We start from the raw sequence: 57,074 nt of genomic DNA on the forward strand, positions 1-57,074 counted from the left end.
CGGATTGCCCCTACCAACTACGCCGAAACGGCAGTTTGAGCCACTATGAGTCTCGGAATCTTCACCACGCGGCCTGCTACCGCCTAATGACTCGGGAGACCCTGTTGAAGAAATTAATGCACTTTTCGTCCATGCGCTCTTACACGCCATTCCGCGAAAGCACGTTTAAGTCTTCCCAGGTGGCACAGCACCATCCATGGATGCGTTGCGACGGCCAGGATCGCCGCGGCCCGCACAAGCCATACGGCTACCCTGCGCCGCGGTACTAACCGCGAACTTGTACAAGAACTAGTGGACAACAACCAGCGCTAGTACAAAACAGCCAGCGGCCAGTCTTCCCTACTTTGTGGCGGAAGCCCCGGCCGATGTTGTGGTTTTTATCGGGCGCCTGCTTAGTTGTAGTAACTGGCCTTGCCGATGATGCCGTGGACGATTTCAGCGATGTGTTGGGCGTTTGTGCCGGTGCCCTGTTCGATCTGAGTGCGGCAAGAAAAGCCATCAGCGATGACAACCTTGCCTTCCGTGGCTGCCTTCTTCACCTTCGGGAATAGTTCGCGCTCCCCCAGCGCCATGGACACTTCAGCGTGGCCTTTCTCAAAGCCCCAGTTGCCGGCCAGGCCGCAGCAGCCGGTAGCGATCTGTTCCTCGTTGATGCCCAATGCCCGCAGCACGGCAGCGGAATGTTGCGGATCGCCTAATGACTTTTCGTGGCAGTGCACCTGTGTCAACGCGGAGACATCGCCCGGCGCGATGACGCCGGCGGCGACGAATTGCTCAAGGCGCTTGGCAATAAACTCGCTAAACGAGTGGGTGTTGCGCGCCAGGTTTTTAATCACTGCGCCGTATGTCGGGTCGTCGCAAAGCTCAGCGGCTTCATGTTGCAGCATCACGGTGCACGAGGGCTCCACGCCAATCACAGGCAGCCCGCGGTCCAGGTAGGGCTTCATCACCTTGACCGTCTGCCGCAGCACGCGCTTTACCATGTCGAGCTGCCCAGTCGAGTGCCAGGTCAAACCACAGCACACAAACTCCTGCGGTATGACCACCGTGTACCCGAGCGCTTCGAGCACCTCCACCGTGGCCGTCGCGGGTGAAGTACCCAGAGAGGAATTGAAAGAATCCGGCCACAACACCACGGTGCGTTCCCCCGGTGGCAATGGTGGAACTGGAGCGGCCGAAGAAACTGCCTCATCGCTACTTTCCGTGCTTCGGTTTACCGCGGCGTCGCCAAGCACGGGCACCGGCTCATGCTCTTTGTGCCACTTGCGCAGCGAGGTATGCGCGAAGTGGATGAGCGGACGGCCAGCATCCAACCCGGAGACTTTCGCTATAAGCGGCGCCAGTCGCGGCGCAGACATCACCTTATCCAACAGCGTGGGCACCACCGGAATCTTGTGCGCCACGTAGCCCAAAAGCGGCAGCCAGCCCATCACATAATGCGCACCCGGACGCAACTTGCCCTTGTAGTGGTTGTGCAGGAACTCCGCCTTGTACGTCGCCATGTCCACGTTCACCGGGCATTCGGAAACGCACGCCTTGCAGGACAAGCACAGGTCGAGAGCTTCCTCAACCTCTTTGGAACCGAAGCCGTCCTTGATGGACTCGCCACGGAACATCTCACTGAACATGCGGGCACGGCCGCGGGTCGAGTGCATCTCGTCGCCGGTAATCTGGGAGGACGGGCACATCGAGCCTGTCTCACTGCGGCACGCGGATACACCCACGCACCTATTGATGGCGTTGACCAGCGAGCCCTTGTCCTTGCCCAACTTGTGCACCGGCGTGAGCTCAAAGCGTCGCTGCCCCGGCGCCATGCGCAGCCCCTCAGTCACTGCCTCCGGCTTTACTAGAACGCCCGGGTTAAAGAAATTCTCCGGATCGAAAATCTCCTTGAACTGTTCGAATCGCTCGCGCATCTCCTGCGAGTACATGCGGTCCAGCAACGCCGAGCGTGCGCGGCCATCGCCGTGCTCGCCCGAGAGCGAACCACCGTGGGCCGAGACCAACTCCGCTGCCTCATTCATGAAGGATTCGAACTGCGCGATGCCCTCATCCGTGCCGAAGTCGAAGGAGATACGCACGTGCACGCAGCCCTTACCGAAGTGACCAAATGGAATACCGCGCAGCTCATGCTTTGCCATCAAAGCGTACAAATCCCGCAAATAGGCCGCCCGCTTGCTCCTGGCCCACCTTGGAGCGCAGCGCCTCCAACAGGCCGCCGCCCATGCCCTCGATTGTTACCACGTCCGGCATGCGAAGCTTCGCCGCTGCCGCCGCCCTTCTCGACGCACGAGTCGAGGAAATCTGGGACGCTCACACTGGCGAGTTTTAAAGGCGCTTCTTCTTGCGCAGCGGGATTCGGCGGACGATAGCGCGGCGTTCTTGGAGAGTCTCACGGCCGCACAGCCAAGCCACGAGCCCCATGGCGGCCACGCCCGCGCATACCGCGAAGGCTTTGGCGAAGCCGAAGTAGTCCGCCAGGCCACCAACCACGATGGGGCCAAGAATCTGGCCAAAGTCACCGGCCATCTGGAAGGTGGACAGCACTTGGCCGCCGGAGCGCTTATTACCCACGACGTCACCAATAGCGGCAGTCTGCGCCGGGTTGATAAGCCCGGAGGCGGCGCCGGCAAAAGCCGAGACAATGAGCAGCGTCGGGATGGTATCGGCCAGGCCCATAAGGCCCACGAACACACCCGTGCCCACCAATCCGATGAGAATCATGGGACGACGGCCGTAGATATCGGCCCACCTGCCAGAAAATTGCAGCACCGCAGCGTTTCCCGCAGCGAATACAGCTAGAGCAAAGCCGGAGGCAGCAGCACCATTGTGGAAAACCGCAGCGGCGAACAGTGGCAGCACAGATACTCGCACGCCCATGTTTATCCAGCCCTGCGCAAAGTTTGAGGTCAACACCGCCCGATACGCGGTATCGTGCCATGCCTCGCTGAGCTTCATCGGCGGCAGCGCCGCGCCCGCAGAACCATCGCGCGAAAGCGAAGGCATGAGAACCCAGACCACAACCGCCGCAAGCGCGACGCCCGCGCCATAAAGCACGAAAGGCCACCTAAAGCCCATAAACGCGAGGCTGGCGCCAAGCAGCGGGCCGATGATATTGCCAAGCAGGAAGGCCGTGGCATAGGTTGCAGAACACTTGCCGCGGATAGTCGGCGGCGAAAGCTTCACGATAAGCCCCATGGCAGAGACCGTGAACATCGTGGAACCGATACCCGCCAGGGCGCGAAAGAGCACGATGTGCCAATACTCCTGGGCCACCGCTACGAGCGCCGTGGTAATCGCCACCGTAAATAAGCCCGTTAGATAAACCCAACGCGAGCCAAACTTGTCCACGAGCTTGCCTGCACCGGGCGCAAAGATGAGACGGCTGGCGGAGAAAATCGAGACCACCATGCCCGCCGCCGCCATCGATACATCGAAGCTCACCACGAACTGTGGAAGCAGCGGCGCGATGATGCCGTAGCCCAAGGCGATAATGAAGGCCGCCGAGACCATAATCCAAATTTCACGGGGGATCTTTGGCACTGCTTGCGGTTTGGGCTCACCGGCACTTAATTCATCTGCTGCAATAGCTGCTTTTTCATTGTGGGGCATAGCAACATTTACCTTAACCCGCTTGGCAAACCGGCAGCTAAGGATGGAAATGACACTAGAAATAGTTTAGAAAAATCCCAATTCGAACAAATTTTCGCACAATTTTCTTTTCATGTCAGCTGCGCCTATTAGGTTGTGCGCCATGAAGAACTTCAAGAACTCCCCCACTCCCACAGACACCCGTTTCAGCATCCGCCACGCCGCAAGCCGGCATGCACGCACAACCCATAGCCATTCGCATGTGTCCGAGCGCCTCCGCGCCGGCGAGATAGCCGCTGACATCCTCTTCCATGAAACAGAAACGCTCAACGCTCTAAACGGGATAGTGCGCCATCCACGCTCGCTGGCGCGGCCCACGCCAACATGGCGGCCCCCAATAAAGGAGCTTCCGGCACTAGCAGGCTTTCCGGCACTAACCATGGCGATAACGCGCCATCGTGTGGGCGAGCGCGCCCGCGCACGAGTCTTGGGCTATGGCGAAGACCGAGTGCCCGCGTATCTCGTCTCAGTACGAATTACTGATTCGACAGGAGCCTCTGTTACCCCGGAGCTTGCCGAAGCATGGGTGCGTGCAATGGTGCCGCCGGAGCTAGCAGACGCTGTCCACGAGCTAACCAATGCCGAAGCGCAGCGGTTCGTGTGGCTGGTTGACAGTGCCTACCTTCCGGTTCACTCTCCAGTCTCACTCTTCGCAGGCTTTAGCCAGGCAGCATAGCGGCTGATACCACGGTCCATATAGCGCAAACCGCGGCGAATGCCATCGCCGTGCCCAAGGCTTTCGCTATTTTCACGGAAGACGCTATCCGCAATTGCTGCGTTTCCGGGATAGACGGCATAGGACCGCAAGCCGGCAGGGGCAAAACGAATGAGGAAACACGCTGCAACGACCGAGAAGGCCTTGTCAATGGAATCAGAGGTAAGCGCCTGGCAGATAATGGCCAAGCGGTCATTTCCAGTCACCATCTGGTAGAAGGTCAACAGGCTCTCACTCCCCATATCGCGTTCCCCACCGAGCGAATAGATCGTGGGATAGACGACAATCATGCCGGACAAGCATCCGGCCAGCAGGCCAATCACGATGGTGCTTGCCACGTAACGGAACATGCGCCGTTGTGCCAGCGCACCGAAGATATACCCCACGAACATGGACACAGGGATAAAGGCTAAAGGTTGCGCAGCATAACTAGCGCTCAGCACAGAAGTGCCGAGGCCTGTAGCCATGCCCAAGGTAGGCCCATACAAAATGGCAACCACGATAGTGCCCAAAGTATCGAAATAAAAGGGGATGTTCGTGCCTACCACCAAAGAGCCAATAAGCATGTTCAGCGCCATCCCCATCACGGGGTTGAACATCATATAGCGCGGAAATAGCCCGTACCTAGAAAGCAATAGGCCCGCAGTTGCAACCAAGCCCAACGCCCAAATGGTGATGGTCAAAGGGCTCGAGAAGGTATAGGTTATCTCCCGGAACTGCGGGGATGTCGACATAGACCACGCGCCTGCGGCAACCAGCACCGAGAAGAGGACGCTTAGTTGACGCCAGCGATTGCGGAAGAGGCCCGATACGGCGCCCAGTTTAGAGCTCATCCTCGTCATCGTAGTCATCGATGACATCATCATCTTCATCATCTAGCGCTTCATCCTCATCGTCGTCAGCGCCGAAGATGTCGTAGACGTCGGGCTCCTCAAACTGTGCATCGTCGAAGGAAACCAACTGACACTCCCAGTCCAGAGCTTGATCGGAGACCAAGCTCAGCACATCAAAGAGGCGATCGAAGTCAGTGTAGGTACCAAGCTCCAAAGCCTCGGCCGGGACTTCAATGATTGGGGCGGAATCGTGAGCCTCGCCGACCTCAAACAATGCAAGACGCTGCTCCTCGCTCAAGTCATCGTCCTCGTCCTGCTCCCACAGCTCGTTGATAGCTTCATCCTCGAGCTCGTCAAACTCTTCCTCGTCAAAGTCGAATGCCAAGAAACGCACGATGGCAGAGGGCACGCCATCGACAGTCTCAACGAGCACGCGCAGCTCAGAGTCGTTAGCTACCTCAGCCACGACGAGGTTCGGGTTGAACTCATCCTGCATAAACTCAAGGTCCGCAATGCGCTCATCGGTGCCTTCCAGCAGGTCCCGCAAAACCGTCACTACCTGATCGGTAGCGATGTGCTTTGCCACAGCCTCAACTGCATCATCCACGGAGAAGGCCACCGAGACCAGCACGGCCTCAAAGTCTTCATCGTCTTCATCCACATCCGCTGCCGCAATGTAGACATTCGCGGCAGGCAGGATTGGGTCAATTTCCACTAGTTGAATCTCAAGATCCGAAGTAATGGGCACAAACATCACGTCATCATTGACGCGGGACTCAATTCCCTCAGCGTCCAACGCAGAAGCGATATCTTCAAAAAAGCTCATCAGTGCAATCCGTCCATGTGGCAGTTGGTCACCATGGCAATCACCAAGGCTCCTCAAAGCCTACCCGTTATCCTGCTGCCGTGTTTCTAAACCGAGTGCTGCCAAAAGCTCGGGTCGACCGCTTCCCCACTCGAGCATGTGATAGTTCTGCCATGCTTGGCGACGCCGCTCGAAGGGCGCATCCACGACCTGCGGCTCCGAGTCAAAAATCATGGTCTTGCGCTGGCTTGGCTCATAGCGCGGCCAGTTCTCGTTTGGCCGGCCAGTATGGATGAAAGAGGACCACTGCGACTGCATGAGTTGGGTCATGTCATCCATCAGGGCACTATCACCCATGCGGGTCAGTGCGGAAACCCGGGAAGCGCCAGGATCGCCGAAGATATTGGACAGCTCCATCGAGTGCATCGCTCCTAGCCCAAGCCACTTCAACGCCGCTGGCGCAAAATCGAAGCGATACATCCAGGTCTCGTGCTCCCGCGAGTGCGCATCGGCAACTCGTACGGTGGGCGCCCAGAACAGGGCGTCGGTAAGCAGGTGCGCAAAATCCTGCCGAGCAACTGCCCCGCCATAGGCCTCCACCACCGCTGGGGCGTTGACCTCGTCGAAGGAAGCAAGCAGGCGCAACGCGGCGCGCCGGCGCGCACTCTGACGCTGGTAGAGAAACTTGCCAAAGCTCGCCTCGTCCGAGTTCGTCCCCACCAAAAGCGGTACATCGGCTTGTTTGCCTTGGGCGAAAGCCTCCAACGGATGCAAAGGAATCAGATCGTCATCCACCGTGGGCGCGTAGCAGGAATTCAAGTGGAAAAGCTCGCCCGCACGCCACATCATCGATTGGCCGGCGCGCACTATGTCGCCGAATTCAGCCTCGCGCAAATCATCCACGCTGGCCGCGCGCGGCAAGGCCATACGGTTGACCAACTCGCGCGCCCAGAACGTTGATTGCGCCCGCGAATGCAGCATGCCAATCGGCGGCGACTGCGCAATCGCACGATGAAACAGCCCGTGCGCACGCGGCACCGTCATCAGTGTCAACACCGCTGCGCCACCGGCAGATTCACCCATCAAGGTGATGTTGCCATCATCTCCGCCGAAAGCGGCGATATTTTCCTTAACCCACTGCAAGGCCAGGAGCTGATCCGATACCGCTGGATTGGCCGAGCACTCGCCTCCCAGGCTGCGCAGATCCAAATAGCCCAGCGCCCCCAAACGGAAGTTGATGGAAACGTAGACCACGTTCATCTGCGCAGCCAGTTCGAATCCACGCAGCATAAGCATGTGCGAGGAGCCAACGATGAAACTGCCGCCATGGATGTAGACCACCACCGGCAGCTTTTCGTCGTTGTCTGGGCGAACGACGTCGAGATGCAAGCAATCCTCTCCGCCCGCGACGCGATCTTGCCAAGAATAGATAGGCTGCGGGGCTACTGGACCAAAGTCATAGCACTCGCGTACGCCTTCCCAACTGGGAGCTTTCTCGGCAGCACGAAAACGCTGGGCGCCGCTGGTATCGGCGCCGAATGGAATGCCCCTCCAAGAGCGCACGGGCGCGGAAATTGGGCGATCTGTACGGAGATCTTCTTCCCTCGTGCCACGTACCCAGCCAGATGAAGTCCGTACCGTCAGCTCGTCTTCCCACACGTTGGCTGCGGCCTCCGCCGCAGCGCGCGCACGACGATGCGCATCCGCTGCATGCATGCGGGCAGCGGCGGAACTAGTTTCACGGGGTACATCCCCGAAGCTCCCCTCAGCTTTCATACTTCTAAGACTAGAAAAGTTTCTGTCATTTAGACGAGTTTGGATACTTAAAAAAGTTCTCGACCAACGCTATCGCTAAATCCACAGCAAGCGCTCAGGAAAAAGCAGAGACACTTCGCTACGGTGGTTTTACAACAGGCAACCAAATACCGGTTGTCATAAACAGTTTTAGAGGTGATTTAGAAGATGAGCATTTTAGATAAGGCAAAAGGCGCAATTGAAAAGAGGGTTTCTAACAACGCGACGGGCCCGGCAAATCCCACCAACTCCGACAATGTTTATGAGATCACCCCGGAGGAAGCCAACCGCGTCACCAACGCGCTTTTAGATGGCCTAGACAAAGCAGTCGCAGCGCAGTCTGGTGTTATCAAGAAATACGTTGATGGCCTTCGCAAACGCAATCCGGAGTCAAGCCCAGCACAAATCCAAGCAATCCTCGATAAGCACTTGCTTAACCTAGTCTCTGGCACTGGTGCTGCTGCCGGTGCTTCCGCCGCAGTTCCGGGTGTAGGCACCATCGCCGGCATCGCTGCTATCGCGGCAGAATCCGTGGTTTTCCTGGAAGCTACCTCCTGGTACGTATTGTCTTCTGCTTACCTGCGCGGTGACAACATCGAAGACGAAGAACGGCGCCGTGCCCTGGTTCTGCTGGTGCTGACCGGTTCTAAGGGCAGCGCCTTGGTTGACACCTTGGTCGGCGACATGGGCACCGTCAAGGGCGTTACTTCCGCAGCCACCCTGTCGCGCTTTACCGGCCCAACCCTAAGCGGTCTCAACGGCCGTCTCACCAAGCTTTTTGCCAAGCAGGTAACCAAGCGCCTGAAATGGGCATGGGTCTCCAAGCTGATGCCAATGGGCATCGGTGCAGTGCTCGGCACTTCTGCCAACCGGAAACTTGCCAAGAAGGTAATTGAGCATGCTGGCGAGCAACTTTCGCCTTTGCCCACCTCATAAGGGGCGCTTTCACCCCTGACCTAGTGAGCAAAACAACTCGGAACGTATCATGGTTGAAGACACTTTTCGGGGTGCTGTGTGCACCCGCGCAAAGGCCCTACTAAAGTCCCATTAACGAACCGTAATTAACAAGGAAATGAGGCGAATTCCTGCCGTGAGCAACTCGAGCATTTTCGGCCCCAATGCGTGGCTGATTGACGAACAGTTCCAGCAGTACTCAAAGGATCCCAACTCCGTAGATAAGGAGTGGCGCGATTACTTTGAGGCCAACGGAGCACCGAAGAACGCGGCTTCTGCCCCAGCAGCCGCTGCACAATCCTCCGCGAAGAAGTCCACTCCGGCGAAGCCAGCTGCAGATTCTGCTACCCCGAACGGTGCGCCAGCAGCAAAGCCAGCGAAGGTAGCAGAGAAGCCAGGCAAGGATTCTGACTCCAAGAAGAACTACCCAGATTCCCCGCTCGATCGCATCGGCGAGGCTCCGGAGGCTGGCGAGCGTCAGCTCAAGGGCATGTTCAAGGCAATCGCTAAGAACATGGACGAGTCCCTCGAGATTCCAACCGCAACCACCGTGCGCGACGTTCCAGTCAAGCTGATGTGGGAAAACCGCGCGATGATCAACGATCACCTCAAGCGCACCCGCGGTGGCAAGATTTCCTTTACCCACATCTTGGGCTACGCCTTGGTCAAGGCGACCCAGATCCACCCAGACATGAACGTCCGTTACGAGGTCAAGGACGGCAAGCCGACTGTCGTACAGCCAGAGCACGTCAACCTGGGCCTCGCTATCGACCTCCCGCAGAAAGATGGCTCCCGCGCACTCGTTGTGGCAGCGGTCAAGGAAGCCGAGAAGATGTCCTTCTCCGAGTTCGTTGACGCATACCAGGACATCGTCAACCGCTCCCGCCAAAACAAGCTCACGATGGATGACTTCTCCGGCGTCACCATCAACCTCACCAACCCGGGCGGCATCGGCACCCGCCACTCCATCGCCCGCCTGACCAAGGGCTCCGGCGCCATCATCGGCGTCGGCTCCATGGATTACCCGGCTGAGTTCGCCGGCACCTCCGAGGACCGTCTGGCTGACATGGGTGTAGGCCGTCTGGTCACTCTGACCTCCACCTACGATCACCGCGTCATCCAGGGCGCGGAGTCCGGCGAGTTCCTGCGCACCTTGGGCCAGCTGATCACCGATGATCGCTTCTGGGACGAGCTGTTTGAGTCCATGGGCGTTCCTTACCAGCCATTCCGCTGGGCACAGGATGTCCCGAACACCGGCGTGGACAAGAACACCCGCGTCATGCAGTACATCGAGGCTTACCGCTCCCGCGGCCACCTCCTCGCCAACGTCAACCCACTTGGCTGGCGTCAGCCGGGCCTGCCTTGGCCGGATCACCGCGACCTTGACCTTAAGACCCACGGCCTGTCGATCTGGGATCTGGACCGCACCTTCAACGTCGGCGGCTTCGGTGGCCAGGAGACCATGAAGCTGCGCGACGTCGTCAAGCGTCTGCGTGATGCTTACACGCTGAAGGTCGGCTCCGAGTACGCCCACATCTTGGACCGCGATGAGCGCAGCTGGCTGCAGGATCGCCTCGAGGCTGGCATGCCAAAGCCATCCAACGCTGAGCAGAAGTACATCCTGCAGAAGGTCAACGCTGCTGAGGCATTCGAAAACTTCCTGCACACCAAGTACGTCGGCCAGAAGCGCTTCTCCCTCGAGGGAGCTGAGTCCCTCATCCCGCTGATGGATGCCATCGTGGACACTGCTGCGGGCCAGGGCCTCGACGAGGTCGTCATCGGCATGCCGCACCGTGGCCGCCTGAATGTCTTGTTCAACATTGTTGGCAAGCCACTGGCTGACCTCTTCGGCGAGTTCGACGGCAACTACAAGGGTGGCCAGCTCGGTGGCTCCGGTGACGTTAAGTACCACTTGGGTTCCCAGGGTCACCACATCCAGATGTTCGGTGACGGCGAAATCGACGTCAGCCTGGCTGCTAACCCGTCTCACCTCGAGGCCGTTGACCCAGTCCTGGAGGGCATCGCCCGCGCCAAGCAGGACCTGCTAGACAAGGGCCAGGACGGCTTCTCCGTTGTCCCAGTTATGCTGCACGGTGACTCCTCCTTCAACGGCCTGGGCATTGTTCAGGAGACCATCAACCTGTCCCAGCTGCGTGGTTACACCACCGGCGGTACCGTCCACATCGTGGTCAACAACCAGGTGGGCTTCACCACTACCCCGGATTCCGCACGTTCTACCCACTACGCCACCGACCTGGCAAAGGGCTTCGATTGCCCGGTATTCCACGTCAACGGCGACGACCCAGAGGCAGTTGTCTGGGTTGGCCAGCTGGCTACCGAGTACCGCCGCAAGTTCGGCAAGGACGTCTTCATCGATCTCATCTGCTACCGTCTGCGCGGACACAACGAGGCAGATGATCCTTCGATGACCCAGCCGGAGCTGTACTCCATCATCGATGACCACAAGTCTGTCCGTGAGATCTACACCGAAGAGCTCATCGGCCGTGGTGACCTGTCCGAAGCAGACGCTGAGGCTGCAGCACGTGACTTCCACGACCAGATGGAATCCGTCTTCACCGAGGTCAAGGAATCCGAGGCCGGTGCCCCTGGCGAGCAGCACGGTATCACCTCTGCGCAGAAGCTCACCCACGGTCTAGATACCTCCATCACCGCCGAGGAGATCGAGGAAATCGGCCAGGCCTACGCCAATGGCCCAGAGGGCTTCGAATACCACAAGCGTGTTGCCCGCGTTGCCAAGGAACGCCTGAAGACCTCCACCGAGGGCGGCATCGACTGGGGCTGGGGCGAGCTTATCGCCTTCGGCTCCCTGGCTAACCAGGGCAAGCTGGTCCGCCTGGCCGGTGAGGATTCCCGCCGCGGTACCTTCACCCAGCGCCACGCTATCCCAGTTGATCCGCGCGATGGCTCCGAGTACAACCCGCTGAACTACCTGGCTCAGGCCAAGGGCAACGGCGGTCGCTTCCTGATTTACAACTCCGCGCTGACCGAGTACGCAGGCATGGGCTTCGAGTACGGCTACTCCGTGGGTAACCAGGACGCACTCGTTGCATGGGAGGCTCAATTCGGTGACTTCGCAAACGGTGCACAGACCATCATCGACGAGTACCTGTCCTCCGGTGAAGCGAAGTGGGGCCAGCTCTCCAGCCTGGTTCTGCTGCTGCCGCACGGCTACGAGGGCCAAGGCCCAGACCACTCCTCTGCCCGCATCGAGCGTTACCTGCAGCTGTGCGCTGAGGGCTCCATGACGGTGGCTCAGCCTTCTACCCCGGCTAACCACTTCCACCTGCTGCGTCGCCAGGCGCTGGGCTCCATGAAGCGTCCGCTGGTCGTCTTTACTCCGAAGTCCATGCTGCGTAACAAGGCATCCGCTTCTGCTATCTCCGAGTTCACCGAAATCAAGCACTTCCAGTCCGTCATCAATGACCCGAACTTCGTTGACCACGAGGGCAAGGTTGTAGGCGACGCCGAGAAGGTCAAGACCATCATGCTGGTCTCCGGCAAGCTCTACTGGGAGCTGGCTAAGAAGAAGGAAGCAGACGGCCGCGATGACGTCGCAATCGTCCGCCTCGAGATGCTGCATCCGATTCCGTTCAACCGTCTCGCAGAGGCATTCAAGGCCTTCCCCAATGCCACCCAGGTTCGCTTCGTCCAAGACGAACCAGCAAACCAGGGCCCATGGCCTTTCTACAACGAGCACCTGCGTGAGCTCATTCCGGATATGCCGGAAATGGTCCGCGTATCTCGCCGTGCGCAGTCCTCGACTGCAACCGGTATCGCCAAGGTCCACCAGATCGAGCAGAAGAAGCTGCTTGAAGAGGCCTTCGATGTCTAAGGCTTAAAAGCCAGATATAACGGCTAAAGCGCCCTTGCCGCCTCGAATAGAGGTAGCAAGGGCGCTTTAGTATATTTTCGAAAAGCAAGCTCTACGGGAAGCTGCCCAGCAGCCAAGCTAGGACTTCGGCTTGCTCGAATTGTCCTTTTTCTCATCGCCGGAGGTCAGATCGGATCCTCCAGAAGAGTTGGAATCGCCGCCGGTATCCATGACTGTGCCCGCATTGGATTGCGAGTTCCAATCACTTACGGTTTGCTCCAGAGAACCGGACTCGTCGGTCTTTTCCAGCAGCTCACGGATTTCCCCATCGGTCAAAAACTTGGTCAGGGAAGACACTGCGAGGCGTTCCTCACGGTCAAAAAGACCCTTGTAATAAACCACGACGTAGTTCTGCGGCAGATCCGGCTCCGCTTCCTTGCACCCCTGCGCGCTGGAAGGCTCTACCACCGCGAGGTCCGGCGGTAGCGCATTCATCAGCGCCACGTGGGTAGTAGCCAAGAAATCCTCGCCCGAGGGGTCCTTTTGGTCTTCCTCGTAGCGCTTCGAAATCTCGCGTGCGGCAACAGGGTTGAAGGCATCGAGCAATTCACCGGTGCAACCGATGTAGAAGTTCGTTGCGCCGTCGCCGCTCTCGATAAGCGGGAGGTTCTGGTCGTTAGCAGAGGTGGCCTCCAGTTCCCCATTACCGGCCACATTTGCGGCTCTGCCCTGGGACTCCAAAGTCTGCTTATACAACTCAGCGAGCAACAGCTGCCGCTTGGACTTTGGGTTGACGGATATGGTTACCGCTTGGTGCAAGCCAGGCTTTTCATCCGCCGAAGGATCAAATTTGGTGCAGGAGCTCAATGCAGCCAATGCCAGTCCGGCAGTCGCTAGCGTCGCTACAAGGCGGCGGGATCGCATCGGCACAGTTCTCCTTAAAGTTATGGGTCTTCCTAAATATTCCTAAAATTCTACACGGCACTGCTGGGCTTTCCGACGCCGCCTTATCCCAGCGTTTTCCTGTATTTAATAAGGGGCTAAGATGGGTTGGGTTATGACTAGCGCTATTACTGAATCCGCCGTTCGGGAGGCCCTTAGCCGGGTTGAAGACCCAGAAATCGGCCGCCCTATCACCGAGCTCGACATGGTGAAATCCGTCGCCATCGACGGTAATGACATCAGCGTCGAAATCTATCTGACCATTGCCGGCTGCCCGATGAAAAGCACCATCGAAGCCAACACTCGCGCCGTCCTCGAGGACATCGAGGGCGTTGGCAATGTCAGCGTGACCATGGACGCCATGAGCGATGAACAGCGTCGCGCTTTAAAGCAGAAGCTGCGCGGCGGCCAGGCTGAGCCGGAGATTCCTTTCGCCAAGCCAGAATCCACCACGCGCGTGTTCGCGGTGGCCTCTGGTAAGGGCGGCGTCGGCAAGAGCTCCACCACCGTCAACCTCGCGGCCGCGCTTTCGGCCAAGGGCTTGAAGGTTGGCATTGTCGACGCCGATATCTACGGTCACTCCGTACCGGGCCTGCTGGGTTCGACCGCCGGCCCCACCGTCATTGATGATGAAATGCTGCTGCCGCCAATTTCCCACGGCATCAAGCACATCTCCATTGGCCAATTCGTCGAGGGCAACGCCCCGGTGGTCTGGCGCGGTCCGATGCTGCACCGCGCGCTGCAGCAATTCCTGGCTGACGTCTTCTGGGGCGATCTGGACGTTCTACTGCTCGATCTCCCACCCGGCACTGGCGACGTCGCGCTTTCCGTGGCTCAGCTCATCCCGAACGCCGAGCTGCTCATCGTCACTACCCCGCAGGCAGCAGCCGCGGAGGTGGCAGAGCGTGCAGGCTCCATCTCGCAGCAGACTCGCCAGCGCGTAGCCGGCGTCATCGAGAACATGGGCGCCATGGTGCTGCCCGACGGGTCCACGATGGATATCTTCGGTACTGGCGGCGGCAAGGTTGTAGCAGAGCGCCTTAGCACTATCCTGGGCTACGAGGTGCCAGTCTTGGCTGAGGTCCCGCTCGATCCGGCTCTGCGCACCGGCGGCGATGCCGGCGAGCCAATCATCACCGCCGCCCCGGATTCTCCTTCTGCAAAAGCAATCAAGCAGCTGGCGGATAAGCTCGCCATCCGCAACGACTCTCTGGTGGGCAAGACCTTAGGTCTGGGCGTTACCCGCCACTAATAATTAGGCAGACACTTAAAGCAGTAACTGCTTAGGTAACATCCGCCCAAGAAAAGCCGGTTCCTTCTGCGTTGTCATTTGCCGCAGTTGGCGCCGGCTTTGGCGTAGGTGCCTGCGGCTGTTGAGCCGAGCTCTGCTGCGGTTGTGCCGGTGCCGCGTAAATCTGGGAGTAGTCGAAGGTCGGGCGCTGCTGGCCCTGCTGACCTGAATTCGCCTGCTGACTGCGCTGGCCATGTTGGACACGTGGCCCGGAAGCACCGCGCTGCGCTGCGGAGTGCGCTTGCTCATCGCCCGCGCTTAGATGCGGTTTGCCCATTCCCTCGGTTAGCTTACGCGGGTCGAAATCATCCCAAGCGGAATCGTCTCCATCGAAAAGAGCCTTGGTGATAGCACCACGTGGGCCCAAGCGCGTCCATTCGGCGGCCTGGCTGATGGGACCACGCAGAGTTTCAAATTCCTCGCTCAAGCCGCCCATTTCACCTTGTAGTTCGGCCTTGGCATTGTTGATTGCCTTGCGCGCAGCATAGATTGCCGCACGGACATCCATGATTACGCCGGGGAGCCTCTCTGGACCGATGATCACGATGCCAAGAAGCACGATGACGGCAATCTCTGTCCAACCGATTGAAGAAAACACGATGTTATCTTAGCCCTCCACCAGCGCCTGCGCTTTATGTGAAACGGGCACCAACCTCATTCGCCTTGACTCCGCTGCTAATAGCGCCACTTAGCGCCACTGCATTAACGCCTCTGATTGTGCTTGATGGCGCGAATGACCATCTCGACCTTGTCAAGGATATCGCGCTCGCCGACGCCACTGGTACCGCCGTGTGCGCTGAAATTGTTTCGCCCTTTTTCAGGTGTGGCGGCGTCCTCGTCAGCTGCTTCAGCTGCGATTCCGGCCAGCTTGGCCATCAAATCCTTCGGTGCACGCACTTGGTGGTCAACGTTGCAGTTGCGCACCCACTGGGAAGCACGGCGCTGTTCGCGGACGTCGGCGCGACATTCAGCGCAGTGCACCAGGTGAACATGCACACGATGAGTGGCTTTGGGATCCATCTCGCCATCGACGAAGGCTGCCACAGCTTCGGGGCCTAAGTGCCCAATGGAATCAGCCCGCCGAGCCCTTGCTTTGGCCTTATCACGGGCCTTGGCAAGAGTCTTGTCAAAGGTGGTGGTGGCGCCTTCTACTCCACGCATATGAAACGAGGCGCGGTGCTGATGTGCAGAATCCTCCACGGGAGTTTTGCCACCTACCTTTCTATCGAACGTTGGGTTCGTTAATTAGTCTCCACAATAGACCTCATTGCACTTTGGCGTGGGCGGCCTAGCGGCTACGGAGCAAAACTCGGGCTTCGTCGTTGGTCTGCGCGGCGGTTTCGAGAGCCGCGCGCAGCTGTGCACGGCCGCGGTGGATGCGCGAACGAACGGTACCCATCTTCACGCCCAGGGTCTCTGCGATTTCGTCGTAGCTCATTCCCACGACGTCACACAGAACAACTGCTACACGGAAGTCAGGGGCCAGCTCGTCGAGCGCCTTTTGCAAGATCGGGTCCAAGTTGGCCACGGTATAAGCTTGCTCCGGGGTCATATCGGTGCCGGGCACGCGCTCATAATCTTCCGGCAGGGCCTCCATCCGTATCTTGGCACGATGGCGGACCATATCTAAGAAGAGGTTGGTGGTAATCCGGTGCAACCAGCCGCGGAAAGTACCGGGCTGATACTTATCAAGCGAGCGGAACACACGCATGAAGGTCTCTTGGGTCAAGTCCTCTGCATCATGCTGGTTACCGGACAAGCGGTATGCCAGGCGGTAAACGGAGTCTGCATGCTCGGCCACGAGCTCCGACCACGAAGGCATCGCAGCCTGGCCGGCGTCGAACGCGGCTGTGCCGCTGAGTTCTTCGGAAGCAGCGACGTGAGGCTCCGTTGGGCTAGTGGCCACACCAGTTTCCTGGCGCAAAGACGAATCGACGCGATGCTTCCTTTTCATGCTTTCATCTTCCTATACCGAGCTTCAAAACGCCAGACAGTACCCTGCGAAGTGACTGTGAGCGTCACCGAAAACAAAAACTTCTACCTCATCAGTAACAATCCTGGCGTCTTGACACCGCATACACAGAAAATTACCTATGGTTTAGGTTGTGACTAATACGGCATACGACGCACTGCGTTCTTACATCGAATCCACCAGCGAAGTTTCTACGGCACTCGCCGGGGCCCGTTCCCATGCCGAGGAATTTGGCTTGTCCGTACCGGACGAAGCAACCGGGCAGCTTCTTTCCTCCCTTTCCGCAGCCAGCTCTGGCACTGATCGCCCCCAGGCCATCGCTATTACTCCGGCTGCTGCTGTAGCCGGAATCTACCTCCTGCAGGGCCTGCCTAACAATGGAATCGTCACCTGCATCGATCCGGAGGCAGAGCATCAGGCCATGGCGAAGACCACCTTCCGTGAGGCTGGCTTTGCCACCACCCGCGCGCGCTTTTTGCCCTCCCATCCTCTGGAGGTCATGGGACGTCTCGCCACCGCTTCTTATCAATTGATCTTCGCAGACGTTCCCGCGCTGGATATGCCGGCTCTTATCAACGCCGCTTTCCCACTGCTGCGTAAGAACGGCACGCTGGTTCTCGCGAACTCTTTGTTGGATGGCACCCTCGCCGACACCACCCGCAGCGACCGCGACACTGCCGCTGCCCGAGAAGCAGACGAGCTCGCCCGCTCACTCGAAGACGCCGTAGTAACCCGTCTACCACTGGGTTCCGGCCTAACGCTTATCACCAAGCGCTAAGAAAGTAGAAACCTCACACGAGATACAGGCGGCTGCCCCTTCATCTCGTGTGAGGCTTCTGTGTTTTCTCCCCGCCGCGGTGCGCTAGACGGTTTCGTTCTTGCCCACGACGACAACGCCGCCGTCAGAGACCTTAAAGCGGGACTCGTCGCGCTCGCGGTCGCAGCCGATGATGGCACCTTCGGAAACCACCACGTTCTTATCCAAAATGGCATGGCGGACAACCGCGCCCTTGCCCACGCGCACGCCTGGCAGCAGCACCGAGCCTTCTACTGAAGCTCCGTCGGCCACATGCACGTCCGAGGACAGCACAGAGTTGCGCACGGTGCCGCCGGAGATGATGCAGCCGGGGGCCACCATGGAAGACTGCGCGATGCCGTTTTGGACGAACTTCGCTGGCGGAAGGTTGGACTCATCCGTGGAGTGGATGGGCCAATGATTGTTATAAAGATTGAAAATCGGGTGCACCGAAATTAAGTCCATGTGGGCTTCGTAGAAAGAATCGATGGTGCCCACATCGCGCCAATAACCATGATCGCGCTCAGTAGAACCTGGCACGTCATTGGCCATGAAGTCATAGACATGCGCCTGCCCGCGCTCCACGAAGTACGGAATGATGTCGCCGCCCATGTCGTGGTCGGAGTTTTCATTCTCCTCGTCCTTTAGCAGGGCCTCAATCAGAGCATCAGCCGTAAAGACGTAGTTACCCATGGACGCATAGGTCATGTTCGGATCATCCGGGGTCGAAGGGGGATTATCCGGCTTTTCCAAAAACTCGGTGATGGTTCCCATACCATCTGCCTGAATGCAGCCAAATGCGGTGGCCTCGCTACGCGGCACGCGAATGCCCGCCACGGAGCAGTCGAGCCCGGTAGCGATGTGTTCCTGAACCATCTGCTGCGGGTCCATGCGATAGACGTGGTCTGCGCCGAAGACGATGACATAGTCCGGCTTTTCGTCATAAATCAAGTTAAGCGACTGGACAATAGCGTCGGCGGAACCGTTGTACCAGCGCTTGCCGCGACGCTGCTGTGCGGGCACGGAGGCGATGTACTGGGAAGTCGGGCCAGACAGATTCCAAGCCTGCGAGATGTGACGGTCTAGGGAATGGGATTTGTATTGAGTGAGCACCGCAATCTTGAGGTAGCCCGCGTTGACGAGGTTAGACAGGACGAAGTCGATGAGGCGGTAGGAGCCGCCGAAAGGGACGGCGGGCTTTGCGCGATCTTCCGTGAGGGGGAATAGGCGCTTGCCTTCACCGCCGGCGAGGACAATGGCGAGAACATTAGGCTGGGATTTCACATGTTCCAACCTATTCAGTTTTAGGCCGCTTCGCAGAGGAAATAGGTCAAAAACTACCCCCACGAAAATTTTCTGCACGGTATGGGTTTTCTCCGTATTCTGGGAGGATATGAGAGCCGGAATTTTTTCCAAGGAATACCCACCTGAAATTTATGGTGGCGCTGGCGTGCACGTCGCCGAGCTAACCCGCTTCATGCGGGAGTTAATCGATGTTTCCGTTCACTGCATGGGCGGCCCACGTGAGGAAAAGGACGTCTTCAACCACGGCGTTGATCCAGAACTTTCCGCAGCCAACCCCGCCATCCAAACTCTTTCCACGGGTCTGCGCATGGCTAATGCAGCTTCCGATATTGATATCGCGCATTCCCACACCTGGTACTCCGGCCTCGGCGGCCATCTCGCCGCCCGCCTCTACGACATCCCGCATGTGGTCACCGCCCACTCTTTGGAGCCGCACCGCCCATGGAAGCGTGAGCAGCTCGGTGGCGGCTACGAGATTTCCTCGTGGTCCGAGAAAAACGCCATGGAATACGCCGACGGCGTCATCGCGGTTTCCGCCGGCATGAAAGCCTCCATTCTGGATGCTTATCCCCGCATCGATGAGTCCAAGGTGCATGTTGTGCTCAATGGCATCGATACCGAGCTGTGGCAGCCGCGCGAGGCAGACTACCTGGACAAACTCGGCGTCGACAAGCAGCGCCCCATCGTTGCCTTCGTCGGCCGCATCACCCGCCAAAAGGGCGTGAAGCACCTGCTGAAGGCCGCGGCCCAGTTTGATTCAGACGTCCAGCTGGTGCTGTGCGCAGGCGCTCCCGATACTCCAGAAATCGCCGCGGAAACCGCAGCTTTGGTCGAAGACCTGCAGGCCAACCGCGACGGCGTGTTCTGGGTGCAGGAAATGCTCTCTCGCAGCCTCATCCAAGAGGTGTACTCTGGCGCCGACGTCTTCGTGTGTCCTTCTATCTACGAGCCTTTGGGAATCGTTAACTTGGAGGCCATGGCGTGCGGGACTGCAGTAATTGCATCTGACGTCGGAGGAATCCCCGAGGTTGTCGTCGACGGTGAGACCGGAATCCTCGTCCACTACGACGAAAATGCGGTCGCTGACTTCGAGGCCAACCTCGCTGCTGCCGTCAACCAGGTCGTCGCCGACAAGGAGCACGCAACCGCATTCGGCCAAGCCGGCCGCACGCGAGCTGTGGAGAAGTTCTCGTGGGCCACCATCGCCTCCCAGACCGTAGATATTTACCGCGCACTGATTTAAATCGAGAATCTTTAGAAAGGCACTTTGTGACAACCCATCGCCCCGAACTGCACTTCACCCCTGAGTCTGGAGTCCTCGAGGCTCCGGCCGGCGTGCTGCTAGACGGCAATACGTGGCACCTGTTTTTCCAGTACCGCCACGAACTTTCCGCCCCGGCGCGCTGGGGACACAACTATTCTGAAGAATTTCCATTCGATTGGTTAGAGTGCGACGACGCACTTGCCCCTGTCGGCGGTGAACTTTCCTTGCGCGCCGGTTCTGTAGCCGCGGGCGAAGATGCTATCAACCTCTACTTCACCTCCGTGACTTCCACCGGCACCTCGGTGCGTTTAGCACGCTACACCGATTTCAACGATGTCTGCGAAATTTCGGATGACTCCAACGCACTAGACCCGAATGTCGTGCGCTATGGCGAGGTAGCCGCCAACGTCACCAATTACTCCCGCTTCCGCTCGCCTTCCGTGGTTCCAGACTGGGTCGCGGCCGACCGCGATGAAGGCCACGAGGGCTGGCTCATGCTCGCACTAACCGGCCACTCCGACGCGCCGCTGCCCGTTATCCTGCGCTCGGCCGACGGCTTGACCTGGGATGTGGAAGGCCCGCTCGAGTTCAATGGCGATCCTGGTTTCAACGAGGGCGAGGTCCCGGCAAACTCGCCGATTCCACCGGTTGTCTCTCCACGCCTGGTCCGCTTGCGTGACGAGGTAGATGAGCGCATTTACGACGTCCTCCTGGTTACCCTTGAGCGCGATAACCGCGATGTCTCCGGTTACCTCGTCGGCCGCTTGGAGGGCACCACCTTCACCGTCGCCTCCGGTTTCCAGCGCATCGACTTCGGCCACGATTTCTCCCGCCCGCGCAACACCAACGCCACCGAGGGCACCGTCCCGCAGGAGACCCGCTACGACGAAGCGGTTGTCCTGGGTCTTCTCAACGGCAATGGCCGCGGCGACGATCCTGCAGCGCATCCTTCCTTCGAGGAGGAAGGATGGGCCAATACCCTCGCACTGCCGCGTCGCATCACCCTCCAGGGAGGCAAGCTCTTCCAGACTCCGCCGCGCGGCCTGCCGGATGCCATCCGCCAGTCAGAGCGCGCCCGCTCCTGGGTCGGCGTAATGGATGTCCCGGAAGGCTCCTCCGTCACCGTCACCTTGCTCGACGGCAACGGCAAGCCCGCGGCAGTCATCACCCATGCTGGCAGCACACTGACCTTAGATCGTTCCATGGGCACTGCTTTCGATTCCTATTTCAAGGACTCGGCTCCTGCCGTAGCGCATTTGGCTGAGGGTGATTCCGATTCCCTCACCGTCGTGGTCGACGGTGCCACCGTAGAGGTCTACGCCGACGGCGGCCAGGTAGCCATGGGCTCCCGCGTCTACTTCGACGGCGGTTGCTCTGATCTCCAGGTCGAGACCGCCGGTGAGGCCGTCATCGAGCAATCCTGGCAGCGCAAAGGCTCGCAGCTCTAAGCGCGACGTGTTTTAACACTCAAAGCGACAATAGGGAAAGGCAGAGCATCTGTGCTCTGCCTTTCCCTATTGTTTGTGCAACCGGCCAGACCTTTGGCCTTGCCCACCGCTATTTAGACTGCGCGCAGACGGTCCAGGCGGGCATGAGCGGTGACCTGCATGGTCTCTGGCAATTTTGCCATGCGCTCAGCAAGCTCTTCCTTTTCAAGGTGGCGGGCAGACGGGCTCATGCCAACCTGCGCGGCAATAGAGGCGCGATCCAGGGTCATCGGATAAGAGATATCAACCGGATCTGCTGCCTGCTCCAGGTAGCCGGCGGCCTGCTCGTACATGCGCTCGATCTTGCCTTCTTCCACGCCCAAGATTCCCAGCGGCTCGCGCAGTTCATCCAGATGGCCGAGGTCCGGAGTCAAGACAATGACCTCGCCGCCTGGACGCAAGATGCGCTGGAACTCCGCTGGGTTGCGCGGGGCAAAGACCACCGATACCGCATCAATGGAATCATCCTGCAGCGGCAACCGCTCCCACACATCCGCCACCACGGCGCCAACGCGCGGATGGCACTTTGCCAGATGCTTGGCAGCATGTGGGGAAATATCCAAACCAACGCCACGGGCCTCAGCGATGGAATCCAAGGTATGTGCTAGGTAATAGCCGGTGCCGGCACCGACTTCAAGCAGCATAGGCTCGGCAGTCTCAGGCAACTCGTTGGCATCAAGTGCGTCCTGCACTGCGCCAGTGACAGCCTCCACAAATGGGGCGAAGTGGCCCAAAGACAAGAAGGTCTCACGCGCGGAAACCATCTCACTGGAATCGCCCTTATGCTTTAGCCCTGCCCCGGGGGCAAGGGTGACATAGCCTTGTTTGGCCACATCAAAAGAGTGCCCAGACTCAGAGACGAGACGAGCAAAATCGTCGGCGCCGCTTAGCGCGGTGCCATCGTTTGGGTCGGCCAGAACATCGATGACGTGTGAAAGCATGCCTTAAAGACTAGCTGGAAACTTCGGTCAGCAATGAACCAAGTTCCGCAGCCTCCTCTTTTGTGAGCTCCACAACAATACGGCCACCACCATCGGAGGGGATTCGCATGACAATTTTGCGGGACTCCTCAACCGCTTCCATTGGCCCACCTGTCGTGCGTGGCTTCATAGCTGCCATAGCTGTACCGCTCCTTTGGGATGTAAAATTTTTGGGTTACCCAAACCACTCTACGCCTTTATTGCTAGTCAAGGGGCGGTTACGAAATTGGTCTAGCTGTTTCGCCCTCGCTTCGGTAGCGCTTTTCTACCTCCGCCAGCAAGGCATCCACCTGGGATTGGCGGTATCCATGGGAAACGACGTCGAACTTGATGTCATCAAAGTTGCCATCTTGAAGCGCTCGCTGATTGTTTGCCAACACATCGCGTTTTTCATCAAGATCGTCTAGCACTTCCCCCCGCCCAAAAATCGAGCCCCACGCCCATGTCCCTAAAACCACCAACGCGAGCAGAACGACGATAAGCAAAATCCACGACAGCATGGGCTAAAGCTTACCGCCGGATGGTTCACGTTGAGCAACAGGACCTATTACTCCGTCGCGTGACAAAATCGTGCGCGCGACCACCTCAGCCATGGGCGCAAGCTCATGCAGCGGCCGGTTGCGGTGGATGCGCTCGCCAAGGTCTACTTCGGCGATGGAAGAAACACCGCAGCGCTTAGCGACGTCGATAAGCAGCCCGGCTTCCACCCCGTAGCCATCAACAAATGGCAATGCCCGAGCCAGCGACGTGCGCAGCGCATATTCGCCACCCAAGGGCTGTGCGATATCTCCGAGCTCCGGGAAGAAGGTGCGCAGCAAAGGCTTAGCGGTCAACTCCGTGACCCGCCCGCCGCCGCTTGGGGCACCGTTGAAGGTACGACGATAAGTAGCTTTGACCATCTGGATCTCTGGATCCGCAAACGGCGCAGCCAACTGCGCGACCATCCCTGGACACGCAGACTCCAAGTCGGCATCAACGAAGACCACGATGTCACCTTGCGCTGCGGCGACCCCGCGCCAGAGGGATTCACCCTTGCCCGGCCGCGGCGCAATCTCCGGCAGGATTTCGCGCCAGTTGTATACCTTTGCTCCGGCAGCGGCAGCGCGCTGCGCGGTGTGATCCGTGGAGTCAGCATCGACAACGATGACCTCCATTGGGTCATCTGCCAAACAGGCTCGTACCACGTTCGCGACGGTTGCTTCCTCGTTGAGCGCTGGGATGATGACAGAAACGCTCATGCGAGCCCACGGGTGGTGTTCAGCGGGGCCATCGTGCCTTCGATAGCTGCGGTCATACGAATGACGTCGAGGGTCTCCGCGACCTCGTGGACGCGGAAAGCGGCCACACCATGCGCCGCCGACCACGCGGTTGCGGCCAATGTCCCTGCCACGCGCTTGCCGACGCCGCGGTCCAAAGTCTCGCCTACGAAGTCCTTGTTAGACAACGCCATCAGTACCGGCCAGCCCGTGGCAACAACCTCGTCGATGCGGCGCAGCAACTCCAGCCCGTGAAAGGTGTTCTTGCCAAAGTCGTGGGTTGGGTCGATAAAGACCAGCTCCTCCGGGCACCCCAGGCTCGCCGCCTTTTCTGCCAGAGCAGTCGTCTCCGCGATGACATCCGCTACGACGTCGTCAAAGTGCACGCGGTGTGGGCGCGTGCGTGGGGTGACGCCGCCCGTATGCGAGCAGACATAGCCGACCTTATGTTCTCCGGCGACTTCGATGAGCTCAGGGTCCCAGCCCGCCCATGTGTCATTGATGAGCGTCGCCCCGGCTGCGATGGCGGCTTCAGCAACGCTTGCGCGCCATGTATCTACTGAGATGGTGACATCCGGGTAGCGCTCGTGCGCCGCGGCAATCGTGGGAACCACGCGCTCGATCTCTTCCTGCGCGTCCACGGCTTCGCCGGGCCCTGCCTTCACGCCACCGATGTCGACGATGCTGGCACCCTGCTCGATCACCTCGGCACAGCGGCGAAGGGCCTCAGCTTCGGCGAAAGTTGCGCCCTTGTCATAGAACGAATCCGGCGTGCGATTGACAATTGCCATCACCTGCGCCAACTTGGCGCTACGCGGATTAGCGCTCATCACGAATCCGCTTATCGCTCATCACCTTGTGCGAGTTCACGATATGTGCGACCGCTTCGTCGACGTCATCAGTAAGCAGGAACAAGTCCATGTCTGATGCGCCGATAAGGCCGCGTGCTGCCATGGTGGACTTCATCCACTCCAGGAGGCCGGACCAGTACTCGGTGCCCATCAGAACGATTGGATAGTTGGTGACCTTTCCGGTTTGCACCATGCAGGCCACCTCAAAGAACTCGTCCATGGTGCCCATGCCACCGGGCAGACAGATGAAAGCCTGGGAATACTTCAAGAACATCGTCTTGCGGGCAAAGAAGTAACGGAAGTTCAATCCCAGATCGACGTATTCGTTAAGTCCCTGTTCATGCGGAAGCTCGATGCCAAGGCCTACCGAAAGGCCTTTCTCCTCATAAGCACCACGATTCGCAGCCTCCATTAGTCCTGGGCCGCCACCGGTGATGACCGCGTACTGGGCATTGGTTAGCGCTTTGCCCACGCGAACGCCCAAGTCGTATTCCGGCGCGCCCTCTCCCAGACGTGCGGAGCCAAAGACGGTGACAGCCTTCGGCAGCTTTGCCAAAGCATCAAACCCTGAGACGAATTCCCCCTGGATGCGCAGAACCCGCCACGGGTCCGCGTGCTGCCATTCGTGGTCGGCCCCGGATTCCAGCAGGCGCTGGTCATAGGTTGAGGTCTGATCGCCCTCGGTGCGCAGCAATAATGGTCCGCGCAGGGTGCGATTACGTTCTGGCGACATTTTGGTTAGGCCTCCTTGGCGTTTGCGCCGCTTAAATACTCAATCAAAGCATCGGACACGGAAGTAATTTGCGCAATTGGAACCTGCTCGTCTTTCTTATGTGCAAACCCTGGATCACCCGGGCCAAAATTCACGGCCGGAGTGCCCATCTCGGAAAAACGAGCAACGTCAGTCCAGCCGTATTTCGCACGGAAGTTACCGCCGACGGCGTCGACAAGCGCGCGAGCGGCGAGCTGGCCCAGTCCTGGAAGGGCTGCGGAGGATTCGTCATCAACCTCAATGGTGATGTTTTCATGCTCTCCGATAACCTCGCGCATATGCGCCATGGCCTCGCACAAGCTCCGGTCTGGCGCGAAGCGGAAGTTCACAAACATCCATGCCTCATCTGGAATGGTGTTGGTTGCTACTCCGGATTCCAGATGCACGATGTTGAGACCTTCCTTATAGGTACAACCATCAATGGTGACCTCGCGCGGAGCGTAGTTCGCCACGTTGACCATGATCGGTGCCAGTTTATGAGCAGCATTAGACCCCAGCCAGGCACGCGCGGAATGAGCGCGGGTTCCGTGCGCCGTGATGCGGAGACGGATGGTACCCTGGCAGCCGGCCTCGATCATGGCGCCGGAAGGCTCTCCCAAAAGAGCTAGATCGCCGTGCAGCCACTCGGGGTGGTCTTTTTGCAGATGTCCCAGCCCATTAAATTCCGAGGAGACTTCCTCCCCCTCGTAAGCAATGACTGTTAAGTCATGGGCGAGGTCGGGGGCGTCGTAAAGCGCAGCAAAAGCGTGCAGGTACACGGCCATGCCAGACTTCATATCGACGGTGCCACAGCCCCACATGACATCGCCTTCCATGTGGTGGGGAACGTTATCCGCCAGCGGGACGGTATCGATGTGGCCAGCCAGAATCACGCGGGATTCGAGCCCGCGATTGGTGCGGGCGCAGACGGTGTTTGCGTATCGCAGCACTTCGATCTTGTCATTATCAAGGCCCCGTAGGGCTGCCTCTATTGCATCGGCGATCTCCTCCTCATGGTGAGAGGGGCTCGGGATGTCTACGAGCGCTTTGGTCAATTCGATTGGGGAGGCAAAGAGATCTAAAGTCACAAAGCGCCATCGTAGCGACCTTGCACGATGGCTGCATTGTGTAATATACCTCTCAATACTTTGTTCTAAATCACAAAAGGTGCATTGATATGGCAGAAACCTCACAGCAGCTCAAGACACGCCACCTCACGATGATGGGGCTCGGGTCTGCGGTTGGCGCAGGCCTCTTTCTAGGCGTTGGCCTGGGAATCCAAATGTCCGGTACCTCGGTTCTGCTTTCCTATGCAGTCGCCGGCCTCTTGGTCGGCGCCATCATGTGGATGCTCGGCGAGATGGCAGCAGCCCGCCCCTCGCTAGGATCCTTTTCCACCTATGCCGGCCAAGCTTTTGGCAATTGGGCACGCTTTACCCTGGGCTGGTTGTTCTGGTTCATGCTAGTGATGGTGATGGGAGCCGAGATTACGGGCGCTGCCGCAATTATCGCCTCCTGGTTTAACATCGCGGCGTGGATTCCCGCCCTTATCGCAGTCTCCTTCTTCGCGGTGGTCAACTTTGCAGCTGTTCGTGGATTCGGCGAGTTCGAATTCTGGTTCGCCATCATCAAGGTGGCCGTCATCCTAGCTTTCCTGGCAGTGGGCGTACTGATGCTGATTGGCGTGCTGCCAGGCTTCAACGGCGACCTCGCAAGCACCAACTTCACGGAGAACTTCCTTCCGAATGGCATGCCGGGCTTTGCTTCCGGATTGCTCGCCGTTGCATTCGCCTTCGGCGGTATTGAGATGGTAACCATCGCCGCCGCCGAGTCGGAGGATCCTGCACGCAACGTCGCGACCGCCGTGCGTGCGGTTATCTTCCGCATCATGGTCTTCTACATTGGCGCCATCGTGGTCATCACCATGGTTTTGCCATTTAAATACATCCAAGATGCCGATGCAGCCGCCGATTCCCCATTCACCCTGGTGCTAGAGGCCGCGCAAATCCCATTCGCCGCGGGCTTTATGGAAGTCATCATCGCTTTGGCCCTGCTTTCTGCATTCAACGCGCAGATCTACTCCACCTCCCGCGTAATTTTCGACATGGCTAAGGACGGCTCGGCACCGGCTATCTTTAAAAAGCAGAACCCATCGGGCTCCCCAGTCTTCGCCGTCATCTTGTCCATGCTTTTCGCATTCGGCTCCGTGCTGCTGCAGTTCTGGAATCCGCCAGGACTTCTGTCCTTCCTCTTCAATGCAGTCGGCGGCTGCCTGCTAGTGATCTGGACCTTCGTGGTTTTGTCCTACTTGAAGCTGCACCCAATCATGAAGAAGAACGGTGAGCTTTCCGCCGTCGAGGTCATCGCCTACCCGGTTCTGCCATGGGCCACCCTGCTGGCGATTGCCGCATTGGTTGTTCTCATGCTCTTCGACCCATCCGCACGCAACCAGGTCCTTGCAGTGAGTGCGCTGACCGTCGTGCTCATCGTTGCGTCCCGCCTCACAAAACCTCGCCAAGTAAACACGGTGTCGAAGTAGCTGTGTATGCTCTAGCGGTGAAAGAAATGGCCTAGTTTTCGCTAGGCTCTACCCCGCATTTGTGAAGGTTTTTCCTAAAGCTATGACTTCTGCATCCGCACGCGGCCTTGCCACCCTTACCCACGATGGGACCGTTCTCGACGTGTGGTTCCCCGCCGTTCATATCGGCGATGACGCCCCGGTAACCGAGTCCGGCACCACTCGCTTGGAAGAGACCCCTCAGCAGTTCGCCGCCTTGGCGGGCCCGGATGAGGAGCGCGGCGTCGCCCGCGTGGCGGTTGAGACCGCCATTAAGGACTTGGATGATGCGCCGCTGGACGCATATGACGCATACCTGCGCCTACACCTGCTCTCGCACCGTGCCGTCAAGCCGCACGGTCTGAACATGGACGGCATCTTCGGACTTCTGGCCAACGTTGTGTGGACCAACTACGGCCCATGCGCTGTGGCTGACTTCCAGATGATCCGCGGCCGCCTGTCCTCCCGCGGCCCGGTCACCGTCTACTCCGTAGACAAGTTCCCGCGCATGGTGGACTACGTTGTGCCAACCGGCGTGCGCATCGGCGATGCTGACCGCGTCCGCTTGGGCGCTCACCTGGCTGAGGGCACCACCGTCATGCACGAAGGCTTCGTCAACTTCAATGCTGGCACCCTGGGCGCCTCCATGGTCGAAGGCCGCATCTCTGCAGGAGTTGTTGTCGGTGACGGCTCCGATATCGGCGGCGGCGCCTCCATCATGGGCACGCTTTCCGGTGGCGGCAAGGAAGTCATCTCCATCGGTGAGCGCTGCCTGCTCGGCGCTAACTCCGGTATCGGCATATCGCTTGGCAACGACGCAGTTGTCGAAGCCGGCCTCTACGTCACCGCCGGCACGAAGGTAAGCGTCTTCGGAAAGGTTGCCGAGGCACTGGGCGTGGAGGAAGGCTCCACCGTCAAGGGCTCCCAGCTCTCCGGCGCATCGGGCTTCCTGCTGCGCCGCAACTCCGTTTCCGGCGCCGTTGAGGCCACCGAATGGAAGTCTGATGCAATCGCTCTCAACGAGGATCTGCACAAGAACTAAGCCCGCCGACTCGTGGATTTAGTCATGGCTTAAACTATTCGGGTGACCGATAGCAATAAATCCACGCAAAATCTTGGCAAAGGCCTCAAGGTCCGCCATCTGACCATGATGGGCCTGGGCTCCACCATCGGCGCCGGTCTCTTCCTCGGAACCGGCGTCGGCATCTCGGCTGCAGGCCCTGCCGTCCTCCTCGCCTATTGCATCGCAGGCTTATTAGCCATCTTGGTAATGCAAATGCTCGGCGAGATGGGTACCGTCATCCCCGCCTCCGGCTCCTTTTCCGAATATGCCGAACACGGCATCGGCCGCTGGGCAGGCTTTACACAAGGCTGGATTTATTGGCTAGCCACCGTGGCCGTGCTGGGCGCTGAGATCACCGGCGCCGCCGGCTTCATCGGTTCTTGGTTCGGTGTTTCCCCATGGATTCCCGCGGCTATTTGCGTGGCGTTCTTTGGAATCGTGAACCTGCTGCGCGTTCGACTCTTCGGCGAGTTTGAGTACTGGTTCGCCGCCATCAAGGTCCTCGTCATCGTGGCCTTTTTGATTGTCGGCTTCCTGCTTATTTTTGGTCTTCTGCCTGGGCATGAAGCAATTGGCACCAAGGTCTTTTTGGATGACGGCTTCATGCCGAATGGCTTGGGCGGCGTCGCCGCTGGCCTGCTCGCCGTGGCATTCGCTTTCGGCGGCATTGAGGTCGTCGCCATCGCGGCGGCTGAGTCTGAAGATCCGGAAAAGTCCTTGGTCAACGCCGTTCGCACGACCATCCTGCGCATCTCGGTGTTCTACTTGGGCTCCGTTTTGGTAATTACCTTTCTGCTTCCCTACTCCTCGCTGGGTAACGCTGATACCGCGGCGCAATCGCCATTCACTCAGGTTCTCGACCATGCAGGAATTAAGGGCGCTGCGGGATTCATGGAAGTCATCATCGTGTTGGCACTGCTTTCCGCATTCAATGCTCAGATCTACGCTTCCTCCCGCATGATGCACTCGCTGGCCTCTCGCCACGAAGCACCGAAGATCTTCACGAAGACCAATGCACAGGGTGTTCCGACGCACGCGATTGCGCTTTCGGTCATTCTCTCGGTCATCATGGTCGTGCTCAACTATGCCGACACCGGCTGGTTGTTGTCCTTCATGCTCAATGCGGCGGGCGCCTCCCTGCTCATCGTGTGGGTCTTCATCGCGGTCAGCCAGCTGCGCCTGCGCCGCCAGCTTGAGGCCATTCACCCGCTGCCCATCCGCATGTGGGCTTTCCCGTACCTGACGTGGTTTGCATTGGCCGTCTTCGCAGCGATTGCGGTACTCATGCTGACTGACGCCTCCGCTCGCGTCCAGCTACTGTCCGCCGGTGCGATGTTCGTCGTCCTTGCGTTTGCGGGCGTACTCAACGCCAAGGCGCGCGGCATTTCGCCTACTTCGACGCTGCCGCTGCCGGACGTCGCCAAGCCCTAGCGATTCGCCTCGAATAATCCCCGGGCCAGCTGTTTCCTTCCAAACGCTGACCCGGGGATTTGACGTTTTGCGGCACCACTCTTGACATGATGACAATGATCCTTTACATTTAGGGATGTAAGCACGACATAGAAACTTGAAAGCTTTACATCATGCCCGAACACTCCAATATGGTTCGCAAGTGGCGTCGATGGCTGGAAATGACCCAGGCAGACCTCGCCGCTGAGGTAGGCGTTTCCCGGCAGACCATCGCGAACATCGAAAAAGGTAACTACTCGCCTTCCGTGTACTTGGCACTAGACATCTGCAAGGTGCTCGGCAAGTCCGTGGAAGAAGTCTTCAACAACAACCCAGAAAGCGTGAACGATAATGGCTAATAACAACGATGGCTTCTTTGCCAACCTGACCTTCAAAGAGATTGCAAGCTACTCGCTCGATGAGTTCGAAGAGGAAACCTACTTCAAGACCTATGCCATTGGCTACACCACTGCCTTGTTTACCGTCTACTGCGTGTCCGCGCTATTAGCGTGGGTCCTGCCGGGCCGACTTTCCTTGTGGAGCCTCTCGCCCATCGTCGCGCTCGCGATTGCAGAATTTGTCTCGGCGCATTGGATGAAAAAGCGTGTTCCGCGTCCGAACAAGATGCGTTCTTGGACAGGCATAATCTTGATGCTGGTCCCCACCATTGCGCTTTTCGCTGGACTCGCTATGAAACTCAGCATCGACAGCGATTTCGACAACGGTCTCGTAATCGGCGCATTCACAGGTATAGCTGCGGTACTCATCCTCGGTCCCATTTTCCTAAAGTGGCAAAATGGCCGCGACCAGCAGCGCTTGGACAGCCAGCTAGAGGGCTAATCAAGAGGTTCCTCACCATCTGGCTTCCTAGTCCCCTCGTGTGACACTCCTCTTTTGGTCCTTTTGCTCGGCGCCCTTTGCCGGGGGAAAGGACCAAACAGCTCGTTTTCAGCGGCCGTCGAGAGAGCCCAACCTGGGCCAGCCAGCTTAAGCCGGCTCGGTGTGCTCGACCAAGACTGGGGCCTTCGGGCTAGAGCGGAAGGTCCACAGCTTATTAATGATGAAGTTAATCGGCATCGCAAGCAGGATGGATCCCGCAGTAGCCCAGTAAAACTTGGTGCGTAATCCAGTGGAATTATCGAAAATATCCGTGGGTAGACCAACCGGCGAATTCGGGTTCATAAACAAGGTCAAAAGCAAAAGGCTGACGACATACGCCCCCAGTCCCGCAACAAGAAACGCAACGTAGCCCCGAAGCCAGGAGACCTTTTCCACCGATTTGAAAGTCCACATGCGATTGAGCTGGTAGTTCCAGGTATTCGCTACGAGGAAAGCGATGGTCTGAAACACGTGGTACCAACGAACATGGAACGCGGAACCGAAAAGATTCACAAAGGGGTCATCGGGCGTAATGCCACTGGTGGCTAGTGCAATTTTGACTGCGATGTATGACACCGCCAGGTTGACCACCGTGCCCGATCCGCCGACCATGCCAAACTTGATAAATTGGCCCATATTGGACGCAAAACGCCCAGCGGCAACTGATGAGCTCACGCGTTCCTCTTTCCGGTTAATCGATAACTAAATCAGGTTACCGCCCAATTGCCGCAAAGTGGAAAATTCGCGGCGTGTGCCGGATAACGGATCTGCAAACTCTAGGCGGTGCGCCACGAGTTGGAGAGGCGAGGAAAAGTCGTAGAGGTTGAGTCCGCGGTCTACCGGGTAGGTGTCGTCGCCTTGGATGGGAGCGCCTAAGTAGTTACAGACCACCCGCAGCTGGTGGGTATGCCCCGTGTGCGGAATGAGCGAGGCCGTATAGCCGTGTGCCTCCACTTGGGTCAACGTGGGCGTACCGCCGAGCGAGACTTGGCGGCTACCTTTGACCTTGTGCATGGAAAGCTCAACCGTTCCGGAGTATTCCAGGCAGGCAGAAAGGCGCGCATGGTAGGTCTTGGTTACTTTGCGCTCAGCAAAAAGCCTCTGATACCTCCCGCGTGTGCGAGGGTTGCGTGAGCACACCACTACCCCGGCAGTCAGGCGGTCGAGGCGGTGCAGCGGCACAATGTCATCTTCACCGAAATCCACGCGCAGGCGTGTCTGTAGGGTCTCGCGCACCAATCGCCCATTGCTGGTCGTGGGTAAAAAGTGTGGCTTGTCCACGACGATGAGGTCGCGGTCTTCATAAAGCACCGTGTAATCGAAGGGAATCGGCTTCTCTTCGGGCACATCAGGGTGATACCAGGCAGGGACCGGACGTGAAAGCGCCATTCCCGCAGGCAGAAGCTGCCCCGGTGAAAACGGCGAATCGCCCGCCGCGGCCGCGAAGTACTCGGTGTCCGCGGGCACGACTGCCTGCAGGACTACTTTGCGCGGAGAAATCCCCTCGCGGGCTGGCGGGCGATAGGTCACGGGCTAGTTGTCAGCAGCAAGGCGGGCCACAGCGGCATCGATACGCTCATCAGTGCCGTTCAAGCCGATGCGCACGAACTTATCACCCGATGGGCCATAAAAGTCACCCGGGGCAACCAAGATTCCGCGCTCGGCCAGCCAATCTACGGTAATGCGGCACTGCTCATCGCGGGTCGCCCACAGGTACATGCTGGCCTCAGAGTGCTCGATGCGAAAGCCGGCGCCAGTTAGTGCGCGCAGGAGCTTAGCGCGGCGGGCGGCATAGTGGCGCACCTGCAGCGTCGCAGAATCGTCGTCGTTTAGCGCTTCAACCATCGCAGCCTGAATCGGCCCTGGAACGATAAGGCCTGCGTGCTTGCGCAGCTCGAGAAGCTCCGCGATAAGCGCCTCATCACCCGCGAAAAAGCCCGTGCGATAAGAGGCCAGGTTATGGGACTTCGACAACGAGTGCATCGCGATAAGACCCGTGTTATCGCCGTCAGTCACGCGCGGATCCAAGATGGAAACCGGCTTCTTCTCGTCGTCCCATGCCAACGCCAAGTAGCACTCGTCAGAGGCCACAATGACGTTGTTCTCACGCGCCCATGCCACCACGGCACGCATCTCTTCCACGGTCTTTACTCGGCCGGTCGGGTTCGACGGCGAGTTGATAAAGGCCAGCTCTGCATCGCCAAAGTCGCGAGGATCGTCCGCGCGCTCTGGGTGTGCGCCAGCAATCAGCGCGCCCACCTCGTAAGTCGGATAAGCCACGGAAGGGATGATGACGCGCTGGCCGCGCATGCCCAGCAGCGTCGGCAGCCAAGCGATAGACTCCTTCAAGCCGATTACCGGCAGTACGCCGAAGGAGGAAGGTTGAGTGCCCGTGCGGCGGGCAACATTACCGCGGATGGCTTCCTGTAGCTGCGCAGTGCCCGCCGTGGTGGGATAGCCGGGTGCCTCCGCGTTCGAAGCCATCGCCAGCTGCACGCCCGGAGCTACCGGATCGACCGGGTTGCCCACGGAAAGATCCACGATGCCATCTGGGTGCGACTGAGCCTTCTTCTTCGCCTCAGCAAGCGAGTTCCACGGAAAGTCCGGCAGGCTATTTCCAAGCGGTTGACGAGCCATTCTTAGGTCAAGCTCCTTATTTACAAGGTAGGCAGCGGGAAAAGTTAAAGCCCGGACCCAAATGCGTGAGGTCCGGGCAGCAGAAATTAATCCTGGTTCTGCGGAGGCAGGGCCGCAATCATTGGAGCGTCGAAGTCCTGTGGACCAAGCGCTGCAGCACCACCCGGGGAGCCAAGATCATCAAAGAACGCAGCGTTAGCGTCGTTGTAATCAATCCACTCATCCGGAACGTCATCCTCGTAGAAGATTGCCTCAACTGGGCAAGCAGGCTCACAAGCGCCGCAGTCTACGCACTCGTCAGGATGGATGTACAGGGAGCGCTTGCCTTCGTAGATGCAATCGACGGGGCACTCTTCAACGCAAGCGCGGTCCATCACATCGACGCATGGCTGCGCGATAGTGTAAGTCATGAGGTGCTAAAACTCCTGTTTTCACGGGTTTTGGGATGTCTAACAGTATGTCACTTTTGGACAAAAAATGGGAAAATTCCGCCCCCGATTCCGGCGATTAACAGCAGGAGCGAAAGAATATTATTGGCCAGCCACATATCGCCGGTCACGACCACACCCAGCACGAATGCGAAGTATCCCAGCAGCCAAGCCGCCAAAGGAACAAGCCCGATGTAGGCATTATCACTCCAGAGCCTTGCTGTGCGCGTGAGCACTGTATTAAACCACCAGGCTAGAACGATCGTGATGGGAAAAGCCACGCTCGTCCCACCCGGCAGCGGCAACCTGGCGGTGAGGTAGACAACTTCTAGAACCAGGGAGGTCAGCGCGCCTAGGCACAGCCAGGCCAGGCCGGTTATCTGCTCGCCGCGTGAGTATTCATTCAAAATCACAGGCCCTCCAGCAGCGCTTCTGCAGGCTCGCCCTGCCCCAGCTGGTAGTGCTCAGCACGCAACAACGGCATAACAAGGAGGTTGGACAGGCCATATGCGCTTGGCGACGCCGCCGGGTCCCCAATGGCCGCCGCAGCCGCTACCGGGTTCGTCTGGGTCACTGTGGAGTCAGCCACCCAAATCTGCGTGGCATGGGCGACCATGGCGCGACGCTTGGCGGCTAGCGCGGCATCGTCAAGCCGGTATTCCACGTCAGCGCCCTCGTTGGTGAAATTGTCGAGGTAACCCCGGTCCGGCTTTCGCCAGCCCTCCGGTGCGCCGATGGTTTCAAGCGCGCTGTAGTGCGCACCACGTTCGAAGATTGCCCACCAGATGCGCTGGTCTGGTGCTGCGGCCGCGTGGACTGCCTGGTGCACGGCGATGTGGTCCGGGTGGCCATAGCCGCCGTCCGGTCCGTATGTCAGCACGATATGCGGGCGAAGCTGCGCAAAGTGCTCGCGCAACAAGTCTGCCGCCTCGTCAATGCGGCGCACCAAGGCACGCGGATTCTCGTGAGCCGGTGAGCCCTCCATGCCGGAATCGCGGAAGAAGCCAAAGCCGCCGAGTTGAATACCGTGGACGCCCAAGATATCGAGGGCGTCGGAAAGCTCACGTGCCCTGAAACCGCCTAGCTGGTCTGCATTGCACAGGCCTTGATAAGGCGTGCCAATGACCTCGCCTTCCTCGCCGAGCGTGGCCGTGATGACCGTGACCTCGGCGCCCCTTGCAGCCATGTCAGCGAGCGTTCCGCCGGTAAAAAGCACCTCGTCATCTGGGTGAGCATGTACGGCCACCACGCGGTAACCGCGCAAATCATTATTTTTCATCTTTCCTCCACATCGGTGCCGTAATAAGCCCTGCATCCCAATCTTCGATGCGTTGACCGGGCCCAAGGATACCCCTGCCCAAAGCATGGATACGCACCTCGTCCATCAAAGGTACGTAAAGCACCTCGTCAGAATTGAGTTTGCGGACCTTTTCCAAGGCGGCATCAGGATTGATACGCCCAGACAAGATTTCGCCGCGCATGTCCTCTGCCTCGGCAGGGCAAAAGCCGGAGATATCGCCGGCGCGTACCTCGTCGTTTTCACACATATAGAGGCTCGCCAGACTCTCCGGAGACACGTTTGCATTCTCCCAGGCCACCACGGCATCCACCTCTGCCTCCGGCAGCATCTCGCCGGCAATGGTTTGAGTGCGGTCAGAGACTACCTCTGCACTAATTGCTTGCGCTTCGAGGACGTCGACGATGGTGCTGGCAGCCGCCATAGCTTCCGGATGCGTGGGATCAGCTGCAATGCGCAGCGGCTTGCGGCCCGCGCGCTCGCGAAGTGGCGTCAGGTCTACTTCTTCGTTGACCGGGTTTTGGCCTGGACGCAACTCCGAGGCACGGCCCGCCGCCAGGCGAGCGACCTGGTCGGTCTCAATGAGCGAGGCCAAAGCACGACGCTGGCGTTGCTCTGGCAACGCGCCTTCCCGGGCGGAAAGGTGCAGGCGCAGCTGGCGATTACGGGTCACGGTCCCGGCGTTGACGTTGCTCAGCAAACTGAGGCTCTCCAGCGAGGTTTGTTCCGGAGTAAAGTCCACGAATCCCACCTGGCCCGAGCGCAACATGTTGACCGCCTGACTGGTATCACGGACAGCACGCAGCTGGACGACGTCGACAAGCGCGGGCCCCGCACCCCAGAAGCGGTCGTTGCGATTCAGGGTAATAACTCCCCTGCCGCGATCGACGGCCTCGACGGCATAGCGCCCAGCGGATGCAGGGATGCCGTCGGCAAGAGCTGCCGTGAACTCGGCGTCCTGCAGCAGGTGCGAAGGAAGAAGGTGAGCGAAAAGGCGGTGCCAATCGGATACGCGCTGCTTAAAATCCACCACCACAACGCGCCCTGCCGAGGTCGTGCTGATGTCCTCGATGGCGAAGTAGCCCGCTGGGTCCACCACTCCGGGGTTGGAGGTCATTTGGGTCCACAGGTAGTGAAAGTCACTGCCGCTAATCGGAGTGCCATCGGACCATTGCGCCGGTGAGGCAATCTTGTACACCACGCGCTGGGCAACACCTTTCGGCGGCTCTACCTCCGCCGCGCTGGCCAGCACATCGGAATCCATGTGTTCGCCGTGGAAAGCAGAAGGAAGGACGAGCTCTGCAATCTGGCTGACCAGCTCGCTGTTGTTGGCTACCAGATGCGGATTGAGTCCGCCGCGGAGCGGATCGACGCCGATGGCGACGGTCTCGCGCTCGACGCCGTCCTCTTTTTCCTTCTTCTCGGGCGTCGGCGTTTCGGTCTGGGTGCTCTCGGCAGCTGGCTTGTCCTCGACGGGCGGCGGGCCTGGATTGGCCATGCACGAGGTGAGCACGCAAAGTGATGAGGCAACCACTGCCGCGCCAAGCTTTCGCACTTTGATACCGCCCTTCTACCTAGATCTGAAACCACTTTAGTCGGAGGGCCGGCATTGCTTGGAATCTGACGCTGTGTTTACGGCGCTCTCCAGCTGCATTCGAACCATCGAGTAGCTCTCTTGGGTGCCTTTTGGCGCCCTTCGATGGTTCGAATGCAGGTTGTTTTAATACATGAAGAAATGTGGATTGAGAAGCCGCAAGACCGCCAGGTGCCACGTACCAGTTTGCTGATGAGGAGCACTGCCAAAATCCGGTTGGTCCGCAGTACGAACTTGCTCGATGATGGCTGGGAGATGATGCGCCACGCAATGCCCCGTGTAGCGCAAGGTGCGCCACCCGCGAAGCACGGCGTCATTGTTCTTCCAGTGATCCTTTATCCAGGTATCCAGTGCTGAGTGAAATTTCCGACCATTAATTTCGATGGCAATTCGCTTGTCCTTTAATACGATGTCCCATGTATAAACACCGATGAAGTAATTGCACTCAACGTCCATTCCCGCATCTTGTAATCCGCGGGCCACCTTAATTTCCGCCGAAGAATCGGTGAATAGGACTGCTTCTGACAACGCTTCCTGCGTTCTCGAGTCTAGGCGAGCAAGCTTTCTTCTATCTTCTTCAAGCCGCGTTCTGCTACGTCGTCCTCGGTAGACCGCTTCGAGCATTTCTACTGCTTGAGTGCGCTCTGCAAAAGCCGCGGCCGCGAGCGGATTGTGTACTTTAAGACCTTCATATTCAAAGTGGTCTCTGACTTGGCTGCGTTTATAGGTAAACAGTGCACCGCTTCGCATCTTGTGTGGGCCTGCCACGATGACTGGAAAACTAAGGTCTTGTTCACTCAGCAATTGAGCTGCTGTATTCCCCGTTGCGCAACATCCGTGCTTGGCTGTTAGCAACGTGAGGACATCCCGCGGGTTCGGTTTACCCCACACATAAATCCCGCGAGCAATTTTTGTTATTTCCCCCGAGCGCACGCGGGCAGCTATTTTCGATCGACTAAGCCCCGATACTGGTTGCATGCTTGCCCCTCCCCCTTGCATTGGCATCATCCAGTTTCGATGCTCAAGCTAGCACGAGAGAAAGCAACCTGCATTCGAACCATCGAGTGGCTCTTTTGGGCGCCTTTTGGCGCCCTTCGATGGTTCGAATGCAGGTTTTCTGGCAAAAGAAAAAGCGTGACCCCAAAACGGCCGCGCTTTAATCTCCTAAGCGTTACTTGTTGAGCTGCTTCGCACGGGAAGCTGCACGCTTACGGTCGGTAGCGGAAAGCTCGACCTTACGCACTCGCATGACGTTCGGAGCAACCTCGACGCACTCGTCGTTGCCACAGAACTCAAGCGCCTCGTCCAGGGAAAGGGTACGCGCCTTTGCCAGGGTGACGGTTGCGTCTGCGGTGGCAGAACGCATGTTGGTCAGCTTCTTTTCCTTGGTGATGTTGATGTCCATATCCTCATCACGGTTGTTAGCGCCAACGACCATGCCCTCGTAAGCCTCCATGCCTGGCTCGACGAAGAACTCGCCGCGGTCAGCCAGCTGCTGCAGTGCGTATGCGGTGATCTGGCCGGAGCGGTCAGCAACCAGGGAGCCGGTCGGACGGGACTTGATCTCGCCTGCCCAGCTATCCAGGCCATCGGCGATGGAGTTAGCGATACCTGCACCGCGGGTCTCGGTCAGGAACTGGGTGCGGAAGCCGATGAGGCCACGCGCCGGAACGCGGAAGATCATGCGTACCCAGTCACCCTCGCGAACGTCCATGGACTGCATCTGGCCCTTGCGGGTAGCCAGCAGCTGGGTAACGGCGCCCTGGTACTCGGAAGGAGTATCGATGGTGAGCATCTCGTATGGCTCCATGGTCTTGCCATCGACAACCTGGGTAACAACCTGTGGCTTACCCACGGTCATCTCGAAGCCCTCTCGGCGCATGTTCTCAATCAGAACGGACAGCGCCATCTCGCCGCGGCCCTGTACCTCCCAAGCGTCAGGACGCTCGGTCGGCAGAACCTTCAGGGACACATTACCGATAAGCTCCTGGTCCAAACGAGCCTTGACCATACGTGCGGTCAGCTTGTCGCCACCGCCCTGGCCAGCCATTGGGGAGGTGTTAACGCCGATGGTCATAGAGATTGCCGGCTCATCAACGTGAATCTGCGGCAGAGCAACCGGGTTTTCAACGTCAGCGATAGTATCGCCAATCATGATCTCTGGGATACCGGAGATGGCGACGATGTCGCCGGCAATAGCCTCGGTCTCTGGCTGGCGCTCGAAGCCGACGGTACGCAGCAGCTCGGCAACCTTAACGTTCTTGACAACCTCGTTGCCGTCCTCATCCCAGGAGATCCAGGCAACCTGCTGGCCCTTCTTGATCTTACCGGAGTAGATACGCAGCAAAGCGATACGGCCGAGGAAGTCAGAGGAGTCAAGGTTGGCCACGTGCGCCTGCAACGGGCCGTCGACGGAAGCGGATGGCTCCGGCAGAACCTCGTAGATGACGTCGAAGAGCGCCTGCAGGTCCTCAGCCGCAGGAACGTTGCCGTCGCCTGGGTTCTCGGTGGAAGCCTTGCCCTCACGGCCAGAAGCGTAGAGTACCGGCAGATCCAACAGTGTTTCTGCAGCAGCAGCTGCTTCCTCATCCTCTAGGCCGGAGGCGATTTCCAGCAGGAGGTCGTGGGACTCGTTGACAACCTCGTCGATACGAGCGTCTGGGCGGTCGGTCTTGTTAACGCAGATGATGACCGGCAGCTTGGCTTCCAGAGCCTTGGTCAGAACGAAGCGGGTCTGTGGCAGCGGGCCTTCGGAGGCGTCGACAAGCAGCACGACGCCGTCAACCATGGAGATACCGCGCTCGACCTCGCCACCGAAGTCGGCGTGGCCTGGGGTGTCGATGACGTTGATGATGAGGTCGCCGCCGTCCTTGCCCAGACCCTTGCGGTGAATAGCGGTGTTCTTCGCCAGAATGGTAATGCCGCGCTCGCGCTCCTGGTCATTGGAGTCCATGACGCGGTCCGTGTGCTCGCCGTGGTCACCGAAGGCGCCGGACTGCTCCAGCATGCCGTTGACGAGGGTGGTCTTACCGTGGTCAACGTGGGCGACGATGGCGACGTTACGGAACTCGGTATTAGTCACTGGTGGGGTGCTCCTTAAAAGCAAAGTTGGAACGCTTAAGCGCAAGATTTTGAACGGGGTCTAAATATACTCTGCAAGTTTGCAATTTGCAGCATTGGAACACCCCACTGAAGCGGGAAACCGCAGGAGCCAGCGTTTTGTAACAAATCTATAACCCCGGACGAAAGACGGGTTGAGACACACTTTCGCTTTAGAAACTGGCTTGACCGCAAGAAAAAAGTGAATATTGTTACCAGAGATACTATTGTGACCAATGTGCCGAGTGTTATTGTCAAACATCTCGCACCCATTTCCGTCTCCTACACCCAATTCAAGGAATCTGATAATCGTGAGCACCTCGAGCACCGCACCTAGCTCCGAGCACAACAACGGACGCCGCCTCCGCGCGAGCTCCGGCATGATTGCTGCCGCTACCGCGGCGCTCATCGGTCTAGCCACTCCCCTTATCGCACCGGCCCAGGCAGACGCCCCGGACCTGGCCGCGCTGGAGGCACAGGCAATGTCGCACTCCCCGCTGGATTCGCTGGGACGTCCCAATGAGGCAACCCAGAATCGTATCCGCGAATTCGCCGCACAGCCATGGATTCCTAACGACATTCGCAGCGCCATCCTCTCCGGACTTGCTTTCAGCATGGGCCAGGGAGGCGATCCAGGCGTGGAATTGCCAGAGGGCCAAAGCCCGGCATTCCGCCAGTTCTACTGGCCTACCGTCTCCGCAAAATGCATCGGGGGCCAGGGCGATTCCATGGGTTCTGCCATCGCTGTCCCGGGCCCTACCAAGATGCCAGCACCGGGTGCAGGTCCAGGTGAGACAGTCTTCCTCTTCACGGCACTGGGCACTTCCCCTGCAGCTAAGGAGCAGGGCAACATGAAGGTCCAGTGGTTCAACCTGGACACTTTCCAGTCCGGCGTTACCCCGCTTTTCAACAACGGCATCAACGCCGACGGCCCCACCACCGTCTCAGGCCGCGCCACCACGGGCAAGGGCACCGTCGTGGCCATCTTGTCCGGTTCCGTCAACACCCAAGATTCCGCGTGCGCATTCCCGCCAACTGCCGCCTTCCTTGAGGTTAATTAATGAACGTCGATCTACACCCTGTCAAGCAAGAAACCTTTAATACAGCGGAAAACATCAACGTCGATCCAAAGGGTTTCTTGCGCGAGGTCGACACCTACAAAGAAACCGAATTTGGTCTTTACATGGCCCGCGGTGCTAATCATCCGCGCTTTGGCTACCTCGAATCTTGGTTGCTGCCTGAACTGGGCCTGCGTGCGAATATCTTCCACTTCCGGGAAGGGGTTGAGGCACACCAGGACTTCTACTTCGATATCGCTGACATCGATAACAAGGATGGAGTCTGGACTACCCGTGACCTTTACGTCGATCTGGTCTCCAACACAGGCGAGCCAATCGAGGTTCTCGACATCGACGAACTGGCCGCAGCCACCTCCGCGGGTTTTATCTCGGCAGAAGAGGCAGAGCGCGCTATGGACCGTACCCTCATCGCGGTCGAAGGCATTACCCGATACGGCGACGATTCCATGGCTTGGCTGCGCGCCCTCGGCATCGAGCTTTCTTGGGCTGACTCTGTCAATCTGACGCCTGCGGAGTAGTTGCGTAAGATATCTAGGGTTACTTACCCCTTCATATTAAGGATGCTTATTCCCCATGGCCGGTGGACTTTTTGCACTGCTTGACGACGTCGCGGTAATCGCTCGCGCGGCAGCCTCCAGCGCCGACGACGTCGCTGCCTTAGCTGGCAAGACCTCGGTAAAGGCGGCGGGCGTCGTGGTCGACGATGCCGCCGTTACCCCACAGTATGTCTCCGGCGTTACCCCAGCCCGCGAGCTGCCTATCATTTGGCGCATCACCAAGGGCTCGCTCATCAACAAGATCGTCATCATCTTGCCGATCGCACTGCTGTTGTCTTGGATTGCGCCGTGGGCGCTGACCCCCATTCTCATGTGCGGCGGTACTTATCTGTGCTTTGAAGGCGCAGAGAAGATCTTCCACCACTTCGCAGCGCATGGCGCAGAAGAAGAAAAAGAAGAACAGGCGGACGCAAAGGATCCAGACGCCGAAGACAAGTTGGTTAAGTCTGCCGTTACCACGGACCTTATCTTGTCCGCTGAGATCATGGTGATCTCGCTCAACGAAGTCATTGACCAAAGCTTCTGGATGCGCCTAGGCGCGCTGCTCATCGTCGCCGTCGCTATCACTTTGGCGGTCTATGGCGCTGTCGGCGTGCTGATCAAGATGGACGACCTTGGCATTAAACTGCTGGAGCGCAACGAAGGAAAGTCGGCCGTCGGCAACGCCTTGGTCAAGGGCATGCCGGTAGTTCTCGACATCATCTCCGTCATCGGCACGGCGGCAATGCTGTGGGTAGGTGGCCACATCGTTATCAAGGGTCTGCACGAGTTCGGCATCAACCAGCCGCACGGTTTTATCCATCACCTAACCGAACCCATCTCCAACGGCGCGCTGGCCTGGACCGTAGATACCGTCTGTTCCATGGCCTTCGGCCTTGTCCTGGGCACCATCGTCGTGGGCATCGTCACAGGTGTCAAGAAGGCTCTCGGTAAGTAGTCGAGAACCCCTCCAGGTTTTCTCAGCTACTCGATTACAGGAACATAAGCAGCGACAGCGCCATCACTGCCATTCCGGCAATCAGCCCGTAGATGGCGTGGTGGTGTTCACCAGTTTCCTCTGCGGTGGGCAAAAGCTCATCAAGCGAGATGAAGACCATAATGCCGGCGATGGCTGCAAAGCTAAAGCCCATCGTGGCAGACCCCATCAGCGGCAGCAGGAGAACGAAGCCCACCGCTGCCCCAACTGGCTCAGCGAGCCCCGAAACCGTAGCCCACCAGAAGGCTTTGGCTCTCGAGCCCGTGGCTTCCCGTAGTGGCACCGCGACTGCGATGCCTTCCGGAATATTGTGAATCGCAATCGCCACGGCTACCGGAATCGCGATACGTGGGTCTTCCAAACCGGCGAGGAAGGTGGCAAAACCTTCCGGAAAATTATGAAAGGCCAAGGCGCAGGCCGTAAACACGCCCGTCTTCATCAGCCGCTTGCGGCGTGCTTCTTCTTCCGTGGTGGCAGGCTCGTGCGGATTAATCTCTTCCGGAACGATTCGGTCAATAACCGCAATTATCGCGATGCCGGCGAAGAACGCGAGCACCACTGCCCAAGTTCCTGCCCTCTTTCCGCCAAAGGCCTCCGTCAATTGCTCGAGGCCCGTAGGCAGGATCTCCATGAAAGAGACATAAAGCATGACGCCAGCCGAAAGGCCTAACGCGGCAGCCATGAAAGCCGAACCAGCATGGCGTTTACTGACGGCGATGCCGGCGCCGATGGACGTCGATAAGCCGGCCAAGAGCGTAAGACCGAAAGCCACCGCCAAGGAAGACGCTGTATACATAACTTAAGACTCTAGAACATTAGCGCGTCCCAGCCCCCACTCCGTGGTGCGTAGGCTTTAAATGCGTAGGCTAGAAGCCTATAAACCTTTAAAGATTTGGAGGCCCTCGTTGGACGTGAGCATGTACCCACTAGCTAAAAGCTACTTCGGCGTCACTCACGTCGCAGTTCTCGAGCATGTAGTCCACTCGGTAGCGCTCAGCCTCCCGCTTTTGCACAAAGGGCCCCTTGCGCTGGCGGTCACGCTCGAGCCCGAGGCTTTCAGCGGCGGCTGGCGTGTGCGCAGTGAGTTTGGCATCTTAGGCTATCTCGACGCCGCGGAAACCGCGGAGTTTCCTGCCCTGCAGCGCGTGCGTGCATCAGGGTTTAGAGTCGCAACTGACGCTACGGTCGAGCTCGTGCCTGAGGACGCGACTATCGACGTCGCGGTTAACCTCGGTCTTGCCCCGTGGATGGTGCCTGTCAATGAGCAACCCGCAGGCTCCGTGCTGTTGCAGGGTGGCCTCGGCCTCCTCATCGATACCGCAACCGGGCAGCTCAATGAATCTCAACTTTCGCGCTTAAATACCCAGCAGATCTTCGTCTCGCTGCATCTGGTTGAAGGCGATATTGTCGCCGCTACCCCAGGCTCCGTCCTGGGCCGCGTGTGCACCACACAACAACAGCCGCACCTCGGTGCGATCCTGGAACGTGGCGCTGCACAAGATGCCGCTATCGCTGCCCGTGCTTACTGCGCCGACGGCCGTATCGCTGTCGACGTGCCCGAGGTGGGCGCCACCGAGTTCTTCTCCCCTGCCGTCCCCGCCCTGCGCGTGCCGCCCGAAGCGCCCGCCATCCCTCCTGCCGTCGAGCCCGTAGCCACGCAGGCTTGGGAGACCGGCCTCGAGGCCGCAGACTTCCATGCCGGCCTGCCGCGCGGAGCCAAGAAAATCACGCGCCTGGTATCTCTAGCGGCACAGCCTGCCCCGGAAGCAGTAGTAAAACCGGAACCAGCGGACAAACCTGAACCGCTGTCAGAGCCTGCACCGCGTAGCGAGCTCGCAAGCCTCGTCAACCACGTCCCGGGCCAACAAGCGTTAGCATGGCGGCAGCTTCCCGTCGCTGCGGCGCCGGGTCGCTTCTCCTCGGAGTCAGCGCGTGTGCGCGCACGACGCTCTGAACGTGCGGCCTCCCGGCAGCGTGGCGGACACCACCGCAAGTAGACTTGCAGCTTTCCCACCGAAAGGACTTACCTATGCTTTCCCACAACCGGCGCTTGCTGCGCATCGGCGCGACCGTGCTGGCTGGCAGCCTCTTTTTGGCTGCCTGCGGCGAGGGCGAGTCCGCCAACCCGCGCATCATCCAAGGCTTGCACCAGAAGAAGCCGAAAGAGCCGATTGCCCGCCCGATGTCGGAGATGGTTCCAGCAGAGGTCGCAGCAGGACTCGGCAGCGAAAAGTACGGACTGCCCACCGCCCACGGCGCATCCATCGCATCGGGAGCGATGGAGCAATGCCAGGATTTCAAAGGCGATACCTTCCAAGCTGTTGCCGAGGCCAAGACTTTGGAGGACCACGAGATCGAGGTGGACTACGGCCTCGACGATGCCGACATGAAGTCCTGGGATGGCATGTGCGCGCCCATCAAATTCGAAGGCGCCAATGCCTTTGCCACCGTGGCGACAGTGCCGTATAAGCAGGACAAGAACGAAGTCACGGGCCCGATGCTCTACATCTTCAACGGCGGTAACGGCGCTCCCCTGGTCACCCAGCCTTTCGAGCTGCCGCAGGAATTTGCCGGGAAGAAGATGAGTGATTTCGCCATCACCCAGGTGGGCGAAAAGCTAGTGTTTTCCCTAAACGATGTGCCGGAGGACAAAGCCCCACAAATCTTCACCCTCTCGCTTGCTGATGCCGCCTCAAAGACCGTCAATCAGCCAGAGCCGCCGGCGAATACCTCGCAGCGCCGCCTAGAGGAATTCCGCATTCAGGATTCCTATGTTTATATCGCCGAACGCAACAGCGAGGCCGGATATCAGCTCGTTGCTGTCGATGCCCTAAGCGGCGAGGAAACCGTCTTGGTGGATGCGGGTTCCCCGGGCTTCGACGATGTCGAGCTGCCGCCCGAGGCCAAAGGCTATACCTTGCTGCACAACAACGACTTCCTAGTGGGAATCTCCGACAACGCAGCGCGCCCGACCTTTGTCTACGACAAGCAGCAGGGCCCGCGCATGCTTGGCGATGCCTTCCCGCTCGACGACCCTGAGGATCCCGCCCACGTCTCCAGCCCTACGGGCACCATCGTGCGCAATCATCTGACGCTGCTGGATAAAGATGCCGGCATCAAGGTCATCAATCTGGCTAGCGGCGAGCAGGTGGGGGAAGTCTCCAACGAGGAGATGACTGAACCTTTCGAGACCGAGGACTACAAGGAGCAGGGCATCTCGGCTATTTCTGATGGCCAGGCACTGTACCTTTCTACCGGCAAGACCGAGGAATCCACCGAGCGTTACAAGCTCAACCTGGAGACCTTGGAGGTCGAGGAAAAGAACCCGAAGGCCGTGCCACTCTTCGATACCCAGAACCTCTTCTTTGCTGGCTCCACCCTATTCGCCAACTTCGGCGAGGCCGGCGAGACCATCCCGGCCACCGGCGTTTACGCCTACTACGACTAAGCGAGCTCGCGCAGACTGCCATCGAGGCGTCGGGTAATCCCCTTCGCATCCAGTTGCTCTAGCAGCGGGATGGCAACCCGGCGCGTGGTGCAAAGCGCCTGACGCGCCTGCGAGGTGCTAAAGGGCTGCTCGATTCCTTGCAGGCGGGTTCTCGCCTCCGCGACTGCCGCGGGCAGCAACACCACGCCGTCCTTTAGGCGCAGCAGTCTCCCGGCGCGCTCAGCTGCGGCAAGCTCCTTGTTTCCCAGACCAAGCTCGCGTAGGTCCGCGGCCTCCGGCGCGGCGAAGGGCTCTCTCTTTAGCCGGCGTTCCAGCTCGGCAACGCTTGCTTCTGCCTCGCCCAAGTTAACCGCAGCGCCGGGCAGCCGAATAACGCCTTCGGCGGACTCCAGCTTCGCCGCGGCGACAGCTAGGTTGAGCAGGCTATCTTCTTCGACACCCAATACATCACGGGCGGCACCGCGCGGCAGGCCGACAGACAGCGGCTTGGCCGCCATGTGTTCCTGTACCGCATCATTAAGCGCCTGCTTCCACTTTCCCACCTGGCCGGCGGTGATCCACCACTTGTTAAAGGCAATCACTCCGGCAGGCGGCGCGGAGGTCTCATAGCCATCCTGTTCTAACTCGCTGAGCAACGCGTAACCGCGGTGGCGCAGGCTTTGCGCCGGATTGCGGTAGTCTTCCAGCTGCGCGAGTTCTTCCGCGCGGCGGGCTGCAGCTCCCCGCCGGCGCAGCGCGGGCGGGACAAGGTCAACAATTTCCACGCCGGCCAACACATGGCGAGCGCCGGGCCCGCGCAGCACGAAGCGATCCCCCAGCCCAAGAGCCAGCGGGGCGCTGAGTCGAATGCGCGCGAAGTCGCCGCTGAGAGGTCGCACGCGTGCTTCCACGCCCGCCGTGCCGGTATGGGCGATGAGCTCCTGGGCAATGCCATCCAAGCTTTCGCCAGAGACCCGGCGCACGTCGAATTCTTGCGTGACCCGCCATGTGCTTGGGCTGAGCAGGCTATCGCCGCGGCTAATCGCCTCTGCCTCCACGCCGCGCAGGTTTACCGCAACGCGGGTGACTGGCTGGGCTGAGACAACCGCCGTATTTTCACTGTGCAGGCCGCGTACCTCGACTGGGACCAGCTCCCCGCCGCTGAGCAGATCAAGTCGATCGCCCACGGCAATGCTGCCTGCCCCAAGTGTTCCGGTGACCACGGTGCCCGCGCCCTTCACGCTGAAGGAGCGATCTACCCACAGGCGAACGCGCTGCTCGGCATCTGGAGCAGGCGCGGCGGCCAGCACGGTGTCGAGCTCAGCGCGCAGCTTCTCGATGCCCTCCCCGGTCTTAGCGGAGACCTCGATGATGGCGGCGTCGGCAAGCGCGGTGCCCGCGAGCTGCCTGCCTACCTCCCCGCGCACCTCCTGGCGACGCTGATCATCCGCACGGTCGGAGCGGGTCAGCGCCACGACGCCGTGGCTAATTCCCAGCGCGGCAATGGCATCGCGGTGATCGGTGGACTGAGCCTGCCAGCCTTCATCGGCGGCGACGACGAAAAGCACCACCGGTGCAGGCCCCAGGCCGGCCAGCATATTTCCCAAGAAACGCTCGTGGCCTGGGACATCAACAAAGGCAACATCGGCGCCCGAGGGCAGGTGCGTCCACACAAAACCCAAGTCGATGGTGAGCCCGCGGCGCTTTTCCTCTTCCCAGCGATCCGGATCCATACCTGTAAGCGTCCGCGCGAGCGTGGACTTTCCATGGTCCACGTGGCCGGCGGTGGCGACGACGTACATCTTTTACTCCTCAGGCTGTAGCTTTTGGGCTTTGCGGATGGCCGCGATGAGCGCGGCGTCTTGGGAGGCAGGGATGCAGCGGACATCGATAAGACACTGGCCCTGGTGGACGCGCGGCAGCACGGCCGACTGCCCAACGCGCAGAAGAGCGGCGAGCTCTTCCGGCAAAGCCACGGCAAAGCCTTCGAGCGGGTACTCAGGTGCCCCACCACCGCCAACACGTCCGGCGTGTGCAACCACCTCGCCGCCTACCGCCTGCGCCACCTCTTCGGTGCGGCGGCGGTACTCGGCGGAATCAATATGCAGGGCCTCCTCGACTGCATTCACCGGCGCATTCAGCGCTGCTTCCAGGGCGTTTAGCCGCAGCTTATCGATGCGCACCGCACGCGCGAGCGGGTGCTTCTTCAACAAAGCAATGGCCTTCTTGGTGCCCAAGATGATGCCGGCCTGCGGCCCGCCGAGCAGCTTGTCACCAGAGGCAATGACCACGTCCGCGCCGGCATCCAGCTGCTCGCTGAGGCTCGGCTCCTCGGGCAGGGTCGGGTCCGGCACCAGCAGCCCGGATCCCAGATCGACGATGAGGCTGACCTGCCCCGCGCCCTCTCCGCGAGACTTGTTGTGCTTCTTCAGTGCCCCACGCAGCTGCGGCACATCCACGGCGGTGGTAAAGCCCTCGATGCGAAAGTTGGAAGGATGTACCTTAAGCACCGCGCCGGTGTTATTACCCAGCGCAGCCTCGTAGTCAGCGAGGTGGGTGCGGTTGGTGGCGCCAATCTCTTTGAGGACTGTGCCGGAGGATTCGATGAGTTCCGGCAGCCGGAATCCGGCGCCGATCTCGATGAGTTCGCCGCGGGAGATGATGACTTCCTTTCCGGGGGCAAGAGCGGCGGTGGCCAGCAACAGCGCTGCAGCTCCGTTGTTGACCACGAGCGCATCTTCCGCGCCCGGGCAGGCTGCAAGCAACGCATTGATGGCGCCGCGGCCGCGGTCCTTAGAACGCACGCCTGCCGGAAGATCGAGTTCGACGTCGGTGTAGGCGGCGGCATCGGCAAGCGCAGCGATGGCAACCTCCGGAAGCGGCGCGCGGCCCAAGTTCGTGTGCACGATAACCCCGGTGGCGTTGAGCACCGGGCGCAGGCTATACGGGCTTGCGTTGTTTAGAGCATCCCGGACCTTGGCGGTGACATCCGCTGGCGCGATGGCTCCCCTTTGCGCCTGCTTGACGACGCCCCGGATAGCAGCGCGCACTGCATGTTCCGCGAGCTTCTCGCGCGCGGCTTGGGCCTCCGGCAGCGCCAAAAGTTGATCGGTACGGGGGATGTTGCGGCGCTCGTCCTGCCGCTGCGAATCGCTCTTGCTTGTCACAAACGTTCCTTGGGTTGCGGGGAGATGCCACGGGTGCCAGATACGCTGGCGGAGACGGACAGGAATCGAACCTGCCAGACCGAGCTACTCGGCCTCACCGGTTTTGAAGACCGGGGCGCCCACCAGGACACGTACGCCTCCATCGCAAGAGTTTACACTTAGGCCAATTCAGCCAGCCCCCTGCCCAGCACCGCGCCCGCGCGAATCCACAAAAGCACCATTGTCCCAGCGTATTGCCAGCAGTTGTACACTCGGGATAATGAACGACATATTATTGACATCTTTTGCAGCAGGCGGCGGATGCGCCTGCAAAATCCCGCCGGGCGAGTTGGAATCGGCCGTCGAAGGCCTCGTGGGCAAGGCCGATCCGAACGTCTTGGTGGGCCTCGATGACGGCGACGATGCCGCGGCTGTCAAGATTCAAGATGGCCTGGCGGCAATTTCCACCGCGGACTTTTTCACCCCGATGCTCAACGACCCTTATGACTGGGGCCGAGTGGCGGCAGCGAACGCGCTTTCTGACGTCTACGCCATGGGTGGCACCCCAGTCACCGCCATCAACCTGGTGGGTTGGCCGCGTGAGGTACTCCCCCTCGACGTTCTGCGCGAGGTCTTGCGCGGCGGAATGGATGTCGCGACGCAAGCTGGCATCTCCGTGACCGGTGGCCACTCAATTACCTCGCCAGAGCCAATCTACGGCATGGCGGCCACGGGCATCGTGGCGCCGGAGAAGCTGATGCGCAACGACACTGCGGAAGCGGGCCTTCCCATCACGCTGACCAAACCCATCGGCGTGGGCATCTTGAACAACAAGCACAAGGCCACTGGTGAGGTTTCCCAAGCGGCCGTGGACTCAATGACCACGCTCAACCGCGAGGCCTCCCGTGCAGCAGTTGAGGCTGGCATTTCTGCAGCTACCGACGTCACCGGCTTTGGCTTGTTGGGTCACCTCTACAAGATGATGCGCGCCTCCGGGGTCGCTGCTGAGCTCGACTTCAGCGCTGTGCCTGCAGTCGAGGGTGCAAAGGAAGCGCTGGCCGAGGGCTTTATCCCCGGTGGCTCCCGCCGCAACCTGGACTGGGTCCGCCCACATCTAACCAACGAGGCTGGCCTGAGCGAAGAAGAGCTGGTCTTCCTCGCTGATGCACAGACTTCCGGCGGTCTGCTGCTCATCGGTGAGGTACCTGGCTACCCGGTCATCGGACGCACCGTGGCTCACGATGGTTCTGAGGACAGCACCTTCATCACCATCAAGTAAGACTGCGGTTTCAGCCGTGGCCTGCTGGACCGTCTAGGCCTTCTTCTTAAACAGGCGTGATACCCACCCGGACTTTTCCGCGGTGGGGTGCGTGCCGAGGATCTTCTCGCCCCGTCGGAACACGAACGTCATGCGCGCGCCCTCGCGGGTGGGCTCACCGATGAGCTCGTGGCCCGCTGCTGCGGCGTCATCCGGCACGTTGCGATAAGCCTGCGGGCAATCAGTGGTTACTTCCAGGATCTGCCCCGGCTTGAGGCCATGCAATGCCTCCAATGTGTGAATGACCGGGTACGGGCACGACTCGCCACACAAGTCGATTTCAAAATCAGGTGTGGTCACACTAGGTCCTTACCTTTGCTAACAGAGCTCAGTTTTTGCAGTGTTTTCTTTACGCGCTACGGCTGTACTGGGATTCTAGACGCGCACGACGGTCGCCACGGCGCGGTGCTTGAAGTAGCCACCACCCCACGAGCAGAGCCAAGGTCAGTGCAAGTGCGGGCCATGGGCTAAAGGACTCATAGAAGTTGAGCTTCCAGGAGTTTGCCACCAAGGTGTCGTAAACGCCCCAATGATCCCAGCCATATGCCAGTACCGTTGCGCCGATGACGTTTCCGGCAAAGGCAACCCACGCAACCAGCTGGCCCTCCATTGCGCGGTACAACATGCCGGTCTCGCAAGCGCCAGCCATGATGATGCCCAGCCCGAAGAGGAAGCCGCCGATCACGGTTCCCCATCCTGCCGGCTTCGTCAGCGGTTCCATTCCGGTTCCCAGTAAAACAAAGAAGGTCACGATGACGGCGGCGGCCAAGCCAATAATCAGCGAGTCTGCGAGCTTAGTCTTCTTGGTCACCCACAAGTCGCGGAAGGCCGCAGTAAAGCAGATCTGACCGCGCTGGATGAGGATTCCAAAAACCAAGCCAAAGACCACGGCTGCAGCCAACATGTTCTTGCCCGTCATGGAGTAGACGATGGTGACCACGACCATCACCGCGCACATCCCGATGGCAACAACGAGGTGGCGGATACGGCGGCGTCTTAAAGCATCAGCGTCACCGGCGTCCTTAGCCTGGGCCGGGCGCGGGCGCGTGGGACCACGCCACCAGTGTTGCTTGATCACCTGCACCCCGACCCAGGTACCTACCGCAGTCATCACGGTGAAAATCCACGCGTGCAGCGAGAACTGCGGAATGCCCGTGAACATCGCCGCGAGATTGCAACCGTAGGCCAAGCGCGCGCCAAATCCGGCGACGATGCCGCCCACCAAGGCTTGTGCCCACCGGCGCTTGAGCGGCGGAATGCGCCACCGGAAATCCCCTGCTGCCAGGGCCGCGATAAGCGAACCAAGCAGCATCGCAATGACGATCCAGCCATCAGTGCGCTCGAGTGGATTGCCCTGCATTTTGGTTACTTCTGCATAGTATTTCCAACCCTGAATATCAGCGCCGAAGGCCTCCACGACGTGGCCGCCAAGGCGCGTGAACTCGCCGGTGACTGCCCAAACAGTCCCGGTGATGAGGAAGTACAAACCAGACAGGCTGCCCAACACGGCAAAGACTGGTCCTGGGGCGAGTCCCACGCGGGTGCGATAAAAAGCGTCATAAGACTTCTTGTCATACGAGCGCAGACTACGAGAAGGGGTGGACATCCTTTTTCTTCTTTCACAATCCAAGGCGCGGCGTGTGTTTTACGTCTAGAAAGAGAATAGGCGGAGGCCACCGATTGAAAAGCATTAGGGTCCACGAGAAAAGCCCGCGCTTGCTAGAACTTCGTATTCTGGCAAGACGCGGGCTTGAGGGTTTCCGCGCAAATGCGCGAGAAGCAAGTGCGGCTTAGTGCTTGGAGGTGACCACCGAGTGGGCCAGGCCTTCTTGCGCACGCTTGCGCGCGGCGCGACGCTTTTGTGGTTCGATGGTGGTCGCAGGATCCTTGACCGCCTCGATACCCGCGTTGAGCACGCCGAAACGGGTGCAGGCAGAACCCGCCATGAGCGAAAGGCCCGAAAGCACGGAGAGGGTACGGGACTTCGTGGCCGCTGCCACAGCGGTGCCCACGCCACCAGCGGCGATGAGGTACTCGCTGGCCTTCATCAACTTGCCTGGGGTGCCGTTGTGCAAAGGAGCCACGGTCTCTGGTTCCATGTTTTCTTCCATGATCTTGGTCGCGGCCAAGTCACTAGCAGCGGCGGCCATGCCCAAGGCACGGGCTGGGCCGGCATGCTCGACTGGGGTGAACACCATGGCGCAGCCAGACGCGGCTGCCGACGCCGAAGAAACAAAGACATAGGCCAAGTGCTTCTTGGCGTCGTTCCACGTAGGGTTCGAGGTGTTGCCCAATAGCACTGCGGTGTAGCCCGCCAAAGGACCGCCCAATACACCGGCAACCACACCAGCAGGACCAGCCGCAGCGCCCAGTGCTTTGCGGGCAAAGCGCGGCAACGGCAGCTTCTGCTTAGTGAGTTTGTCGGCTTCATACAATGCAGGCAACGACGCAGCGGTGGCGAAGGAGCCCAGAATCCACGAACCCACGCTCATCGGCGAGGTCACCTTGAATACGCGGAACATGTTGAGCAAACGCTCAGGGCGGCCAAGGTCAAGGACCAAGAATACTGAGCCACCAGCGGCGGCAGTAAATGCAGCAATGCGGGTGCTGCGCGCCAAGGGCTCATTCTTCGTGGCAGATGCGCCGGCGGCCAGCAAAGCGGAGCCGCCGGAAAGGCCGCCTAGGAACAGGTAAGCGCCAATCGGCCACTCCCATGGCGGAGCCTTGACCACGGGCTTGCCGTAGTAGGAGGAGAACTCGAAGTCCTCCGCCATGCGCTCTTCCTTGGAACCGTCCTGCGCACCGGCACCAGGACGCTTGCGCTTCTTCTTTGGCTTGGTGCCGTCGAACTTGCGGTAGCGGTTAGCGCGCGCTGGTTGCGGCGGGCGGTACTCGTCGAATTCGCTCACTTGCGGCCTCCCATCACGAACGCACCGGCAACAGCCAAGGCCATGCCGCCGATAGCTTTAGCTGCGGTCTTGTACATCTGCGGCAGGTCCGCAGTAGGAACCCGCGGGTCTGGCGGCAAACCGTAGACCTCCGGCGAGTCCAGGATAAGGAAGATAGAGCCGGTGCCACCGACGCCGTCCTCGCGGTTGGCGCCGTACAGGCGTGCCTCGGTCAGGCCCTGCTCGTGCAGAACTTTGACGCGCGCCTCGGCTGCGGCCAGCATCTCCTCGTACGGGCCGAACTGAATGGAGTCAGTCGGACATGTCTTGGCGCAGGCTGGCTGCTCGCCGATCTTAAGGCGGTCGTAACACATGGTGCACTTCTGAGCGACGCCGAGGTTCTTAATCGGCATCTTCTCACCCGGCGTGTGGTCCTCGCCTTGCGGCTTGAGCTGCGCGAGCTTCTTGAAGACGTTGATGCCCGCGTGATCATCGTGCTGGTAGTCCACGGTGGCGGTCTTATCGGTCTTCAGCGTCACGCCACCGTCGTCGCGGCGCTCGATAACGCCGAAAGGACAGCCGGCAACGCAGGTGCCGCAGCCATTGCAGACGTCATCCTGGACAACCACGGTGCCGAACTCAGAGCGGAACAGCGCGCCCGTTGGGCACACGTCCAAACAACCGGCGTTGGTGCAGTGCTTGCACACGTCGGAGGACATCAGCCAGCGGAAATCGCCGGTATCCGGCGGAGTGGTATCCACCGCGGCGGGCTGGGTGCCAACCCCCGGCATGCCGAGAGAAACCAGCTGACGGCCTTCCTCGCGCGCCTTTTCGATGCGGTCATTGTCCTGCTCGATAAAGGCCACGTGACGCCATGTATTCGCACCCAGCGAACCGGTGTTGTCATAAGAGTCACCGGTGACCGCATATCCCTCAACCGGGTTGCGGTTCCATTCCTTACAGGCCACCTCACAGGCTTTGCAGCCAATACAGATCGAGGTGTCCGTAAAGAAGGCCATGCGGTTATAGGACTCGTAGCCGTGTTGATCGGCTTTTTCAGTAAGCAAATTAGCCATGAGCTCTCCTCACCTACCCTTCTTTGCCTTCATAGTCGGCTACGTTACCGGCGGTGTCATCAGCGCCGGTGTTTTCGTCCTTGGAATTAGCACCCTTGTCTTCGGGATTCAGCGTGAAAGCATCGTCGACGTCGACAAGCTGGTTACCGGACTCCAGGTCAAGGTGAGCCTTGTCCTGGTATTCCTTGAGCAACTCGATGCGGGCATGTCCGCGTGGGCGACGGCCCGGGCGGATATCGCAGGCACCAATCTTGGAGTTCTGAATCCACACGTTCGGCTCAAGCGTGAGACCGAGCAGGTCATTCGCGCCGTCGCCAGCCACGTCCGTGGTTTCAGACTCGCCGTAGTGATACGGCAAACCGATCTGGTGGAAATCCTCGCCGTTAATCGTCAGCTTCTGCACGCGGCCGGTGACCAAGACCTGCGCCTCGATCACGCCACGCGGTGAAACGATGGTTGCCCATTCGCCATTTTCCAGCCCGCGCAGTTCTGCAAGCTCCTTCGAGACCTCACAGAACAGGCCCGGCTGCAGCTCCGCCAGGTAAGGCAGGCGGCGCGACATCGCACCCGAGGTATACATCTCGGTCAGGCGGTAGGTGGAGAACACGAACGGAAAGACCTCGGCTCCTGGCTCGCCCGGTTCTGGGCGCGACAGGTTATCTGGACGCTTAATGGTAAGACGCGTCGGCGATTGCTGCTGCTTGTAGAGCAGGTTGTGCGCTGGGGACTCATGCGGCTCATAGTGCGTTGGCAGCGGGCCATCCGATAGTCCCTTCGGGGCGAAGAGCCAGCCGACACCATCCGCCTGCATGATGAATGGATCGTCACCGTCGAGCGCGGCAGGGCCGACGGCGTCGATAGGCGCACGGTAATCCGGCGCCTTGTTGACTGGGAAGTCTGGGACGTCGTCGCCAACCCATGCCTCCTTGGCAGCATCCCACCAGATGTACTTCTTGCGCTCAGACCATGGTTTTCCGTCTGGGCGTGCAGAAGCACGGTTATAAAGGATGCGGCGGTTAGCAGGCCAGACCCAGCCCCACTCGAGGGCGACCTCGTTTTGTTCAGATCCCGGTACCTTCTTGGCGGCATGGTTGATGCCATCCTTGAACACGCCGGTGTAAATCCAGCAGCCACCGGAGGTGGAGCCGTCGTTCTTCATCTCCACGAAGGTCGGCAGTAGCTCGCCCTTCTTAGGACCATCGAGGTAGTAGCCGTTGATCTCCTTGAGGATCTCCTCGGAGTCTGGCTCACCTTCCTCGTTTTCGGTGTAATCCCAGGTGATCTTCTGAACCGGAAGATCGCGCGGATCGGTGGAGTCGGCCAAGCGCTCCTTGATCTTCTTACCCAGCTGGTAGAAGAACCACAGGTCACTGGTGGCCTCACCCGGCGGGGTGACCGCCTGGAAACGCCACTGCAGCATGCGCTGGGTCTGGGTGAAGGTGCCGGCCTTTTCCACGTGGGTAGCTGCTGGCATGAGGAAGACCTCGGTACCGATTTCCTCGGTCTTCAACTCGCCGTTTTTAATCTCTGGCGAGTCCTTCCAGAAGCTGGCGGTCTCGATTTCTTGGAAGTCACGAACGACCAGCCACTTCAGCGCAGCCAGACCACGGCGCTGCATACCGCCGTTGGACTGTGCCACCGCTGGGTTTTGACCGAAGACAATGTAGCCCTCAACCTCATGCTCGAGCATGGCCATCAAGGTCTCATACGTCGAGTGCGCACCAGAAATGCGCGGCATGAGGTTATAACCCCACTCGTTTTCCGCCGTAGCGGCATCGCCCCAATAAGACTTCATGAGCGATACGGCATAGTTCTCGCCTATCTGCCAGAAGCCCTTCTGATCTTCCTTGCGGAAGGTATTGACGTAATCCTTCCAGCTCTGCAGGTTAACGTGCGGCATCGGCAGGTAGCCCGGCAGCGAGTTAAACAGCGTCGGGATATCCGTGGAGCCTTGGATGGAAGCGTGGCCACGCAACGCCATGATGCCGGAGCCCGGGCGGCCGACGTTGCCCATCAGCAGTTGCAAGATAGCAGCGGTACGGATGAACTGAGCGCCCAGCGTGTGCTGGGTAAAGCCCAAGGCATAGGCAAAGCAGGTGGTGCGATCCGGCTTGGAGTTATCCGC

General features: G+C 59.4%; 52 protein-coding genes, 1 tRNA gene and 1 pseudogene (1 of these 54 running past the window's edge). 19 read left to right on the top strand and 35 right to left on the bottom strand.

What is annotated here, in order from left to right; translation table 11 throughout:
* Window positions 1-131 precede the first annotated feature (131 nt).
* Window positions 132-269 (top strand): hypothetical protein, encoded by a 138-nt coding sequence (locus HMPREF3158_RS12830; protein WP_168161734.1) that lies wholly within the window; start codon window positions 132-134, stop codon window positions 267-269.
* 123 nt (window positions 270-392) lie between these two features.
* Here HMPREF3158_RS12830 and HMPREF3158_RS00005 read toward each other — a convergent pair.
* Window positions 393-2,195: pseudogene (locus HMPREF3158_RS00005) on the bottom strand (FAD-binding and (Fe-S)-binding domain-containing protein); the annotation flags it as partial.
* Between the two features lie 133 nt (window positions 2,196-2,328).
* A complete protein-coding gene (locus HMPREF3158_RS00010) occupies window positions 2,329-3,612 on the bottom strand; it encodes an MFS transporter (RefSeq protein WP_083291010.1) in 1,284 nt (427 codons plus the stop codon).
* A gap of 142 nt (window positions 3,613-3,754) precedes the next feature.
* On the opposite strand from HMPREF3158_RS00010, the gene HMPREF3158_RS12300 reads away from it, so the two are divergent.
* Complete coding sequence (locus HMPREF3158_RS12300; RefSeq protein WP_246816147.1) at window positions 3,755-4,327, top strand: hypothetical protein; 573 nt, start codon at window positions 3,755-3,757, stop codon at window positions 4,325-4,327.
* Here the strand turns inward: HMPREF3158_RS12300 and HMPREF3158_RS00020 are convergent.
* The 3 genes from HMPREF3158_RS00020 to HMPREF3158_RS00030 are packed head-to-tail and all read right to left on the bottom strand — an operon-like array spanning window position 4,282 to window position 7,780.
* A complete protein-coding gene (locus HMPREF3158_RS00020) occupies window positions 4,282-5,199 on the bottom strand; it encodes an ECF transporter S component (RefSeq protein ID WP_141740958.1) in 918 nt (305 codons plus the stop codon). The two genes, HMPREF3158_RS12300 and HMPREF3158_RS00020, sit on opposite strands and share 46 nt — an antisense overlap.
* On the bottom strand, window positions 5,189-6,025 hold the full coding sequence (locus HMPREF3158_RS00025; protein WP_070496760.1) for a DNA primase: 837 nt from the start codon (window positions 6,023-6,025) through the stop codon (window positions 5,189-5,191). The genes HMPREF3158_RS00020 and HMPREF3158_RS00025 overlap by 11 nt, the downstream gene beginning before the upstream one ends.
* A 60-nt stretch (window positions 6,026-6,085) precedes the next feature.
* Window positions 6,086-7,780 carry a carboxylesterase/lipase family protein gene (locus HMPREF3158_RS00030; protein WP_070496762.1) on the bottom strand — a complete coding sequence of 565 codons (1,695 nt, stop codon included), beginning with the start codon at window positions 7,778-7,780 and terminating at the stop codon, window positions 6,086-6,088.
* A gap of 186 nt (window positions 7,781-7,966) precedes the next feature.
* Here HMPREF3158_RS00030 and HMPREF3158_RS00035 point away from each other — a divergent pair, with 186 nt between their 5' ends.
* Together HMPREF3158_RS00035 and HMPREF3158_RS00040 are read left to right on the top strand one after the other, a co-directional pair.
* Entirely contained in the window at window positions 7,967-8,734 is a 768-nt protein-coding gene (locus HMPREF3158_RS00035) for a hypothetical protein (RefSeq protein WP_246815622.1), read from the top strand.
* Window positions 8,735-8,888: 154 nt separating this feature from the next.
* A complete protein-coding gene (locus tag HMPREF3158_RS00040) occupies window positions 8,889-12,605 on the top strand; it encodes a multifunctional oxoglutarate decarboxylase/oxoglutarate dehydrogenase thiamine pyrophosphate-binding subunit/dihydrolipoyllysine-residue succinyltransferase subunit (protein ID WP_210386612.1) in 3,717 nt (1,238 codons plus the stop codon).
* Between the two features lie 117 nt (window positions 12,606-12,722).
* On the opposite strand, the gene HMPREF3158_RS00045 is transcribed toward HMPREF3158_RS00040, so the two are convergent.
* A complete protein-coding gene (locus HMPREF3158_RS00045) occupies window positions 12,723-13,508 on the bottom strand; it encodes a hypothetical protein (protein WP_070496767.1) in 786 nt (261 codons plus the stop codon).
* A gap of 133 nt (window positions 13,509-13,641) precedes the next feature.
* On the opposite strand from HMPREF3158_RS00045, the gene HMPREF3158_RS00050 reads away from it, so the two are divergent.
* The gene (locus HMPREF3158_RS00050; RefSeq protein WP_062035427.1) at window positions 13,642-14,778 is read left to right on the top strand and encodes an Mrp/NBP35 family ATP-binding protein; all 1,137 of its coding nucleotides are present in this window, start codon (window positions 13,642-13,644) and stop codon (window positions 14,776-14,778) included.
* 31 nt (window positions 14,779-14,809) lie between these two features.
* Here HMPREF3158_RS00050 and HMPREF3158_RS00055 read toward each other — a convergent pair whose 3' ends face one another.
* The 3 genes from HMPREF3158_RS00055 to sigE all read right to left on the bottom strand — a co-directional run bounded on the left by HMPREF3158_RS00055 (window position 14,810) and on the right by sigE (window position 16,771).
* Window positions 14,810-15,415: a twin-arginine translocase TatA/TatE family subunit gene (locus HMPREF3158_RS00055; RefSeq protein ID WP_070496770.1), complete on the bottom strand. Its 606-nt coding sequence runs from the start codon at window positions 15,413-15,415 to the stop codon at window positions 14,810-14,812.
* A gap of 104 nt (window positions 15,416-15,519) precedes the next feature.
* Window positions 15,520-15,978: an anti-sigma factor family protein gene (locus tag HMPREF3158_RS00060; RefSeq protein WP_062039033.1), complete on the bottom strand. Its 459-nt coding sequence runs from the start codon at window positions 15,976-15,978 to the stop codon at window positions 15,520-15,522.
* Window positions 15,979-16,105: 127 nt separating this feature from the next.
* Window positions 16,106-16,771 carry an RNA polymerase sigma factor SigE gene (sigE, locus tag HMPREF3158_RS00065; RefSeq protein ID WP_061921797.1) on the bottom strand — a complete coding sequence of 222 codons (666 nt, stop codon included), beginning with the start codon at window positions 16,769-16,771 and terminating at the stop codon, window positions 16,106-16,108.
* A gap of 151 nt (window positions 16,772-16,922) precedes the next feature.
* Between sigE and HMPREF3158_RS00070 the strand changes: the two genes are divergently transcribed.
* Window positions 16,923-17,567, top strand: coding sequence for an O-methyltransferase (locus HMPREF3158_RS00070; RefSeq protein ID WP_061921794.1), 645 nt, complete (start codon window positions 16,923-16,925; stop codon window positions 17,565-17,567).
* Between the two features lie 84 nt (window positions 17,568-17,651).
* Here HMPREF3158_RS00070 and glgC read toward each other — a convergent pair whose 3' ends face one another.
* A complete protein-coding gene (gene glgC / locus HMPREF3158_RS00075; protein WP_062035432.1) occupies window positions 17,652-18,869 on the bottom strand; it encodes a glucose-1-phosphate adenylyltransferase in 1,218 nt (405 codons plus the stop codon).
* Between the two features lie 109 nt (window positions 18,870-18,978).
* Between glgC and glgA the strand changes: the two genes are divergently transcribed.
* Window positions 18,979-20,133, top strand: a complete 1,155-nt coding sequence (glgA, locus tag HMPREF3158_RS00080; RefSeq protein WP_070496773.1) for a glycogen synthase — start codon at window positions 18,979-18,981, stop codon at window positions 20,131-20,133.
* Between the two features lie 26 nt (window positions 20,134-20,159).
* Complete coding sequence (locus HMPREF3158_RS00085; protein ID WP_070433456.1) at window positions 20,160-21,602, top strand: GH32 C-terminal domain-containing protein; 1,443 nt, start codon at window positions 20,160-20,162, stop codon at window positions 21,600-21,602.
* A 113-nt stretch (window positions 21,603-21,715) separates the two neighbouring features.
* Here the strand turns inward: HMPREF3158_RS00085 and HMPREF3158_RS00090 are convergent, their stop codons facing one another.
* The 7 genes from HMPREF3158_RS00090 to dapE all read right to left on the bottom strand — a co-directional run bounded on the left by HMPREF3158_RS00090 (window position 21,716) and on the right by dapE (window position 26,567).
* Window positions 21,716-22,582, bottom strand: a complete 867-nt coding sequence (locus HMPREF3158_RS00090) for a methyltransferase domain-containing protein (protein ID WP_062035438.1) — start codon at window positions 22,580-22,582, stop codon at window positions 21,716-21,718.
* 10 nt (window positions 22,583-22,592) lie between these two features.
* Window positions 22,593-22,760: a DUF3117 domain-containing protein gene (locus tag HMPREF3158_RS00095; RefSeq protein ID WP_005531903.1), complete on the bottom strand. Its 168-nt coding sequence runs from the start codon at window positions 22,758-22,760 to the stop codon at window positions 22,593-22,595.
* A 79-nt stretch (window positions 22,761-22,839) separates the two neighbouring features.
* The gene (locus HMPREF3158_RS00100; protein WP_062035440.1) at window positions 22,840-23,121 is read right to left on the bottom strand and encodes a hypothetical protein; all 282 of its coding nucleotides are present in this window, start codon (window positions 23,119-23,121) and stop codon (window positions 22,840-22,842) included.
* Between the two features lie 3 nt (window positions 23,122-23,124).
* Window positions 23,125-23,859, bottom strand: a complete 735-nt coding sequence (locus HMPREF3158_RS00105; protein WP_062035442.1) for a glucosyl-3-phosphoglycerate synthase — start codon at window positions 23,857-23,859, stop codon at window positions 23,125-23,127.
* Window positions 23,856-24,707 carry a dihydropteroate synthase gene (folP, locus tag HMPREF3158_RS00110; protein ID WP_070496775.1) on the bottom strand — a complete coding sequence of 284 codons (852 nt, stop codon included), beginning with the start codon at window positions 24,705-24,707 and terminating at the stop codon, window positions 23,856-23,858. Before folP ends, HMPREF3158_RS00105 begins: the two co-directional genes overlap by 4 nt.
* A complete protein-coding gene (locus HMPREF3158_RS00115) occupies window positions 24,697-25,461 on the bottom strand; it encodes an LOG family protein (protein ID WP_070496778.1) in 765 nt (254 codons plus the stop codon). Before HMPREF3158_RS00115 ends, folP begins: the two co-directional genes overlap by 11 nt.
* A 5-nt stretch (window positions 25,462-25,466) precedes the next feature.
* Window positions 25,467-26,567, bottom strand: a complete 1,101-nt coding sequence (gene dapE, locus HMPREF3158_RS00120; RefSeq protein WP_070496781.1) for a succinyl-diaminopimelate desuccinylase — start codon at window positions 26,565-26,567, stop codon at window positions 25,467-25,469.
* 89 nt (window positions 26,568-26,656) lie between these two features.
* Here dapE and HMPREF3158_RS00125 point away from each other — a divergent pair, with 89 nt between their 5' ends.
* The 5 genes from HMPREF3158_RS00125 to HMPREF3158_RS00145 all read left to right on the top strand — a co-directional run bounded on the left by HMPREF3158_RS00125 (window position 26,657) and on the right by HMPREF3158_RS00145 (window position 31,388).
* The gene (locus HMPREF3158_RS00125; protein WP_070496784.1) at window positions 26,657-28,018 is read left to right on the top strand and encodes an amino acid permease; all 1,362 of its coding nucleotides are present in this window, start codon (window positions 26,657-26,659) and stop codon (window positions 28,016-28,018) included.
* An 82-nt stretch (window positions 28,019-28,100) separates the two neighbouring features.
* Entirely contained in the window at window positions 28,101-29,078 is a 978-nt protein-coding gene (gene dapD, locus HMPREF3158_RS00130) for a 2,3,4,5-tetrahydropyridine-2,6-dicarboxylate N-succinyltransferase (protein WP_062035452.1), read from the top strand.
* 105 nt (window positions 29,079-29,183) lie between these two features.
* Window positions 29,184-30,530, top strand: a complete 1,347-nt coding sequence (locus HMPREF3158_RS00135; RefSeq protein WP_246815625.1) for an amino acid permease — start codon at window positions 29,184-29,186, stop codon at window positions 30,528-30,530.
* Window positions 30,531-30,682: 152 nt separating this feature from the next.
* Window positions 30,683-30,907 carry a helix-turn-helix transcriptional regulator gene (locus HMPREF3158_RS00140; RefSeq protein ID WP_062035457.1) on the top strand — a complete coding sequence of 75 codons (225 nt, stop codon included), beginning with the start codon at window positions 30,683-30,685 and terminating at the stop codon, window positions 30,905-30,907.
* Window positions 30,900-31,388 carry a hypothetical protein gene (locus HMPREF3158_RS00145; RefSeq protein ID WP_062035459.1) on the top strand — a complete coding sequence of 163 codons (489 nt, stop codon included), beginning with the start codon at window positions 30,900-30,902 and terminating at the stop codon, window positions 31,386-31,388. The genes HMPREF3158_RS00140 and HMPREF3158_RS00145 overlap by 8 nt, the downstream gene beginning before the upstream one ends.
* A gap of 147 nt (window positions 31,389-31,535) precedes the next feature.
* On the opposite strand, the gene HMPREF3158_RS00150 is transcribed toward HMPREF3158_RS00145, so the two are convergent.
* The 9 genes from HMPREF3158_RS00150 to typA form a co-directional block, all read right to left on the bottom strand.
* Complete coding sequence (locus tag HMPREF3158_RS00150; protein WP_062039037.1) at window positions 31,536-32,063, bottom strand: GtrA family protein; 528 nt, start codon at window positions 32,061-32,063, stop codon at window positions 31,536-31,538.
* A 66-nt stretch (window positions 32,064-32,129) separates the two neighbouring features.
* The gene (locus HMPREF3158_RS00155) at window positions 32,130-32,957 is read right to left on the bottom strand and encodes a pseudouridine synthase (protein WP_070496786.1); all 828 of its coding nucleotides are present in this window, start codon (window positions 32,955-32,957) and stop codon (window positions 32,130-32,132) included.
* Window positions 32,958-32,960: 3 nt separating this feature from the next.
* Window positions 32,961-34,064: a succinyldiaminopimelate transaminase gene (dapC, locus tag HMPREF3158_RS00160; RefSeq protein WP_070496789.1), complete on the bottom strand. Its 1,104-nt coding sequence runs from the start codon at window positions 34,062-34,064 to the stop codon at window positions 32,961-32,963.
* Window positions 34,065-34,150: 86 nt separating this feature from the next.
* On the bottom strand, window positions 34,151-34,474 hold the full coding sequence (gene fdxA / locus HMPREF3158_RS00165) for a ferredoxin (protein WP_005531876.1): 324 nt from the start codon (window positions 34,472-34,474) through the stop codon (window positions 34,151-34,153).
* Window positions 34,475-34,524: 50 nt separating this feature from the next.
* Complete coding sequence (locus HMPREF3158_RS00170; RefSeq protein ID WP_062035465.1) at window positions 34,525-34,905, bottom strand: hypothetical protein; 381 nt, start codon at window positions 34,903-34,905, stop codon at window positions 34,525-34,527.
* On the bottom strand, window positions 34,902-35,771 hold the full coding sequence (locus HMPREF3158_RS00175) for a PIG-L family deacetylase (protein WP_070496792.1): 870 nt from the start codon (window positions 35,769-35,771) through the stop codon (window positions 34,902-34,904). The genes HMPREF3158_RS00170 and HMPREF3158_RS00175 overlap by 4 nt, the downstream gene beginning before the upstream one ends.
* Window positions 35,761-37,344: an ABC transporter family substrate-binding protein gene (locus HMPREF3158_RS00180; RefSeq protein ID WP_246816148.1), complete on the bottom strand. Its 1,584-nt coding sequence runs from the start codon at window positions 37,342-37,344 to the stop codon at window positions 35,761-35,763. Before HMPREF3158_RS00180 ends, HMPREF3158_RS00175 begins: the two co-directional genes overlap by 11 nt.
* A 165-nt stretch (window positions 37,345-37,509) precedes the next feature.
* Window positions 37,510-38,361, bottom strand: coding sequence for a type IV toxin-antitoxin system AbiEi family antitoxin domain-containing protein (locus HMPREF3158_RS00185; protein ID WP_061921728.1), 852 nt, complete (start codon window positions 38,359-38,361; stop codon window positions 37,510-37,512).
* Window positions 38,362-38,554: 193 nt separating this feature from the next.
* Window positions 38,555-40,465 (bottom strand): translational GTPase TypA, encoded by a 1,911-nt coding sequence (gene typA / locus HMPREF3158_RS00190; RefSeq protein ID WP_070456224.1) that lies wholly within the window; start codon window positions 40,463-40,465, stop codon window positions 38,555-38,557.
* Window positions 40,466-40,862: 397 nt separating this feature from the next.
* Here typA and HMPREF3158_RS00195 point away from each other — a divergent pair, with 397 nt between their 5' ends.
* From HMPREF3158_RS00195 to HMPREF3158_RS00205, 3 genes are read left to right on the top strand one after another with little or no spacing between them, the layout of a single operon-like run.
* Window positions 40,863-41,543: an Rv1157c family protein gene (locus tag HMPREF3158_RS00195; RefSeq protein ID WP_070496954.1), complete on the top strand. Its 681-nt coding sequence runs from the start codon at window positions 40,863-40,865 to the stop codon at window positions 41,541-41,543.
* Window positions 41,543-42,079, top strand: coding sequence for a ribonuclease FAU-1 family protein (locus tag HMPREF3158_RS00200; protein ID WP_070496797.1), 537 nt, complete (start codon window positions 41,543-41,545; stop codon window positions 42,077-42,079). The genes HMPREF3158_RS00195 and HMPREF3158_RS00200 overlap by 1 nt, the downstream gene beginning before the upstream one ends.
* A gap of 55 nt (window positions 42,080-42,134) precedes the next feature.
* A complete protein-coding gene (locus tag HMPREF3158_RS00205; protein WP_062035479.1) occupies window positions 42,135-43,055 on the top strand; it encodes a DUF808 domain-containing protein in 921 nt (306 codons plus the stop codon).
* 34 nt (window positions 43,056-43,089) lie between these two features.
* Here the strand turns inward: HMPREF3158_RS00205 and zupT are convergent, their stop codons facing one another.
* A complete protein-coding gene (zupT, locus tag HMPREF3158_RS00210; RefSeq protein ID WP_062035481.1) occupies window positions 43,090-43,890 on the bottom strand; it encodes a zinc transporter ZupT in 801 nt (266 codons plus the stop codon).
* 121 nt (window positions 43,891-44,011) lie between these two features.
* Here zupT and HMPREF3158_RS00215 point away from each other — a divergent pair, with 121 nt between their 5' ends.
* Window positions 44,012-45,091, top strand: a complete 1,080-nt coding sequence (locus HMPREF3158_RS00215; protein WP_246816149.1) for a hypothetical protein — start codon at window positions 44,012-44,014, stop codon at window positions 45,089-45,091.
* A 32-nt stretch (window positions 45,092-45,123) separates the two neighbouring features.
* Window positions 45,124-46,542: a hypothetical protein gene (locus HMPREF3158_RS00220; protein WP_070496803.1), complete on the top strand. Its 1,419-nt coding sequence runs from the start codon at window positions 45,124-45,126 to the stop codon at window positions 46,540-46,542.
* Here HMPREF3158_RS00220 and selB read toward each other — a convergent pair.
* From selB to HMPREF3158_RS00235, 3 genes are all read right to left on the bottom strand, one after another.
* On the bottom strand, window positions 46,539-48,323 hold the full coding sequence (selB, locus tag HMPREF3158_RS00225) for a selenocysteine-specific translation elongation factor (protein ID WP_070496805.1): 1,785 nt from the start codon (window positions 48,321-48,323) through the stop codon (window positions 46,539-46,541). The genes HMPREF3158_RS00220 and selB overlap by 4 nt on opposite strands.
* Window positions 48,324-48,326: 3 nt before the next feature.
* Window positions 48,327-49,688, bottom strand: coding sequence for an L-seryl-tRNA(Sec) selenium transferase (gene selA, locus HMPREF3158_RS00230; RefSeq protein ID WP_070496807.1), 1,362 nt, complete (start codon window positions 49,686-49,688; stop codon window positions 48,327-48,329).
* Between the two features lie 46 nt (window positions 49,689-49,734).
* A tRNA-Sec gene (locus HMPREF3158_RS00235) sits at window positions 49,735-49,829 on the bottom strand.
* 118 nt (window positions 49,830-49,947) lie between these two features.
* Between HMPREF3158_RS00235 and selD the strand changes: the two genes are divergently transcribed.
* Entirely contained in the window at window positions 49,948-50,946 is a 999-nt protein-coding gene (gene selD / locus HMPREF3158_RS00240) for a selenide, water dikinase SelD (RefSeq protein WP_070496810.1), read from the top strand.
* A 33-nt stretch (window positions 50,947-50,979) separates the two neighbouring features.
* Here the strand turns inward: selD and yedF are convergent, their stop codons facing one another.
* The 5 genes from yedF to fdnG all read right to left on the bottom strand — a co-directional run.
* Window positions 50,980-51,285, bottom strand: a complete 306-nt coding sequence (gene yedF / locus HMPREF3158_RS00245) for a sulfurtransferase-like selenium metabolism protein YedF (protein WP_070496814.1) — start codon at window positions 51,283-51,285, stop codon at window positions 50,980-50,982.
* A 49-nt stretch (window positions 51,286-51,334) separates the two neighbouring features.
* The gene (gene yedE, locus HMPREF3158_RS00250; RefSeq protein ID WP_062035487.1) at window positions 51,335-52,591 is read right to left on the bottom strand and encodes a selenium metabolism membrane protein YedE/FdhT; all 1,257 of its coding nucleotides are present in this window, start codon (window positions 52,589-52,591) and stop codon (window positions 51,335-51,337) included.
* A 184-nt stretch (window positions 52,592-52,775) separates the two neighbouring features.
* Window positions 52,776-53,894 carry an NrfD/PsrC family molybdoenzyme membrane anchor subunit gene (gene nrfD / locus HMPREF3158_RS00255; RefSeq protein WP_062035488.1) on the bottom strand — a complete coding sequence of 373 codons (1,119 nt, stop codon included), beginning with the start codon at window positions 53,892-53,894 and terminating at the stop codon, window positions 52,776-52,778.
* Window positions 53,891-54,949 carry a 4Fe-4S dicluster domain-containing protein gene (locus tag HMPREF3158_RS00260; protein ID WP_005531846.1) on the bottom strand — a complete coding sequence of 353 codons (1,059 nt, stop codon included), beginning with the start codon at window positions 54,947-54,949 and terminating at the stop codon, window positions 53,891-53,893. The genes nrfD and HMPREF3158_RS00260 overlap by 4 nt, the downstream gene beginning before the upstream one ends.
* A gap of 13 nt (window positions 54,950-54,962) precedes the next feature.
* On the bottom strand, window positions 54,963-57,074 hold the 3' portion of the coding sequence (gene fdnG / locus HMPREF3158_RS00265; protein WP_246816150.1) for a formate dehydrogenase-N subunit alpha. Its footprint extends 1,176 nt past the window's final position; only the last 2,112 of its 3,288 coding nucleotides appear in the window; its start codon lies beyond the right edge, outside the window — the gene reads right to left on this strand; it ends in the stop codon at window positions 54,963-54,965.

The organism is Corynebacterium sp. HMSC06G04 (assembly GCF_001807365.1).
Lineage (GTDB): Bacteria > Actinomycetota > Actinomycetes > Mycobacteriales > Mycobacteriaceae > Corynebacterium > Corynebacterium simulans.

Bases quoted from the DNA above. Each gene is read 5' to 3' on its own strand.
- HMPREF3158_RS12830 (WP_168161734.1), top strand. From the start codon at position 132: ATGCGCTCTTACACGCCATTCCGCGAAAGCACGTTTAAGTCTTCCCAG.
- HMPREF3158_RS00010 (WP_083291010.1), bottom strand. From the start codon at position 3,612: ATGCCCCACAATGAAAAAGCAGCTATTGCAGCAGATGAATTAAGTGCC.
- HMPREF3158_RS12300 (WP_246816147.1), top strand. From the start codon at position 3,755: ATGAAGAACTTCAAGAACTCCCCCACTCCCACAGACACCCGTTTCAGC.
- HMPREF3158_RS00020 (WP_141740958.1), bottom strand. From the start codon at position 5,199: ATGAGCTCTAAACTGGGCGCCGTATCGGGCCTCTTCCGCAATCGCTGG.
- HMPREF3158_RS00025 (WP_070496760.1), bottom strand. From the start codon at position 6,025: ATGAGCTTTTTTGAAGATATCGCTTCTGCGTTGGACGCTGAGGGAATT.
- HMPREF3158_RS00030 (WP_070496762.1), bottom strand. From the start codon at position 7,780: ATGAAAGCTGAGGGGAGCTTCGGGGATGTACCCCGTGAAACTAGTTCC.
- HMPREF3158_RS00035 (WP_246815622.1), top strand. From the start codon at position 7,967: ATGAGCATTTTAGATAAGGCAAAAGGCGCAATTGAAAAGAGGGTTTCT.
- HMPREF3158_RS00045 (WP_070496767.1), bottom strand. From the start codon at position 13,508: ATGCGATCCCGCCGCCTTGTAGCGACGCTAGCGACTGCCGGACTGGCA.
- HMPREF3158_RS00050 (WP_062035427.1), top strand. From the start codon at position 13,642: ATGACTAGCGCTATTACTGAATCCGCCGTTCGGGAGGCCCTTAGCCGG.
- HMPREF3158_RS00060 (WP_062039033.1), bottom strand. From the start codon at position 15,978: ATGCGTGGAGTAGAAGGCGCCACCACCACCTTTGACAAGACTCTTGCC.
- sigE (WP_061921797.1), bottom strand. From the start codon at position 16,771: ATGAAAAGGAAGCATCGCGTCGATTCGTCTTTGCGCCAGGAAACTGGT.
- glgA (WP_070496773.1), top strand. From the start codon at position 18,979: ATGAGAGCCGGAATTTTTTCCAAGGAATACCCACCTGAAATTTATGGT.
- HMPREF3158_RS00090 (WP_062035438.1), bottom strand. From the start codon at position 22,582: ATGCTTTCACACGTCATCGATGTTCTGGCCGACCCAAACGATGGCACC.
- HMPREF3158_RS00095 (WP_005531903.1), bottom strand. From the start codon at position 22,760: ATGGCAGCTATGAAGCCACGCACGACAGGTGGGCCAATGGAAGCGGTT.
- HMPREF3158_RS00100 (WP_062035440.1), bottom strand. From the start codon at position 23,121: ATGCTGTCGTGGATTTTGCTTATCGTCGTTCTGCTCGCGTTGGTGGTT.
- HMPREF3158_RS00105 (WP_062035442.1), bottom strand. From the start codon at position 23,859: ATGAGCGTTTCTGTCATCATCCCAGCGCTCAACGAGGAAGCAACCGTC.
- folP (WP_070496775.1), bottom strand. From the start codon at position 24,707: ATGAGCGCTAATCCGCGTAGCGCCAAGTTGGCGCAGGTGATGGCAATT.
- HMPREF3158_RS00115 (WP_070496778.1), bottom strand. From the start codon at position 25,461: ATGTCGCCAGAACGTAATCGCACCCTGCGCGGACCATTATTGCTGCGC.
- HMPREF3158_RS00125 (WP_070496784.1), top strand. From the start codon at position 26,657: ATGGCAGAAACCTCACAGCAGCTCAAGACACGCCACCTCACGATGATG.
- dapD (WP_062035452.1), top strand. From the start codon at position 28,101: ATGACTTCTGCATCCGCACGCGGCCTTGCCACCCTTACCCACGATGGG.
- HMPREF3158_RS00135 (WP_246815625.1), top strand. From the start codon at position 29,184: ATGATGGGCCTGGGCTCCACCATCGGCGCCGGTCTCTTCCTCGGAACC.
- HMPREF3158_RS00140 (WP_062035457.1), top strand. From the start codon at position 30,683: ATGCCCGAACACTCCAATATGGTTCGCAAGTGGCGTCGATGGCTGGAA.
- HMPREF3158_RS00145 (WP_062035459.1), top strand. From the start codon at position 30,900: ATGGCTAATAACAACGATGGCTTCTTTGCCAACCTGACCTTCAAAGAG.
- HMPREF3158_RS00150 (WP_062039037.1), bottom strand. From the start codon at position 32,063: ATGGGCCAATTTATCAAGTTTGGCATGGTCGGCGGATCGGGCACGGTG.
- dapC (WP_070496789.1), bottom strand. From the start codon at position 34,064: ATGGCTCGTCAACCGCTTGGAAATAGCCTGCCGGACTTTCCGTGGAAC.
- fdxA (WP_005531876.1), bottom strand. From the start codon at position 34,474: ATGACTTACACTATCGCGCAGCCATGCGTCGATGTGATGGACCGCGCT.
- HMPREF3158_RS00175 (WP_070496792.1), bottom strand. From the start codon at position 35,771: ATGAAAAATAATGATTTGCGCGGTTACCGCGTGGTGGCCGTACATGCT.
- HMPREF3158_RS00185 (WP_061921728.1), bottom strand. From the start codon at position 38,361: ATGCAACCAGTATCGGGGCTTAGTCGATCGAAAATAGCTGCCCGCGTG.
- HMPREF3158_RS00195 (WP_070496954.1), top strand. From the start codon at position 40,863: ATGATTGCTGCCGCTACCGCGGCGCTCATCGGTCTAGCCACTCCCCTT.
- HMPREF3158_RS00200 (WP_070496797.1), top strand. From the start codon at position 41,543: ATGAACGTCGATCTACACCCTGTCAAGCAAGAAACCTTTAATACAGCG.
- HMPREF3158_RS00205 (WP_062035479.1), top strand. From the start codon at position 42,135: ATGGCCGGTGGACTTTTTGCACTGCTTGACGACGTCGCGGTAATCGCT.
- zupT (WP_062035481.1), bottom strand. From the start codon at position 43,890: ATGTATACAGCGTCTTCCTTGGCGGTGGCTTTCGGTCTTACGCTCTTG.
- HMPREF3158_RS00215 (WP_246816149.1), top strand. From the start codon at position 44,012: ATGTACCCACTAGCTAAAAGCTACTTCGGCGTCACTCACGTCGCAGTT.
- HMPREF3158_RS00220 (WP_070496803.1), top strand. From the start codon at position 45,124: ATGCTTTCCCACAACCGGCGCTTGCTGCGCATCGGCGCGACCGTGCTG.
- selB (WP_070496805.1), bottom strand. From the start codon at position 48,323: ATGTACGTCGTCGCCACCGCCGGCCACGTGGACCATGGAAAGTCCACG.
- selD (WP_070496810.1), top strand. From the start codon at position 49,948: ATGAACGACATATTATTGACATCTTTTGCAGCAGGCGGCGGATGCGCC.
- yedE (WP_062035487.1), bottom strand. From the start codon at position 52,591: ATGTCCACCCCTTCTCGTAGTCTGCGCTCGTATGACAAGAAGTCTTAT.
- HMPREF3158_RS00260 (WP_005531846.1), bottom strand. From the start codon at position 54,949: ATGGCTAATTTGCTTACTGAAAAAGCCGATCAACACGGCTACGAGTCC.